This window comes from Stutzerimonas kunmingensis, assembly GCF_900114065.1.
In the GTDB taxonomy this organism is placed as follows: Bacteria; Pseudomonadota; Gammaproteobacteria; order Pseudomonadales; family Pseudomonadaceae; genus Stutzerimonas; species Stutzerimonas kunmingensis.
Map to the genome: position 1 here is coordinate 223,582 of NZ_FORS01000004.1, position 55,712 is coordinate 279,293.

General features: G+C 61.3%; 57 protein-coding genes, 2 tRNA genes and 1 pseudogene (2 of these 60 only partly in view). 21 read left to right on the plus strand and 39 right to left on the minus strand.

Annotated elements, in window-relative coordinates:
- From BM275_RS12105 to BM275_RS12120, 4 genes are all read right to left on the minus strand, one after another.
- Positions 1-551 carry the beginning of an MFS transporter gene (locus BM275_RS12105; RefSeq protein ID WP_090521318.1) on the minus strand. It extends 862 nt beyond the left edge of the window, so only the first 551 of its 1,413 coding nucleotides appear in the window; it begins with the start codon at positions 549-551; the stop codon falls past the left edge of the window.
- On the minus strand, positions 548-874 hold the full coding sequence (locus tag BM275_RS12110; RefSeq protein WP_046618760.1) for an AzlD domain-containing protein: 327 nt from the start codon (positions 872-874) through the stop codon (positions 548-550). The genes BM275_RS12105 and BM275_RS12110 overlap by 4 nt, the downstream gene beginning before the upstream one ends.
- Entirely contained in the window at positions 871-1,587 is a 717-nt protein-coding gene (locus BM275_RS12115) for an AzlC family ABC transporter permease (RefSeq protein WP_090521321.1), read from the minus strand. The genes BM275_RS12110 and BM275_RS12115 overlap by 4 nt, the downstream gene beginning before the upstream one ends.
- Before the next feature lie 153 nt (positions 1,588-1,740).
- Positions 1,741-2,301, minus strand: coding sequence for a GNAT family N-acetyltransferase (locus BM275_RS12120; protein ID WP_023446238.1), 561 nt, complete (start codon positions 2,299-2,301; stop codon positions 1,741-1,743).
- Between the two features lie 277 nt (positions 2,302-2,578).
- Between BM275_RS12120 and BM275_RS12125 the strand changes: the two genes are divergently transcribed.
- A complete protein-coding gene (locus BM275_RS12125; protein ID WP_090521323.1) occupies positions 2,579-6,046 on the plus strand; it encodes a hybrid sensor histidine kinase/response regulator in 3,468 nt (1,155 codons plus the stop codon).
- 88 nt (positions 6,047-6,134) lie between these two features.
- Entirely contained in the window at positions 6,135-7,382 is a 1,248-nt protein-coding gene (locus BM275_RS12130) for an MgtC/SapB family protein (RefSeq protein WP_023446240.1), read from the plus strand.
- A gap of 9 nt (positions 7,383-7,391) precedes the next feature.
- Here BM275_RS12130 and BM275_RS12135 read toward each other — a convergent pair whose 3' ends face one another.
- A complete protein-coding gene (locus tag BM275_RS12135) occupies positions 7,392-8,864 on the minus strand; it encodes a DNA recombination protein RmuC (RefSeq protein WP_044315272.1) in 1,473 nt (490 codons plus the stop codon).
- A gap of 65 nt (positions 8,865-8,929) precedes the next feature.
- Positions 8,930-9,277, minus strand: a complete 348-nt coding sequence (locus BM275_RS12140) for a tetratricopeptide repeat protein (RefSeq protein WP_014821012.1) — start codon at positions 9,275-9,277, stop codon at positions 8,930-8,932.
- A gap of 545 nt (positions 9,278-9,822) precedes the next feature.
- On the opposite strand from BM275_RS12140, the gene BM275_RS12145 reads away from it, so the two are divergent.
- From BM275_RS12145 to BM275_RS12155, 3 genes are read left to right on the plus strand one after another with little or no spacing between them, the layout of a single operon-like run.
- Positions 9,823-12,396 (plus strand): intermembrane phospholipid transport YdbH family protein, encoded by a 2,574-nt coding sequence (locus BM275_RS12145; protein ID WP_044315273.1) that lies wholly within the window; start codon positions 9,823-9,825, stop codon positions 12,394-12,396.
- Between the two features lie 37 nt (positions 12,397-12,433).
- Positions 12,434-12,625, plus strand: coding sequence for a YnbE family lipoprotein (locus tag BM275_RS12150; protein WP_041014564.1), 192 nt, complete (start codon positions 12,434-12,436; stop codon positions 12,623-12,625).
- Positions 12,626-12,633: 8 nt separating this feature from the next.
- On the plus strand, positions 12,634-12,978 hold the full coding sequence (locus tag BM275_RS12155) for a YdbL family probable chaperone protein (protein ID WP_014821015.1): 345 nt from the start codon (positions 12,634-12,636) through the stop codon (positions 12,976-12,978).
- 48 nt (positions 12,979-13,026) lie between these two features.
- Here the strand turns inward: BM275_RS12155 and BM275_RS12160 are convergent, their stop codons facing one another.
- From BM275_RS12160 to dapA, 6 genes are all read right to left on the minus strand, one after another.
- Complete coding sequence (locus BM275_RS12160; protein ID WP_090521325.1) at positions 13,027-13,335, minus strand: hypothetical protein; 309 nt, start codon at positions 13,333-13,335, stop codon at positions 13,027-13,029.
- 72 nt (positions 13,336-13,407) lie between these two features.
- Positions 13,408-15,774 carry a DNA polymerase II gene (locus tag BM275_RS12165; protein ID WP_090521327.1) on the minus strand — a complete coding sequence of 789 codons (2,367 nt, stop codon included), beginning with the start codon at positions 15,772-15,774 and terminating at the stop codon, positions 13,408-13,410.
- Between the two features lie 163 nt (positions 15,775-15,937).
- Positions 15,938-16,027: transfer RNA gene (locus tag BM275_RS12170), tRNA-Ser, on the minus strand.
- 125 nt (positions 16,028-16,152) lie between these two features.
- Complete coding sequence (locus tag BM275_RS12175) at positions 16,153-17,022, minus strand: phosphoribosylaminoimidazolesuccinocarboxamide synthase (RefSeq protein ID WP_090521328.1); 870 nt, start codon at positions 17,020-17,022, stop codon at positions 16,153-16,155.
- 93 nt (positions 17,023-17,115) lie between these two features.
- Positions 17,116-18,219, minus strand: coding sequence for an outer membrane protein assembly factor BamC (bamC, locus tag BM275_RS12180; protein ID WP_090521330.1), 1,104 nt, complete (start codon positions 18,217-18,219; stop codon positions 17,116-17,118).
- Between the two features lie 16 nt (positions 18,220-18,235).
- Positions 18,236-19,114: a 4-hydroxy-tetrahydrodipicolinate synthase gene (gene dapA / locus BM275_RS12185; protein WP_090521332.1), complete on the minus strand. Its 879-nt coding sequence runs from the start codon at positions 19,112-19,114 to the stop codon at positions 18,236-18,238.
- 227 nt (positions 19,115-19,341) lie between these two features.
- On the opposite strand from dapA, the gene BM275_RS12190 reads away from it, so the two are divergent.
- Positions 19,342-19,902 carry a glycine cleavage system transcriptional repressor gene (locus BM275_RS12190; protein WP_090521334.1) on the plus strand — a complete coding sequence of 187 codons (561 nt, stop codon included), beginning with the start codon at positions 19,342-19,344 and terminating at the stop codon, positions 19,900-19,902.
- A 22-nt stretch (positions 19,903-19,924) separates the two neighbouring features.
- Positions 19,925-20,398, plus strand: a complete 474-nt coding sequence (locus BM275_RS12195; protein ID WP_090521336.1) for a peroxiredoxin — start codon at positions 19,925-19,927, stop codon at positions 20,396-20,398.
- A gap of 33 nt (positions 20,399-20,431) precedes the next feature.
- Here BM275_RS12195 and BM275_RS12200 read toward each other — a convergent pair whose 3' ends face one another.
- Positions 20,432-21,508, minus strand: a complete 1,077-nt coding sequence (locus BM275_RS12200) for an AI-2E family transporter (protein ID WP_014821026.1) — start codon at positions 21,506-21,508, stop codon at positions 20,432-20,434.
- 21 nt (positions 21,509-21,529) lie between these two features.
- Positions 21,530-21,781, minus strand: a complete 252-nt coding sequence (locus BM275_RS12205) for a sulfurtransferase TusA family protein (RefSeq protein WP_014821027.1) — start codon at positions 21,779-21,781, stop codon at positions 21,530-21,532.
- A gap of 110 nt (positions 21,782-21,891) precedes the next feature.
- On the opposite strand from BM275_RS12205, the gene BM275_RS12210 reads away from it, so the two are divergent.
- Positions 21,892-23,322, plus strand: coding sequence for a M48 family metalloprotease (locus BM275_RS12210; RefSeq protein WP_023446252.1), 1,431 nt, complete (start codon positions 21,892-21,894; stop codon positions 23,320-23,322).
- A 40-nt stretch (positions 23,323-23,362) separates the two neighbouring features.
- On the opposite strand, the gene nadA is transcribed toward BM275_RS12210, so the two are convergent.
- The 17 genes from nadA to aspS form a co-directional block, all read right to left on the minus strand.
- Positions 23,363-24,421: a quinolinate synthase NadA gene (nadA, locus tag BM275_RS12215; RefSeq protein ID WP_014821029.1), complete on the minus strand. Its 1,059-nt coding sequence runs from the start codon at positions 24,419-24,421 to the stop codon at positions 23,363-23,365.
- A 246-nt stretch (positions 24,422-24,667) separates the two neighbouring features.
- A complete protein-coding gene (locus BM275_RS12220; RefSeq protein ID WP_090521337.1) occupies positions 24,668-26,164 on the minus strand; it encodes an acetyl-CoA hydrolase/transferase family protein in 1,497 nt (498 codons plus the stop codon).
- A 199-nt stretch (positions 26,165-26,363) separates the two neighbouring features.
- Positions 26,364-26,439: transfer RNA gene (locus tag BM275_RS12225), tRNA-Lys, on the minus strand.
- 109 nt (positions 26,440-26,548) lie between these two features.
- On the minus strand, positions 26,549-27,223 hold the full coding sequence (queC, locus tag BM275_RS12230) for a 7-cyano-7-deazaguanine synthase QueC (RefSeq protein ID WP_090521339.1): 675 nt from the start codon (positions 27,221-27,223) through the stop codon (positions 26,549-26,551).
- A gap of 63 nt (positions 27,224-27,286) precedes the next feature.
- Complete coding sequence (gene queE, locus BM275_RS12235; protein WP_023446256.1) at positions 27,287-27,928, minus strand: 7-carboxy-7-deazaguanine synthase QueE; 642 nt, start codon at positions 27,926-27,928, stop codon at positions 27,287-27,289.
- Between the two features lie 120 nt (positions 27,929-28,048).
- On the minus strand, positions 28,049-28,861 hold the full coding sequence (gene ybgF, locus BM275_RS12240; RefSeq protein ID WP_090521341.1) for a tol-pal system protein YbgF: 813 nt from the start codon (positions 28,859-28,861) through the stop codon (positions 28,049-28,051).
- Between the two features lie 6 nt (positions 28,862-28,867).
- Positions 28,868-29,371 (minus strand): peptidoglycan-associated lipoprotein Pal, encoded by a 504-nt coding sequence (pal, locus tag BM275_RS12245; RefSeq protein ID WP_003280313.1) that lies wholly within the window; start codon positions 29,369-29,371, stop codon positions 28,868-28,870.
- 46 nt (positions 29,372-29,417) lie between these two features.
- The gene (gene tolB, locus BM275_RS12250) at positions 29,418-30,719 is read right to left on the minus strand and encodes a Tol-Pal system beta propeller repeat protein TolB (protein ID WP_041014614.1); all 1,302 of its coding nucleotides are present in this window, start codon (positions 30,717-30,719) and stop codon (positions 29,418-29,420) included.
- On the minus strand, positions 30,716-31,717 hold the full coding sequence (gene tolA, locus BM275_RS12255) for a cell envelope integrity protein TolA (protein ID WP_090521345.1): 1,002 nt from the start codon (positions 31,715-31,717) through the stop codon (positions 30,716-30,718). The genes tolB and tolA overlap by 4 nt, the downstream gene beginning before the upstream one ends.
- Positions 31,717-32,157 (minus strand): protein TolR, encoded by a 441-nt coding sequence (gene tolR / locus BM275_RS12260; protein WP_003300685.1) that lies wholly within the window; start codon positions 32,155-32,157, stop codon positions 31,717-31,719. Before tolR ends, tolA begins: the two co-directional genes overlap by 1 nt.
- Positions 32,158-32,168: 11 nt before the next feature.
- A complete protein-coding gene (tolQ, locus tag BM275_RS12265; protein WP_014821036.1) occupies positions 32,169-32,861 on the minus strand; it encodes a protein TolQ in 693 nt (230 codons plus the stop codon).
- Positions 32,862-32,863: 2 nt separating this feature from the next.
- The gene (gene ybgC, locus BM275_RS12270) at positions 32,864-33,307 is read right to left on the minus strand and encodes a tol-pal system-associated acyl-CoA thioesterase (RefSeq protein ID WP_023446262.1); all 444 of its coding nucleotides are present in this window, start codon (positions 33,305-33,307) and stop codon (positions 32,864-32,866) included.
- A 51-nt stretch (positions 33,308-33,358) separates the two neighbouring features.
- Entirely contained in the window at positions 33,359-34,411 is a 1,053-nt protein-coding gene (gene ruvB, locus BM275_RS12275) for a Holliday junction branch migration DNA helicase RuvB (RefSeq protein ID WP_003300681.1), read from the minus strand.
- Between the two features lie 3 nt (positions 34,412-34,414).
- Positions 34,415-35,020 carry a Holliday junction branch migration protein RuvA gene (gene ruvA / locus BM275_RS12280; RefSeq protein ID WP_014821038.1) on the minus strand — a complete coding sequence of 202 codons (606 nt, stop codon included), beginning with the start codon at positions 35,018-35,020 and terminating at the stop codon, positions 34,415-34,417.
- A 74-nt stretch (positions 35,021-35,094) separates the two neighbouring features.
- Positions 35,095-35,619 carry a crossover junction endodeoxyribonuclease RuvC gene (gene ruvC, locus BM275_RS12285; RefSeq protein ID WP_090521348.1) on the minus strand — a complete coding sequence of 175 codons (525 nt, stop codon included), beginning with the start codon at positions 35,617-35,619 and terminating at the stop codon, positions 35,095-35,097.
- Between the two features lie 167 nt (positions 35,620-35,786).
- Positions 35,787-36,536, minus strand: a complete 750-nt coding sequence (locus BM275_RS12290) for a YebC/PmpR family DNA-binding transcriptional regulator (RefSeq protein ID WP_090521351.1) — start codon at positions 36,534-36,536, stop codon at positions 35,787-35,789.
- A 153-nt stretch (positions 36,537-36,689) separates the two neighbouring features.
- Positions 36,690-38,465, minus strand: a complete 1,776-nt coding sequence (gene aspS, locus BM275_RS12295) for an aspartate--tRNA ligase (RefSeq protein WP_031298108.1) — start codon at positions 38,463-38,465, stop codon at positions 36,690-36,692.
- Between the two features lie 346 nt (positions 38,466-38,811).
- Between aspS and BM275_RS12300 the strand changes: the two genes are divergently transcribed.
- A complete protein-coding gene (locus BM275_RS12300) occupies positions 38,812-39,282 on the plus strand; it encodes a Dps family protein (RefSeq protein WP_003300673.1) in 471 nt (156 codons plus the stop codon).
- 273 nt (positions 39,283-39,555) lie between these two features.
- A complete protein-coding gene (locus BM275_RS22535; RefSeq protein ID WP_014821043.1) occupies positions 39,556-40,155 on the plus strand; it encodes a cold-shock protein in 600 nt (199 codons plus the stop codon).
- A 55-nt stretch (positions 40,156-40,210) separates the two neighbouring features.
- Here the strand turns inward: BM275_RS22535 and BM275_RS12310 are convergent, their stop codons facing one another.
- On the minus strand, positions 40,211-40,417 hold the full coding sequence (locus BM275_RS12310; RefSeq protein WP_090521355.1) for a SlyX family protein: 207 nt from the start codon (positions 40,415-40,417) through the stop codon (positions 40,211-40,213).
- Between the two features lie 2 nt (positions 40,418-40,419).
- On the minus strand, positions 40,420-40,842 hold the full coding sequence (locus BM275_RS12315; RefSeq protein WP_090521357.1) for an HIT family protein: 423 nt from the start codon (positions 40,840-40,842) through the stop codon (positions 40,420-40,422).
- Between the two features lie 433 nt (positions 40,843-41,275).
- On the opposite strand from BM275_RS12315, the pseudogene BM275_RS12320 reads away from it, so the two are divergent.
- The 4 genes and pseudogenes from BM275_RS12320 (at position 41,276) to BM275_RS12335 (ending at position 45,939) form a co-directional block, all read left to right on the plus strand.
- Positions 41,276-42,541, plus strand: a pseudogene (locus tag BM275_RS12320) (OprD family porin).
- Positions 42,542-42,703: 162 nt separating this feature from the next.
- Complete coding sequence (locus tag BM275_RS12325) at positions 42,704-44,419, plus strand: proline--tRNA ligase (protein WP_090521360.1); 1,716 nt, start codon at positions 42,704-42,706, stop codon at positions 44,417-44,419.
- A gap of 9 nt (positions 44,420-44,428) precedes the next feature.
- Entirely contained in the window at positions 44,429-45,361 is a 933-nt protein-coding gene (locus BM275_RS12330; RefSeq protein ID WP_090521363.1) for a hypothetical protein, read from the plus strand.
- Positions 45,362-45,366: 5 nt separating this feature from the next.
- Positions 45,367-45,939: a lytic transglycosylase domain-containing protein gene (locus tag BM275_RS12335; RefSeq protein WP_090521366.1), complete on the plus strand. Its 573-nt coding sequence runs from the start codon at positions 45,367-45,369 to the stop codon at positions 45,937-45,939.
- A 23-nt stretch (positions 45,940-45,962) separates the two neighbouring features.
- Here the strand turns inward: BM275_RS12335 and BM275_RS12340 are convergent, their stop codons facing one another.
- Positions 45,963-46,421 (minus strand): TlpA family protein disulfide reductase, encoded by a 459-nt coding sequence (locus BM275_RS12340; protein WP_090521368.1) that lies wholly within the window; start codon positions 46,419-46,421, stop codon positions 45,963-45,965.
- Positions 46,422-46,647: 226 nt separating this feature from the next.
- On the opposite strand from BM275_RS12340, the gene BM275_RS12345 reads away from it, so the two are divergent.
- The gene (locus BM275_RS12345; protein WP_045666692.1) at positions 46,648-47,040 is read left to right on the plus strand and encodes a hypothetical protein; all 393 of its coding nucleotides are present in this window, start codon (positions 46,648-46,650) and stop codon (positions 47,038-47,040) included.
- A gap of 1 nt (position 47,041) precedes the next feature.
- Here BM275_RS12345 and BM275_RS12350 read toward each other — a convergent pair whose 3' ends face one another.
- A complete protein-coding gene (locus BM275_RS12350; protein ID WP_014821052.1) occupies positions 47,042-47,239 on the minus strand; it encodes a hypothetical protein in 198 nt (65 codons plus the stop codon).
- A 138-nt stretch (positions 47,240-47,377) separates the two neighbouring features.
- Positions 47,378-48,610: a virulence factor BrkB family protein gene (locus BM275_RS12355; RefSeq protein WP_014821053.1), complete on the minus strand. Its 1,233-nt coding sequence runs from the start codon at positions 48,608-48,610 to the stop codon at positions 47,378-47,380.
- A 166-nt stretch (positions 48,611-48,776) separates the two neighbouring features.
- On the opposite strand from BM275_RS12355, the gene arsC reads away from it, so the two are divergent.
- Genes arsC through BM275_RS12370 form a run of 3 tightly spaced genes read left to right on the plus strand, consistent with a single transcriptional unit; the run spans position 48,777 to position 50,135 of the window.
- A complete protein-coding gene (arsC, locus tag BM275_RS12360) occupies positions 48,777-49,130 on the plus strand; it encodes an arsenate reductase (glutaredoxin) (RefSeq protein WP_014821054.1) in 354 nt (117 codons plus the stop codon).
- Positions 49,127-49,732 (plus strand): NAD(P)H:quinone oxidoreductase, encoded by a 606-nt coding sequence (wrbA, locus tag BM275_RS12365; RefSeq protein ID WP_090521372.1) that lies wholly within the window; start codon positions 49,127-49,129, stop codon positions 49,730-49,732. The genes arsC and wrbA overlap by 4 nt, the downstream gene beginning before the upstream one ends.
- Positions 49,725-50,135 (plus strand): DUF2069 domain-containing protein, encoded by a 411-nt coding sequence (locus BM275_RS12370; protein WP_014821056.1) that lies wholly within the window; start codon positions 49,725-49,727, stop codon positions 50,133-50,135. The genes wrbA and BM275_RS12370 overlap by 8 nt, the downstream gene beginning before the upstream one ends.
- A gap of 213 nt (positions 50,136-50,348) precedes the next feature.
- Here the strand turns inward: BM275_RS12370 and hda are convergent, their stop codons facing one another.
- Genes hda through BM275_RS12385 form a run of 3 tightly spaced genes read right to left on the minus strand, consistent with a single transcriptional unit; the run spans position 50,349 to position 53,261 of the window.
- Entirely contained in the window at positions 50,349-51,053 is a 705-nt protein-coding gene (gene hda / locus BM275_RS12375) for a DnaA regulatory inactivator Hda (protein WP_023446273.1), read from the minus strand.
- Positions 51,050-52,150 (minus strand): AI-2E family transporter, encoded by a 1,101-nt coding sequence (locus tag BM275_RS12380; protein WP_090521376.1) that lies wholly within the window; start codon positions 52,148-52,150, stop codon positions 51,050-51,052. Before BM275_RS12380 ends, hda begins: the two co-directional genes overlap by 4 nt.
- A 52-nt stretch (positions 52,151-52,202) precedes the next feature.
- Positions 52,203-53,261: a DUF2066 domain-containing protein gene (locus BM275_RS12385; protein WP_090521380.1), complete on the minus strand. Its 1,059-nt coding sequence runs from the start codon at positions 53,259-53,261 to the stop codon at positions 52,203-52,205.
- A gap of 377 nt (positions 53,262-53,638) precedes the next feature.
- Here BM275_RS12385 and purM point away from each other — a divergent pair, with 377 nt between their 5' ends.
- The 3 genes in view from purM to BM275_RS12400 are tightly spaced (at most 8 nt apart) and all read left to right on the plus strand, a layout consistent with a single transcriptional unit that may run on beyond the window.
- Positions 53,639-54,697 carry a phosphoribosylformylglycinamidine cyclo-ligase gene (gene purM / locus BM275_RS12390; RefSeq protein ID WP_023446276.1) on the plus strand — a complete coding sequence of 353 codons (1,059 nt, stop codon included), beginning with the start codon at positions 53,639-53,641 and terminating at the stop codon, positions 54,695-54,697.
- Positions 54,697-55,344 (plus strand): phosphoribosylglycinamide formyltransferase, encoded by a 648-nt coding sequence (purN, locus tag BM275_RS12395; RefSeq protein WP_090521384.1) that lies wholly within the window; start codon positions 54,697-54,699, stop codon positions 55,342-55,344. The genes purM and purN overlap by 1 nt, the downstream gene beginning before the upstream one ends.
- Before the next feature lie 8 nt (positions 55,345-55,352).
- On the plus strand, positions 55,353-55,712 hold the 5' portion of the coding sequence (locus BM275_RS12400; protein ID WP_090521387.1) for a DUF3108 domain-containing protein. The gene runs 351 nt beyond the window's last position; the window shows 360 of its 711 coding nt (coding positions 1-360); its start codon is at positions 55,353-55,355; its stop codon lies beyond the right edge, outside the window.

A 55,712-nucleotide genomic window follows, 5' to 3' on the forward strand; every position in this document is an offset into this window, starting at 1 on the left:
CCCGCACCGATGGTGCCCCCGAGAATCGCCAGGAACGTTCCCATCTCCACCAGCGCATTGCCTCCCACCAGCTCATCCTCGGCGAGCTGCTGCGGCAGGATCGAGTACTTGACCGGACCAAACAGCGCCGACTGGGTGCCCATGCAGAACAGCACCGCAAGCAATACCGGCAGGTTGCCGAGCAACATGCCGAGCGCCCCGGCAAGCATGATCAGAATCTCGGCGAACTTGATTCGGCGAATCAGCCAGGCCTTCTCGAAGCGCTCGCCGAACTGGCCACCCAGCGCGGAGAACAGAAAGAACGGCAGGATGAACAGCAGCGCACAAAGATTGATAAGCAGACTCTTGTCGGCGCCAGTGCCGATCTTGAACAGAATCGCCAGGATCAACGCCTGCTTGAACACGTTGTCGTTGAATGCACCGAGCAGCTGCGTGCAGAAAAAAGGCAGGAAGCGACGCTTGCCGAGCAGGCGAAACTGCGAATGCGTGGTCGCCGGCCCGCCAGCTGGCACACGCCTTGTAGAGCTAGCCCCGGTCGATTCCTGATTCATATCGGCAACTGCCCGAAAGCCCAGCGCAGCAGAAAGAAGCTCAGCAGTCCGCCGGCGATAGTCGCCAGCAGGTTGCGGCTAAACGCGGCTATGACGATCGCCAACAGCCCCGCGAGCAGATAGGCATTGTCCGGACGCAACGCCCACTGCCCTTCCGGCATCAGCATTCCCGGCACCACGATGGCAGTCAGTACCGCCACCGGCACGTAATGCAGCCCCTGCTCGATAGCGCGGGGAAAGCGCAGGTTGGGCCAGGCGAAAAAGCTGTAGCGGATCACGAAGGTGATCGCCAGCATGCCGAAGATCAGCAACCAGGTCGTCATAGCGCCCCCTGCATGCGCGCAGCCGCTTCGGCGCGACGTTCGAGCCAGACGCCGACGACGATGCCGGCCATGGCGGCGGCGATCAGTCCGAGCTTGTAAGGCAGCTCCCAGGTCAGCAAGGCCACCGCGCCAGCCACCAGCGCCGAGGCCACCTGCGGGCGCGTCCGCATCATCGGCACCGCGATGCCGATGAAGGTGGCGATCATGGCGAAGTCCAGCCCCCAGCTGGCGATACCCGGAACCGCCTGACCGAAGGCGACACCCACCAGTGTCGACAGCTGCCAGTTGATGTACATGGTCAGCGCGGCTCCGAGAAAGAACCAATGCTTGTACGGCGACTCGTCGTCGCGGGCATAGCGATTCTGCACCACGGCGAAGGCCTCGTCCGTGAGCCAGAACGCCAGAGGGGCGCGCCAGCGGCCCGGCAGATGACGAACGAATGGCTGCAACGCGGCGCTGTACAAGGCGTGCCGCAGATTGACCACGAAGGTGGTCAGCAGTACCACGGCTGCGCCTACGCCACCGGTTATCAGCGTGATCGCGATGAACTGTGCGGAACCGGCGAAGACCAGCGAAGACATGCCCATGGTCTGCCAGGGCGTCAATCCGGCGCCGACGGCCAGCGTGCCGAAGATGACACCGAACGGAATCGCACCGAGGATCAACGGCAGAATGTCACGGCACCCGTGAACGAACTCTTGCGAGCGGGACATTGGAACTCCTGTAGCCAATTTTGCACCGAACCTTGCGCTGCCTATCGACCTCGTAGCGAAAGGCGTGGGTAGCGGACGGATCGACGCAAGACATGCGGCAAAGCACCGCACGATATCCGAACTGAGACGCCCAGGCGATGCGTCGCAGAGCAGTCAGTCGGCCGCGAGCCGCTGCTTGAGCTGCGGCCAGTCACGGTCGGTGATGCTGTACAGCACGGTATCGTCCAGACGACCGTCTGCCAGTCGCCGATGGTTACGCAGCAATCCTTCGCGTAGGGCACCTAGCTTTTCGATGGCCCGCTGCGAGCGGAGGTTACTGGCGGCAGTCTTCAGCTGCAGGCGAACCAACTGCCATTCTTCGAATGCGTGACGCAGCAGCAGGTACTTGATCGAGGCATTCAGCCCGGTGCCATGCTCCGCATGGTCCAGCCAGGTCCAGCCCAATTCGGCCGCCGGCAGGCTCAGGTTGAAGTCGGCGAAGCGCGTGGTGCCGACCAGCTGCTCGGCCATCCGCACACTGAAGACAACCGCGCGCCCCTCGCGCTGTTCCGCCAGCGCATGGCGGTACCAGTCCGGCCGTAGCGGCCCGCTCATATATGTCAGCTCGGCGCGGTTCCGCTCTGCCAGGGCAACCAGCTCCGGGATATCCGCTTCCATCAGCGGCTCCAGGCGCAGCGCCCCGCGTTGCAGGGTTACCGGATGGGGGCTGAGCATGACATTCTCCTGTTATTGCGTTCGGGCAAATCGGCGGTTACCAGACAGTAACCCATGGCGCAGGAAACGCCGTACTTCGCGGACGACCGGCGATATTGCTGGCGGGCCCGCGCTAGACGCATGCGACCTTGGTCGCAACCCTGCACACGGGGTGACCATTGCTGCGAAACTTCACGAACTCAGCATATTAACGAGTCACCAGGGCTGATTGAATTCGGCACCGTTACCGGCCCGCCGAGGCCTGCCTGGCACTCACCTTTCGTTTTCTGGAGTTTGCATGACGCTGTCAGGCGGGCTGATCGCCGCGGTCGCCCTCGTTTATATGGCCATTCTGTTCGCCATCGCTTTCTACGGCGACCGCAACAGCGCTTCCATGTCGCCGCGTCTGCGGCCTTGGGTCTATAGCCTTTCACTGGCGGTGTACTGCACCAGCTGGACCTTCTTCGGTGCCGTTGGCCAATCCGCCGAGCAGCTCTGGGCGTTCCTCCCTATCTATCTGGGCCCGATCCTGCTGATGCTGTTCGCACCGCATGTGATCCAGAAGATGATCATGATCAGCAAGCAGGAGAACATCACCTCCATTGCCGACTTCATCGCCGCCCGCTATGGCAAATCTCAGCTGCTGGCAGTGGTTGTTACGCTGATCTGCCTGGTTGGCGTACTGCCGTACATCGCGCTGCAGCTCAAGGGCATCGTACTCGGCGTCAACCTGCTAAGCGGCATCAACATCGAGGCAGCCGGCACCGGCACGCGCGACACCGCGCTGATCGTCTCGATCGTGCTGGCGCTGTTCACCATCCTCTTCGGCACGCGCAACCTCGATGTGACCGAGCATCACCGCGGCATGGTCCTGGCGATCGCTTTCGAATCACTGATCAAGCTGCTGGCATTCCTGGCGGTGGGCGCCTTCGTCACCTTCGGCCTGTTCGACGGCTTTGGCGATCTGTTCAATCAGGCCTATGACTCGCCGGACCTTGCCGGATTCTGGAGCGAAGGTGTCAACTGGTCAGCCATGCTGGTCCAGACCACCGTCGCGATGATGGCGATCGTCTGTCTGCCGCGGCAGTTTCACGTTTCTGTGGTGGAAAACATCGAGCCGCGCGACTTCCGTATGGCCCGCTGGGTGTTTCCGCTCTATCTGGTACTCGCCGCGGTGTTCGTCATCCCGATCGCGCTGGCGGGACAGATGCTGTTGCCCGCAGGCGTAACGCCGGATTCCTTCGTCATCAGCCTGCCGTTGGCCGAACTGCATCCCTGGCTCGCCCTGCTCGCCTTCATCGGCGGCGCCTCGGCGGCAACCGGCATGGTAATCGTCGCCAGCGTCGCGCTTTCGACCATGGTTTCCAACGACATGCTGCTGCCCTGGCTGCTGCGCCGCCAGGAAGCCGAGCGCCCGTTCGAAGCATTTCGCCACTGGATGCTCTCGGTACGTCGCATCAGCATCGTCGTGATCCTGCTGCTCGCCTATGTCAGCTACCGCCTGCTCGGCTCCACGGCATCGCTGGCTACAATCGGCCAGATCGCCTTCGCCGCCATCACTCAGCTGGCCCCGGCGATGGTTGGTGCGCTGTATTGGAAGCAGGCCAACCGTCGCGGCGTGTTCGCCGGCCTGACCGCCGGCGCGGCAATCTGGTTCTATACGCTGATTGTTCCTCTGCTGGGCTGGCCGCTGGAAATGTTCCCGGGCCTGAGCTGGATGTACAACGGCGGCCTCGGTTTCGGCCTCAGCGGACTGACCCTGGGCGTGACCCTGTCGCTGATCGGTAACGCAACGCTGTTTTTCTGGGTATCCATCCTCACCCAGACCCACGTGGCCGAGCATTGGCAGGCCAGCCGCTTTATCGGTCAGGAGATCGCCTCCCCGACCGGTGCCCGCCGTCTGCTCGCCGTACGCGTCGAAGACCTGCTGGTCCTGGCATCCCGCTTCGTCGGCGCCGAGCGCGCCGAGCAAAGCTTCCAGCGCTTCGCCCGCCGCCACGGCCAGGACTTCTCGCCCAAACTGCAAGCTGACGGCCAGTGGATCGCACATACCGAACGCCTGCTGGCGGGCGTGCTCGGCGCGTCGTCCACCCGTGCGGTGGTCAAGGCAGCGCTGGAAGGCCGCGACATGCAGGTCGACGACGTGGTGCGCATCGTCGGTGAAGCCTCGGAAGTGCTGCAGTTCAACCGCGCCCTGCTGCAAGGCGCGATCGAGAACATCACCCAGGGCATCAGCGTGGTCGACCAGTCGCTGCGCCTGGTGGCATGGAACCATCGCTATCTCGAGCTCTTCGAGTACCCGGACGGGCTGGTCTACATCGGCCGCCCGATCGCCGACATCATCCGCTACAACGCCGAGCGCGGGCTTTGCGGCCCAGGCGACCCGGACACCCACGTGGCCAAGCGCCTGTACTGGATGCGCCAGGGTCGCGCGCATACGTCCGAGCGGCTGTTCCCCAACGGCCGCGTCGTCGAGCTGATCGGCAACCCGATGCCGGGCGGCGGCTTCGTCATGAGCTTCAGTGACATCACCGCCTACCGCGAAGCCGAACGTGCCTTGAAAGATGCCAACGAAGGTCTCGAACAGCGCGTCAGCGAGCGGACCCAGGAACTGTCGCAGCTCAACCAGGCGCTGATCGAAGCCAAGAGCACCGCGGAAGCGGCCAACCAGTCGAAGACCCGCTTCCTCGCCGCCGTCAGCCACGACCTGATGCAGCCGCTCAACGCCGCACGGCTGTTCTCCGCCGCACTGTCACACCAGCAGAGCGCCCTGCCCAGCGAGGCCCAGGAACTGGTGCAGCATCTGGACAGTTCGTTGCGTTCGGCTGAAGACCTGATCACCGACCTGTTGGATATCTCGCGCCTGGAAAGCGGCCGGGTGACCCCGGATCGCAACCCCTTCCCACTCGCCACGCTGTTCGACACGCTGGGCACGGAGTTCACCGCACTGGCCAGCGAACAGGGGGTCAACTTCCGCGTGCACGGCAGCAAGCTGCGCGTCGACAGTGACATCCGCCTGCTCCGTCGCGTGCTGCAGAACTTCCTCACCAATGCCTTCCGTTACGCCAAGGGCCGCGTGGTACTCGGCGTGCGCCGGCAAGGCGCATCACTGCGGCTCGAAGTCTGGGACCGCGGCCCGGGCATCCCGCATGACAAGCTGAAGGTGATCTTCGAGGAGTTCAAACGCCTGGACAGCCACCAGACCCGCGCGGAGAAGGGTCTGGGCCTGGGCCTGGCCATCGCCGACGGTCTCTGCCACGTACTCGAACACCCGCTGGAAGTGCGCTCCTGGCCGGGCAAGGGCAGCGTGTTCAGCGTCACCGTGCCGGTCGCCCGTGCATTGAGCCAGCCGCGCCCGGCAGCCAAGCGTGGCGAGCCGCAGCACACCGCGTTGACCGGCACTCAGGTGCTTTGCATCGATAACGAGGACAGTATTCTGGTCGGCATGAACAGCCTGCTCACCCGCTGGGGTTGCCAGGTATGGACCGCCAGCAACCGCGCCGAATGCGAAGCGCTGCTGGCCGAGGACATTCGCCCGCAACTGGTGCTGGTCGACTACCACCTCGACGAGGGCCAGACCGGCACCGAGCTGATGGCCTGGTTGCGCACTCGGCTGGGCGAGCCGGTGCCCGGCGTGGTGATCAGTGCCGATGGCCGCCCGGAACTGGTGGCGGCGATTCACGCAAGCGGCCTGGATTTCCTCGCCAAGCCGGTCAAGCCTGCGGCGTTGCGCGCCCTGATGAGCCGGCACCTGACGCTTCAGTAGACAGGCGACCTCGGCCAGCGGGTGAAACAATCGCGGCCGAGGCCGGTTACACTGCTGGCAATTTGCACACTTGGCGGCAAGGTGGCCGATGACGCTCGAGCTTTTTCTCAACCTCGCCACGGCGCTTGCCGTCGGGCTACTGATCGGCACCGAACGTAGCTGGAGCGGCAGAGACGGCCCCGGCCAGGAGCTGGTCGCCGGGGTCCGCACCTTCGGCCTGTCGGGCCTGTTCGGCGGGCTCGCGGCGGTTAGCGTCAGCCATCTCGGCGGCTCTGCCTGGGTGGCCATGTTCGCCATGCTCGCGCTGCTGGTCATTGCCGGCTATCTGATCGATGCGCGTCGCAGCGGCGACCATGGCATGACCACCGAGGTCGCCATGCTGCTGACCTTTGTTCTCGGCAGCCTGGCGGTCGCGGAGAGCCGGCAGCTCGCCGCCGCATGCGCCATCGTCGTGGCGCTGCTGCTGAGCCTGAAAGCCCCGCTGCATCAGGCGCTGAAGCGGCTCAGCGAGGCGGAACTGGGCGGCGCGCTGAAGATGCTGTTCATCTCCGTGGTGCTGCTGCCCACGCTGCCGAACCAGGGCTATGGCCCCTGGCAGGCACTCAATCCCTACACGACCTGGATGATGGTGGTACTGATCGCCGGAATCGGTTTCGCCGCATACGTGGCGATCCGTATCCTTGGCCCTCGTCACGGCCTCTTCGTCACGGCGCTGCTTGGCGGCATCGTCTCCTCCACTGCGATGACCATCACGCTGGCGCGGCTGAACGCGCCGAAGCTGCGTGCCGCGCTCGCAGCCGGCCTGCTGGCGACGTCGGCGCTCATGTTTCCTCGCGTTCTACTGGAGGTGGGACTGGTCAATCCGGCGCTGCTTCCTGGCCTGATCCTGCCTCTGGCGTGCGCCGGCGCCATCTATACAGCAGGTGCAATCTTCTATTACCTGCTGGCAGCCAAAACGCCCACAGACACTGCCGAGCCCCTGCTGAAGAACCCGTTCGAGCTGGGACCGGCGCTACGCTTCGCCGCCTTGCTGGTGTTGATCCTGCTACTGGTCGAGGGGGCACGGCGCTGGCTGGGCGATGCCGGCATCTACATGGTGTCGCTGGTCGCAGGTCTGACCGATGTGGATGCGATCACCCTCTCGCTGGCCAACAATGCCCGCGACGGGCTCAGTCATGAGGTCGCGTCGCGCGGCATCGTATTCGCCGCGCTGAGCAACAGCCTGGTCAAGGCCATGCTGATCGCCTTCATCGGTGGCCGTGAACTGGCTATCCGTACCCTGCCGATCATGTTCGCCGGGCTGCTGACTGCGCTCGCCGTGCTGCTGTTGCGTTAGCGCCGTGATCTAGTCGCCCGCCTCGCTGAGTTCCTCGGCACCGGCACGCTCCAGCCAGTCGCCCGGCAAGCGCTTGCTGGCCCGTGCACCGAGCGACTTCAATTGCTCGGCTCGACCAACAAGGTTGCCGCGACCATCGCTAAGCTTGTTGCGCGCCGCCAGGTAAGCACGATCCACCTGCTGCAATCGGCTGCCGATCTCATCGAGATCCTGGATGAAGGCGACGAACTTGTCGTAAAGCCCGCCGGCTTTCTCGGCGATCTCCCGGGCGTTCTGGCTTTGCCGTTCCTGCCGCCAGAGGCTGTCGATGACCCGCAGGGTGGCGAGCAAGGTCGTCGGACTGACGATCACGATGTGCCGCCCATAGGCTTCCTGGAACAGATCGGGATCTGCCTGCAGCGCGGCCGCGAAAGCCGCCTCGATCGGCACGAACAGCAGCACGAAGTCGAGGCTCTGCAAGCCATCGAGGCGCTGGTAGTCCTTCAGCGAGAGCCCCTTGAGGTGGCTGCGCAGCGATTGCACATGCTGCTTGAGCGCCAGCGCCCGGCTGCCTTCATCCTCGGCGCAGGTCAGCGCCTGATAGGCGGTCAGACTGACTTTGGCATCAACCACGACCTGTTTGTCCCCGGGCAGATGGATCAGCACATCCGGCTGAAAACGCTCACCGTCCGGGCTCTTCAGGCTGACCTGCGTATGGTACTCGCGGCCCTTCTCCAGCCCGGCATGCTCCAGCACCTTTTCCAGCACCAGCTCGCCCCAGTTGCCCTGTGTCTTCTGCCCTTGCAGCGCACGGGTCAGGTTGGTCGCTTCATCACCAAGGCGTTGGTTCAGCTGCTGCAGGCGCTCCAGCTCGCGAGCCAGGGAGAAGCGCTCGCGCGCTTCGTTCTGGTAGCTCTCCTCGACTCGCTTCTCGAACGACTGGATGCGTTCCTTCAGCGGTTCGAGCAGCTGTCCCAGGCGCTCATGGCTGGACTCGCTGAAACGCTGCTCACGCTCGTCGAAGATCTTGCCGGCCAGCTCGGCGAACTGTGCCCGCAGGTCGTCACGCGCTGCCTGCAGGTCTGCCAACCTTTGCTGATGGGCGTTGTGCTGTTCGCGCAGTTCGGCTTCGAGCGCGGCATGGGTCGCGCTCAACCGGCGCAGTTCACCTTGCTGGGCGTCGCGCTCGGCTTGCAGGTCGGCAATGGTTTCATCATGGCCGTCACGCTGCGTGCGCAACAGTTCGGCCTCGCGGCGCAGCGCAGCCAGCTCGGCCTGCTGCGCTGATTTGATGCCACTCAACTCCGCCAGCTCGATCCGACAGCTCTCCAGCTGCGCCGTCAGCCCCTCCTGCGCCAGGGTGGCCTGTCGGAGCCGCTCATCGAGCAACGCCTGTTCGGACTCGCTGGCGGACAGGCGGCGCTGCAGATAAAGGCTCAGCCCAGCCAGGGCAGCCAGGCCGAGCGCCAGACCGATCAATAGATGAAGAGGATCAAAGGACATGAAGGGCTCCGGCAAAAGTGCCGGGCAGTATAGCGAGCCGCAGGTGGGTGGTCAGGCGGGTGCCGTCAGCCCTTGATCCGCTGAAGGAAGCTCGCAGCCTCCTGGGAACCCTGTGCGGCGGCTTGCTCGAGCCACAGGCGCGCCTTGGCAGGTTCGCTGTGGTCGGGCTGGCAATAAAGGCGCCCCAGCTCCAGCTGTGCCTGGCAGTCGCCTGCACGGGCCGCCTGACGCAGCAGCTCGAAACCGATACGGCGGTCGCGCTGACCATCGCACTCGCAGCACAGCAGACGCCCCAGACGACTCTGCGCTTCCACCACGCCCTCACGCGCCGGCTGCTTGAGCAGGCGCCCTGCAATCCGTTTGACACCCTGATTTCTGCCCAGGTGCTGGCTATCGAGCAACCACAGCGCCATGCGCAGCGGCAACCGTGCCGTAGGGGCGGTAGTGGCAAAGGAGGCGGAGGAGGCTGTACGCGTTCTCATGCACATCTGGGGGCTGGATGAATAAGGTCGCGCACTCTACTCCTTTTTTCCGAGAGTTAAAGTCTTGTCAAAAGCGAAAAAATTAGATCCGGATCACACCAAAAATTAATCCACAGAAGCTGTGGATAAGTCAGTGGACAAACAGAAGACAAATCTATGAATGCCACGTCTCATGGGGGCTGCGCTTAAACTGACGTTTTTTTCGCCAATGAAAAAAGTGCTTATTTTTCAATTGGTTATTAACGATCTATGAGTTCAGGCGATTTGCGACAGTTTGTCATAAGGCCTTGACTGGCGTGCTGCGCAAATGTGCACAAGTTCAGCGCACCAGGCGCGAAGCGGCTTGCCACAAGGGTTGCAGCGGCACAAGAGCGAACTTTCAGACAAAGCTGTTGTCGTCCTGCGCACCTTGCCGGAGCACGGTAGCTACGCTTGTTCTGCGGCTATGCTGTACGCCTCGCATTCTGGAACTGGAAATGACGAAACCGTCGAGAATACTGCGCTGGCTGCTGGCTGGCCTGCTGCTATTGCTGCTGCTTGCCGGCGGTTTCGCCTGGTATCAATGGACAGCGTTCAAGCGCGAACAAGGCATCGTCGAACTCGACTGGCAGGGGCTGCGTGTCTCTTTCAGAAGCATATCGATCCGCCAGCTTGACTATGCACAGCTGACCGGGAACGGCCTCAACCTGACCGTCCGGGCTGAAAATATCGTGCTGCAAGTTCCCAGCATTTTTCAGCCATTTCCACCACAATCGCTTCAAATAGAACGTCTCAGCACGACCCTACTCTCGCTACCGCATGCCGGGAAGGAGAGCTCGTCTCCGCGCGACGCCGAGCAATATGCACGCTGGGGGGCGTGGCTGCCGCAGCGATTGACCATAGCTGATTTGAGGATGGACCTCCCCTGCGCGAAGGGTCGTTGCGACGAACGGGGTAGCCTGTGGCTGGAACACGCCGGCGAAACACTGCTGCCTGTCGATGCCCGGCTGGACCTACGCCGCAACGAACACCGTGTTTCGCTGATCGTCAGTGCACAGGGACCAGACCCCATGCACAGCCTGATCGAAGCCAGGCTGCTGATTGACGAGCAGTCGCGCCTGGAAGGCCGTAACCGGCTCAACCTCCTCGGCAACACCCTGCGATCCGATGGCACCCTTGCCATGGGCAGCTTGCCGGAAGCGCCCTGGCTGTTGAGCTGGCTAAGCGAATGGACCGGCTACGAACCCACCCCGCTGCCAGACATGCCAGCTGACATGCGGCTTGGCGCAGGTTGGGCGCTTAGCGTGCCTCGCTCGACAGGCGGCACGCTCGAATGGCGCCGTGCCGGCGGGAATCTGCGTCTCTCCGGCCACCTGCCGGCGCCATGGCCAATCATCGGGCTTGGCGAGCTGCAAGGCGATATCGACCTCACGGCTAATGGACAGGATGGCCTGTGGCTGCCTACCGAGCTGAAAGCCCATGTCCAGCTACGCCCCGAACCGGCGCTCGTCGCCGACCTTCCCGAGAATCTGCGACCTGAGCGGCTGGACATCCAGATCGAGCCCTTGGATGCCGAAACCGATCAAGACGAACTGCCGCTACAGGTCAAGCTGGACGCCCAAGGCGCCACACCGGCGAACCTGCAGGCACGGGTGCGACTGAGTACCGCACCGCCATATGTACTGCAGATCGAGCAGGCGCAACTGCAACTGCGCAGTAGCAAGCTGAAGCTGGATGCGCTTTCGCTAGGAGGTCTGGAGGCCACGCTGGACTTCTCCGGTCGTGCGAACCTCGAGCAGATCGATGTACAGCTGCATAAAAGCTCACAGGTCACCCTCACCGACCTGACCAGCGGAGAACTCACTGCCCGCCAACTGCAGGCCCTGCTCTCCCAACCGCTCAGCCTGCATCTCGACCGCCGCAACTCAGAGCCGCCTAGCTGGCGCGTACAGGGGCCGCTGGACCTGCGCGTCAGCCGACTGGATCACCCGCGACTGATCTCCCAGGGCTGGCACTGGAGCGGGCAGCTGGAAGCTGATGCCACAAAACTGGCAGCGACCGGCCCATTGAGCAACGATGTCGGGCTGACACTGGCAGCAAACCTGAACAAGCGCTGGAACGGCCCACTACAGGCAAACGGCAAGCTGCAGGAGATCTTTCTCCGCGCCGGCAACCCGCTTGCCCGCAGCTTCACAGCCTGGCCGGAGATGCTCGAACTGAACAGCGGTCGCCTGCTGGCTGATGGCACGCTTTCTGTGCCAACTGGCAGCACACCGCCATCCGCCAGGCTCACGCTGGAGGCCCGGGGACTGGCCGGCATCATCGACCGCGCCGAGATATCCGGGCTCGACGCAAGAATCGCTGCAAGCCTCGAGCGCAACCGCCTGGAGCTGGATATAACCGAGCTGCGCCTCGCTCAGCTCAATCCCGGATTCACTTTTGGCCCGCTGCTGCTGCGCGGAAACTATCGCACCGATCTCGATCATCCAGTGCAAGGCCAGCTGCGCTGGGCAACCGCGGAAACCCAAATCTTCGGCGGGAGGTTCTGGCTCGCCCCCGCCACGCTCGACCTGGCTGCACCGCAGCAACAATTAAGCGCCAAGCTGCAAGGACTGCAACTGAGCGACATGCTCGCCGCCTACCCTACCGAAGGGCTCGATGGCAGCGGCCTGATTGATGGCAGCTTCGACATTCGCCGCAGCGCACTCGGGTTCAGCGTCGACCAGGGCGAGCTGGCCGCGCGCGCACCCGGCGGTGTACTGCGCTTTCGTTCGCCGAAGATAGAAGCCCTTGGTCAGTCGAACCCGGCCATGAAGATCGTCACCGAAGCCCTGCACGATTTTCATTATGATCGGCTGAGCAGTGACGTCCGCTATGATGAGAGCGGCAAACTGAACCTCGCGCTGCGCCTGAACGGCCGCAACCCAGCCCTGGAAGGAGGCCGCCCGATCAATTTTTCGATCAATCTGGAAGAGGACATTCCGGCGCTGCTGACCAGCTTGCAACTGAGCGACCGGGTAAGCGAAACAATTCAACGACGGGTGCAGGAACATCTTCAACGCCTTCAATGAGGCCCTGCAGCCACTAGCCGACACAGGAGAGACCGCCATGCGGTTGCGCCAATCGCTGACCATTCTGCTGCTGGCCGTGCTCGCCAGCGCCTGTACGCCGCGGGTGGAACTGGCCGTACCGAACGAGCCAATTAACATCAACCTGAACGTAAAGATCGAGCATGAGATTTACATCCGGGTGGACAAGCAGCTCGACTCGATCATTAACGAAGACAGCGGACTGTTCTGAGGACGACGATGAAAACCTATCTGAAATTGGCAAGCCTGCTGTTGGCACTCATGATCGCTCTGCCAGCGGCAGCCATGACACTCAACGAAGCCATGTCCGCCCTGGGTGACGCCAAGGCCAGCGGCTTGCTTGGCGAGAAGCCCGACGGCTATCTCGGCGTGGTGCGGTCCAGCCAGAACGCCGAGGACATCGCAAGCCAGATCAATCAGGCGCGCCGAGCCGAGTACCACCGCGTCGCCAAGCAGAACGGCATCAGCGTCAGCGACGTGGAAGCCATCGCCGGCAAGAAAGCCATCGAGAAGACGCCCTCGGGCCAGATCATTCAGCTCAACGGCAACTGGGTTCGCAAGTAACCAACGATGATGGCCGGGTCCGCCGGCCATCGCTCTTCGCGGCAGCGCCTACAGCAGCGTCAGAGCGTGTGCCCGGATCACCAGGCTCTCCTGCCGAAACCGGCGCTCCAGCTCGGCGCGATAATCTGCCCACCAACCCCTGTCCAGATCATTGACCATGACTTCGTAGACCACCGAGTCGTCATGAACCGCGTTGTCGCCCTCTTCCAGCCAATAGCCACTCGCCGGGACTCGCGAATAGGTGGTCAGGCCACCGAAACGCTCGATGAGCTCATCACGCACAGCACGGAAAGACGACTTCGGCAGCGCCTGCTGATCGTTGTCGTAAAGCGGTAGCAGCAACTGAATCAGGTACATGTCGGAGCTCCAGTGAATGTTGCTCGACATATGACCGGCCCGGCACCAGATAGATGCCGCGAGCCGGTGAACTCAGAACAAGCCGAGCTGCCCGTCGACGAGCGACGCGAAGTCATCGCCCACGAAGGGCAGAATCGCATCCGCCACGGGCTGCAGTTGCCGCGTTACATAGTGGTCGTAGTCGACAGCCGATGACCGTGTTTCCAGCGGCTCGGGCCCGGCGACCGTCATCAGGTAGCTGATCCAGCCACCGTTCTGATACTGCCGAGGCCGCCCCTGACGGTCGTTGTAGTCATCCGCCAAACGCGCGGCACGCACATGGGGTGGCACATTGCGCTGGTAGTCATCGAGCCTGCGGCGCAAGCGCTTGCGATAGATCAGCAGCTCATCCAGCTCACCGGCCAGCGTGCGCCGTACGTAGTCGCGCACGTACTCCCCGTGCGGCTGGCGGTGAAAGATGCGTTGGTAGAGCTCTTGCTGGAAGCGTTGAGCCAGCGGCGACCAGTCGGTACGCACGGTTTCCAGCCCCTTGAAGACCATGTCGTCGCTGCCATCGGGCCGGGTGATCAGTCCGGCATAACGCTTTTTGCTGCCCTCCTCCGCACCACGAATGGTGGGCATCAGAAAGCGTCGAAAATGGGTTTCGTATTGCAGCTCCAGAGCGCTGACCAGCCCGTACTCGGCCTGCAGATGCACTCGCCACCAATCATTGACGTGCTGCACCAGCTGACGGCCGATCAGCGCTGCCTCGTCATCTGAATGAGCTTTGCGCAGCCAGACGAACGTGGAATCGGTATCGCCATAGATGACGGCATGCCCCTGCGCCTCGATCAGCTCCCGGGTGCGCCGCATGATTTCGTGACCGCGCAGGGTGATGGACGAGGCCAGCCGCGTATCGAAGAAGCGGCAGCCACTGGAACCGAGCACGCCATAGAAGGCATTCATGATGATTTTCAGCGCCTGTGACAACGGCTTGTTGTGCTCGCGTTTCGCCGTCTCGCGCCCCTCCCAAACACGCTCCACGATTGCCGGCAGACAGTGCCTAGTCCGCGAGAAGCGCGCACCGCGGAAGCCGGGGATCGACTGTTCGTCATCCGGCTGGCGCAGCCCGTCGATCAACCCCACCGGGTCGATGAGAAAGGTTCGTATGATCGACGGATAGAGGCTCTTGTAATCGAGCACCAGTACTGATTCGTAAAGCCCCGGCTGCGAATTCATCACGAAACCACCCGGGCTGGCCTCCGGCTGCCGCTCGCCAAGATTCGGCGCGACGAAGCCCTGGCGATGCATCAGCGGCAGGTACAGATGCTCGAAGGCCGCGACCGAACCGCCACTGCGATCGGCAGCCAGCCCGGTTACCGTGGCGCGCTCGAGAAGGAAGGTCAGCAGTTCGGTGCGGGCGAAGATGCGTGTTACCAGCTCGCAATCCTTGAGGTTGTAGCGCGCCAGAGCCGGTTTGTCCTCGGCGAACATGCGATCGATTTCCGCCATGCGCTGGTAGGGATTGTCGATGGCCTTGCCTTCACCCAGAAGGGTCTGGGCGACATTCTCCAGGCTAAAGGAGGGGAAGCTCCAGGTCGCCGAGCGAAGCGCCTCGATGCCATCGATAATCAAGCGCCCAGCGGCCGCGGCGAAATAATGATTGCCGCGACCGCCGTGCTCGCGCCACTCCATCTCCGCACCACCGCGCCCCAGACGCAATGGCACTTGCAGGCGCTGCGAATGATCGCGCAGCACGCGCAGATCGAACTGCAGCAGATTCCAGCCGATGATCGCATCCGGGTCATGCTCGGCAAACCAGTCGTTCAGCCGCTCGAGCAACTCGCGTCGGCTATCGCAATACTGCAGAGAAAAATCGACGGTCGTGCCCTGCCCGTTTTCCGGTCCGAGCATGTAGACCTGGCGCTGGCTACAGCCCTCCAGGGCAATGGAATAGAGATCGCCACGGGAGGTGGTTTCGATATCCAGCGAAACCAGCTTGAGCGTCGGGCGATAGTCAGGCGCCGGTTTGAGCTGCGCATCGATCGACGCACCGTCGCCGCCAGACGCATCTGAAAAGGACACCGGCGCGGTGATGAAACGCTCCATCAGGTAGCGCTCGGGGGGACGGATATCGGACTCATAGACGTCCACCCCGGCCTCACGCAGCAACCGCGCGCAATCCAGCAAGCGACGGTACGAACGGCTGTACAACCCCATCACTGGCCGATGGCGGAAGTCGCACAAGGCCAGCGGTCGCAATTCCACGTCGCGCTCGCGACGTAGCAGCGCTTCAGCAAGAGGACGCTGCTCTTCGGGGATGAAAGCGACGGAATCTTGATGCGAGACACGTAGCTGCCGTGCGCCAGCGTCGGTTGCCAGCCAGAAACTGACCTCCGTACCCTCCGGCGCATCCCGCCAGTGCCGAGTCAGGATAAAGCCCCGCCGTAGCTGCGACATCACCCTCCCCTCGCTTCGCACAACACTGTGATGGCCATGCAGCAGACTGCACCTGCCGTTGAAGCATAGCCATCATCAGACAAACCCGGCCGCCGCATACCGAGGCCACAAAAAGCAAAAACCCCCGGACTCTGTCGAGTTCAGGGGCTTAGGCTATATGTAGTGGCGGAGAGATAGGGATTTGAACCCTAGGTACCCGCGAGGGTACAACGGATTTCGAATCCGTCCCGTTCGGCCACTCCGGCATCTCTCCAGCGGCGCGCATCATAGCAGCTGGAGCAGGTTTGTCGAACCCCAACTGCATAGATTTTTTACCGTTTTCAGTCTCTTGCGGCCCACCATGAGCGGACGCAGGGCGAGCCTGGTCATGCAGTTCAGTCAGGCCGTCAGACGGGTCAGCGCCTCGCGGTACTTGTCGGCAGTTCGCTGTGCAACGTCGGCCGGAACAGCTGGAGCCGGCGGCTGCTTGTTCCAGCCGGTGGATTCGAGCCAGTCACGGACGAACTGCTTGTCGAAGCTCGGCGGGTTCTTGCCTTCCTCGTAGCTATCGGCTGGCCAGAAGCGGCTCGAGTCGGGTGTGAGCACTTCGTCCATCAGCGTCAGCGTGCCGTCGTCGTCGAGCCCGAACTCGAACTTGGTGTCGGCGATGATGATGCCGCGCGTGGCTGCGTACTCGACTGCCGCGCTATAGAGCGCGATGGACACGTCGCGCACCTGGGCAGCAAGCTCCTTGCCGATGATAGCCTCGCACTGCTCGAACGAGATGTTCTCGTCGTGATCGCCCACTGCCGCCTTGGTCGAAGGTGTGAAGATTGGCTGCGGCAGCTTGGCAGCTTCTTTCAAGCCGGCTGGCAGCTGGATGCCGCAAACCGTGCCGCTCTTTTGGTATTCCTTCCAGCCGGAGCCGACGATATAGCCACGCACAATCGCCTCCACTGCTACCGGCTTTAGACGCTTGGCGACCACGGCACGGCCTTCTACCAGCGGCAACTCGGTTGCCGGCACAACGTCTTCGACCTTGTCACCGGTGAAGTGGTTGGGGATCAGGCCGTTGAGCTTGTCGAACCAGAAGTTGGAGATCGCGGTGAGTATCTTGCCTTTCTCCGGAATCGGTTCGGCAAGAATCACGTCGAACGCCGATAGACGATCGGTGGCGACCATGAGCATGCGTTTGTCGTCGATCTCGTAGAGATCACGAACCTTGCCCGAATAGATCTTCTTCAGGCTGAGGGCGGTGGGAGTGGTCATACGAAACTTCCGCGGTTGGCAGGTCGGCAGAAACGAAACAGGCGAAACCGAGGGTTTCGCCTATCCGTGTCGTGTTGCAAGGGCAGCTCTCGCTTAGCCCAGGTTGTCCTTGAGCAGACTGAGCACCCGGCGTGCGACATCGGCCGGTGCGACGGTGTCGACGCTCTTGTCGAGCGAGACCTGAACGCCATTGCCGACACGAGTCAGACGTACCTGATAACGCTCAGCCCGCGCCTCGATCTCGTCCTTGTCCGGTGCACCACCGAACAGACGGCTGAAGAAGCCGGGCTTGTCATCCGGATCGTCGGCACGCTCGCTCAGATTCACGTAATACACGCCAAGGCTGCGGTCCAGATCGTCCACGCGTACGTCCGCCGCCTGAAGGGCTCGACCGATACTGGACCAGGCGCGATCGAAATCGCTATCCAGCTGCAGCAGAGGATTGCCGCTGCCGTCCTCGGTCAGATTCACCCGACTCGGCGCATCGAAATCACGCTCTGCCAGCAGCGACACCGAGCCGCCTTGCTTGGCGCTCTGGGTAAGGCTGGCTTGCAACTCGTCGAGCAGTACCCGATCGAGTTCCTTGTTGCTGGAAATCTCCGGCCAGGCCACGTCGGCGGTGCTGCCGGCTGGACGCTTGACGCTGACCACGAAGATCTCGCTGGTATTGCGCTGTACACCCGGCTCGACGCGAACACGTACCCGCGTTTCGCCATCCTGAATGCCCAGATTGCGTACCAACGCGTCGTTCAGCCCCGCGGCGCCTTGCCAGGCCGTGGTGAACTCGCCGGTCTGGCGGCGCTCTTCAGCAATGCTGAAGCCGTTGTCGGTGAAGAACTGCCGCGCGGCGGTCCAGACCTGTGACGGTGTGTACTGTGCCACAAGCCAGCGAGAATCCTCGGACGACTGCACGCTGAAATCACTGAGCTCTGCCGCCACTTGCAAACGCTGGGGGCGCGGCACTTCGTACTTGCCAGGAACGCCAGTGCTGTCAGCAACCTGCTGCGGAATCGGCAGCAGCGGGTCGAGCGGGCGGGTCTCGCCATCGACTGCAACCTGCATCGGTGCGGTCTGACGCGCCGAAAGGTAGTCACTACCGCGGTCACGGAAATATCCATCATCGCCCCACAGCCAGCCGCAGCCACTGGTTGCAGAGATCATCAGGGCAAGGGTCGAAAGTCCGGCCAGTCGCTTCATGCGTATTCCTTTGTTATTAAGCCAGTACGCCGGTTTGGCGCATTGCCTGGCGTAGCGGTTCCTGGAAGCTCTGACTCAGCCAGGTCAGCGGCAGACGGATGCCATTACCCATCAGGCTCATCTCGTGCAGTGCCCACTTGACTGGGATCGGGTTGGCTTCCAGAAACAGAGCGCGATGCAGCGGCATCAAACGCTCGTTGATTGCCCGAGCAGTGGTGGCATCACCGGCCATCGCAGCGGCGCAGAGATCACTCATGGCGCGTGGCGCCACGTTTGCGGTCACGGAGATATTGCCCTTGCCGCCCATCAGCATCAGCTCGACGGCAGTGGGGTCATCACCGGAGTACACGAGGAAATCCTTGCTGACACGATCCAGCACTTCCTGGCCGCGCTTGAGGTCGCCCGTGGCCTCCTTGATCCCGATGATGTTGGATATCTTGGACAACCGCTCGACGGTATCCGGCAGCATGTCGCAAACGGTACGACCGGGCACGTTGTAGAGAATCTGCGGAATCGCCACGGCCTCGGCGATGTGTTTGAAGTGCAGGTAGAGGCCTTCCTGGGTCGGCTTGTTGTAGTACGGGGTCACCAGCAGGCAGGCATCGGCGCCTGCGGACTTGGCGTTCTCGGTCAGCTCGACGGCTTCGCTGGTGGAGTTGGCGCCCGTACCGGCGATGACCGGAATCCGGCCATTGACCTGGTCGACGACGCGCCGGATCACTTCGATGTGCTCGGCGACGCTAAGCGTGGCCGACTCACCGGTAGTCCCGACAGCAACGATTGCATTGGTGCCTTCCTGCAAGTGGAAGTCCACCAGTTTGCTCAGGCTGTCCCAGTCCAGACCGCCCTGCGCATCCATGGGCGTGACCAGCGCCACCATACTGCCCGCAATCATGCAACCACTCCTGCCGGAATAATAAAAAAGAGGCGTAATGGTACAAGGCTCCCCAGCGCTTTGCGAGTAGCCTGAAGCACGCTGCACAAAGCCGATGGGGACCAGGCGCCGAGCCCTCGCCACGGGGGCCATTTGGCAGTGCGCATTCCCTCTGCCCTCGGTTTTCGCTACCCTTAGCCGTTTTCGGCTTGGCTGGCCGACCGATTCACCACCGCCAGGAATGCTGCATGTCCACCCCCCCTCTACCCCGCGAACAATTTCTCGTCATCAGCGCGCTCGGCGCCAACCCGATGGAGCTGACCAACGTGCTCTGCCGGGCCGCCAACGAGAATCGCTGCGCGGTTGTCAGCACGCGGCTGACCCGCCACGGCGAATGCAGTGCACTGGTTCTGGAAGTCACTGGCAGCTGGGACGCATTGGCCCGGATGGAAACGACCCTGCCGGGGCTTGCGAAGAAGCACTCCTTCACCGCCAACGTGGTGCGCAGCGAGGCGCTGGAAAACCGCCCGCAGGCACTGCCCTACGTCGCTTATGTGAGCGCCGCCTTTCGTCCCGACATCCTCAATGAGCTGTGCCAGTTCTTCATCGACCATCGCGTCGAACTGGAAAGCCTGACCTGCGACACCTACCAGGCCCCACAGACCGGCGGAACCATGCTCAACGCCACACTGACCGTCACGCTCCCGGCGGGTACGCAGATCAGCTGGCTGCGCGACCAGTTCCTCGATTTCGCCGACGCACTGAACCTCGACGCACTGATCGAGCCCTGGCGTCCGCAGAACCCTTGAGATCAGTAACCAGGAGCCCACAATGGCCGTTGAAATCGACCGCCCCGTCCCGCCCTTTCAGGCTCAGGCCACCAGTGGTCAGCTGATCAAACTCGAGTCGCTGGCAGGCAAGCAGGTCGTGTTGTACTTCTACCCGAAGGACAACACACCCGGCTGTACAACCGAAGGCCAGGGCTTTCGCGATCACCACCAGGCTTTTATGGCGGCGAACACCCTGGTATTCGGCGTTTCCCGTGACAGCCTGAAGACCCATGAGAACTTTCGCGCCAAGCAGGGCTTCCCGTTCGAGCTGATCAGTGACAAAGAAGAGCAGCTCTGCCAGCTGTTCGACGTGATCAAACTGAAAAAGCTCTACGGCAAGGAATACCTCGGCGTGGATCGCAGCACCTTTCTCATCGACCGCAACGGCGTGTTGCGACAGGAGTGGCGTACGGTCAAGGTGCCGGGCCACGTAGAGGCGGTCCTTCAAGCCGCGCAAGCACTGAACGCCGAATGAAAAAGGCTGGCCACAGCGCCAGCCCTTCCCGCGTCATTCAGCCACTTCGACCAAACCCGCCTTAGGCTCGCCTGGCCACGCATTGAGAACGGCCTTGAACAAGGTCGCCAACGGAATGGCAAAGAACACGCCCCAGAAGCCCCACAACCCTCCAAACAGCAGTACCGCGCAGATGATCGCCACCGGGTGCAGATTCACCGCCTCGGAGAACAGCAGGGGCACCAGCACGTTGCCATCCAGCGTCTGGATGATCGCGTAAGCCACCATCAGGTAGAAGAACTGGTCGCCCAGCCCCCATTGGAATATTCCGATCAGCGCGATCGGAATGGTCACGACCGTCGCGCCGATATAGGGCACCACGACCGAGACGCCGACCAGCATCGCCATCAGCGCGGCATAGTTAAGCCCCAGCGCGGCGAAGACTGCATACGACACCACGGCACAGATCAGGATCTCGATCGCCTTGCCACGGATGTAGTTGGCGATCTGCAGATTCATTTCCTGCGAGACCTGAGTGATCAGCCCGCGCTCGCGCGGCAGATAGCTCTTGATCCAATCGCTGATCTGCTGCCGGTCCTTGAGGAAAAAGAACACCAGGATCGGCACCAGGACCAGATAAATCATCAGTCCGATCAGCAGCGGCAGGCTGGACAGCGACGATGTCAGCACCAATTGGCCATAACGGCCGATCTCGCTTCGAATAAAGTCGATACCGCGCAGCACCTGCTCCTCGGTCACCAGCTGCGGGTAGCGCTCCGGCAGCAATAGCAGCAACGACTGCCACTCGACCAGCATGCGCGGCAGTTCGTTGAACAGGGTCAGAACCTGCTGCCAGAGCAAGGGCACGATGAACAGCGTGCAGACCACCATCACACCGATGAACATCAGAAATACCAGCCACACCGCGAGCAGATGCGGCACCCGCAGCCGTTCCAGCGCGCCCACCAACCCCTGCATCAGGAACGCCAGCACCAATCCCGCCAGTACCGGCGCCAGCATCCGACCAAAAATCAGGACGGCGGCGAAAGCCAGAAACAATAAGACTGCAAGAACCACTGCCTCCTCATGGGAGAAGTAACGCTGCATCCAGCCGCGTAATACCTTGAGCATTTCATTCCTCGAAGCGAATCGTCAGGCCTTGCGCAGCCAGTAGCGATAAAGACCACCTTCGACCTCTTCATGCAGCAATGCATGACCGGCCAGTTTGGCGAAGCTGCGGAAGTCCCTTTGCGAACCCGGATCGCTGGCAATGACCTTGAGCACTGCACCGCTGGACATACGGTTCAGCTCCAGCTTGGCCTTGAGCAGAGGCATCGGGCAGTCAAGCCCAACAGCATCCAGTTCGGCATCGCATTCAAGCGATTGCGGTCGCGCTTCGGTCATGGTTCGCCTCCACAGAAAAGCCTCGCAGCATACCTAGCACAGCGGGCCTCTGGCCAGCCGGCCAAGGTCAAGGCTACAGTAGCCGCTCTCAACTCAACGAGCCTGTCTGGATGAAATTGCTGCGCCCCGCCCTGCTCACGCTCGCCTGCCTGACTGCACTGCCAGCATTGGCCAACGACCTGCCTTCGCTCGGCGATGCCAGCTCCTCCATCGTTTCTCCTGAACAGGAGCACCAGCTCGGCCGGGCATGGCTCAGCCTGCTGCGCGGGCAGGTTAGCCAGCTCTCGGACCCACAGCTCAAGGACTATGTAGAAAGCAGTGTCTATCGCCTGGCAGAAACCAGTCAGCTGCAGGATCGTCGCCTTGAATTCGTCCTGTTGGACAGCCCGCAACTGAATGCCTTCGCAGCTCCAGGCGGGATCATTGGTGTCAACGGGGGCCTGTTCATTTATGCCCAGACCGAAGCCGAATATGCATCGGTGATGGCTCACGAACTGGCGCACCTTTCCCAGCGCCATTTCGCCCGCGGACTGGAAGCGCAACAGCGCATGCAACTGCCTCTGATGGCCGCCATGCTGGCTGGCGTCGTCGCCGCCGCAGCCGGCGCAGGTGATGCCGGCATCGCCGCCATCGTGTCTACCCAGGCCGCTGCCATCCAGGCCCAGCGCCGCTTTTCCCGGCAGAACGAACAGGAGGCCGACCGCATCGGCATCGTCAACCTCGAGCGGGCCGGTTACGACCCGCGTGCGATGCCCTCAATGTTCGGTCGCCTCATGCGCCAGTATCGTTACGATCAGAAGCCACCGGAATTCCTGCTGACGCACCCGGTCAGTGAATCACGCATCGCCGATACCACAAACCGAGCGGAACAGTATCCACAGGGTGGAGCACAGGACAGCCTGCGCTACCAGCTGATGCGCGCTCGAACGCAATTGAAGTTCGAAAGAACACCGGGCGTCGAGGCCAAGCGATTCCGCGCGATGCTCAGCGAAAATCCAGAGATGGATGCCGCACGCTATGGCCTTGCGCTCGCGCAAGTCAAAGCAGGGCAACTCGACGAAGCGAACAGCAGCCTTGCACCGCTGCTAACCAAGGCACCGGACGACATCACCTACAACCTCGCGCAGATCGAACTCGACATCACCGCCAACCGCCTGCAACAGGCGCAGACCCGTTTACAGCGGTTGCTGCAGCTATATCCGGGCAACTACCCGGTGCGCCAGATGCACATTGACCTTCTGATGGAGAAGGGCGAGACACAGCAAGCCGAGCGCGAACTGGACAAGCTGGTGGAGCAGCGCCGCCAGGATCCCGATATCTGGTATCAGGTCGCCGAAGTGCGCGGGCTCAGCGGCAACATCGTTGGCCTGCATCAAGCACGCGCGGAGTACTTCGCCCTGGTAGGCGACTACGACCAGGGCATCGAGCAACTCGACCTCGCCAAGCGTCGTGCCAGCAACTTCCAGATCGCATCACGGATTGACGCGCGCCAGAAACAGCTGATCGAAGAAAAGCGAATGGTCGAGGAAATGCTGCGCTGAGTTGAAAACGGCGCTGAACGTTCAGCGCCGATGAGAAGGCTCAGGCGTTGCCGGCCTGTTTCAGCCGCGCGGCCTGGGTGAAATCGAGCATCCGCTTGAGAGGCTTGACCGCACGCGGAATGATCGCCGGATCGACGAAGATTTCATTGCTGCCAGCGCGCAGGCATTCCAGGGTCCGCTCCAGCGTGTTCATCGCCATCCAGGGGCAATGCGCACAGCTTCGGCAGGCTGCACCCTGGCCGGCAGTCGGCGCTTCGATGAACGTTTTTTCAGGGCACAACTGCTGCATCTTGTAAAAGATGCCCCGATCCGTCGCAACGATCAGCGTCTGCTGCGGCAAGGTCTGCGCAGCCTTGATCAGCTGACTGGTCGAACCTACAGCATCGGCGAGTTCGACCACCGCCTGCGGGGACTCCGGATGCACCAGAATCGCGGCATCCGGGTAAAGAGCCTTCATGTCAGCCAATTGCTTGGCCTTGAACTCTTCGTGGACGATACAGGCGCCATCCCAGAGCAGGATGTCGGCACCGGTCTCGCGCTGTACGTAGTTGCCCAGATGCTTGTCCGGCGCCCAGATGATCTTTTCGCCGTTATCCATCAGGCTTTCGACGATTTCCAGCGCACAACTGGATGTCACCACCCAGTCAGCCCGTGCCTTTACCGCCGCCGAAGTGTTGGCATAGACGACCACGGTGCGCTCCGGATGCTGATCGCAGAAGGCCGAAAACTCATCGACAGGACAGCCCAGATCGAGGGAACAGGTCGCCTCGAGCGTGGGCATGAGCACGCGCTTCTCAGGATTGAGGATCTTCGCCGTCTCGCCCATGAACTTGACGCCGGCTACCAGCACGGTCTGGGCCGGATGCTCGTTGCCGAAGCGCGCCATTTCCAGGGAGTCGGAAACGCAACCGCCTGTTTCCTCGGCCAACGCCTGGATCACCGGATCGGTGTAGTAATGCGCCACCAGCACTGCATTCTGGCGCTTCAACTCAACAGCTATCTCACTGCGCAGCTGCGCTTCCTGCTCAGGCGTAAGCGGCTTGGGCTGCTTAGCTGCCAGGTGAGCCTGCACGAGAATGCGTTCGGGTATCTGCGTCATGGACGGGTCCTGCCAGCACGGGATTGCACGAAGCGCCGAGTATAACGGCCCAGGCCGGGAATTCGGGCTTGTCGGTAGAGAGGAGGCGCGCAGGATTCAGACACGCCTCCTGCCTTTCAACGGGGCAGGAATACTAGCCGAAGCCTCTACAAAAGGGAAAGCACGGTGAAAACGCGTGAAAAGCCGGGCGTTGCGCCCTGTCAAACGAAAACCGCCGGCATCAGCCGGCGGTTCTTTTCTTCTGGATCACTCGCCCTTGAGCATGTGTCCACGTTCCTCCAGGTTGATGTGCCACTGCATCGCTTCGCCCAGCAGGTGCGGCGTCTGGCCGCCCTTCTTGCAGGCGTCGTCGAAGTACTTGTTCAGCGCATCGCGGTAGGACGGGTGCACGCAGTTGTCGATGATAGCGCGGGCGCGCTCGCGCGGAGCGAGGCCACGCAGGTCAGCCAGGCCTTGCTCGGTAACCAGAATCTCGACGTCATGCTCGGTGTGGTCAACGTGAGCAACCATCGGCACGACGCTGGAGATGTTGCCACCCTTGGCGATCGACTTGGTCACGAAGATGGCCATGTGAGCGTTACGCGCGAAATCGCCCGAACCGCCGATGCCGTTCATCATCTTGGTGCCGCCCACGTGAGTGGAGTTGACGTTGCCATAGATGTCGAACTCGAGCGCGGTGTTGATACCGATGATGCCAAGACGGCGCACAAGCTCAGGATGGTTGGAGATTTCCTGAGGACGCAGGATCAGCTTGTCCTTGTACTTCTCCAGGTTGCCGAACACGCGATCATTGCAACGCTCGGACAGGGTGATGGAGCAACCGGAAGCAAAGGTCATCTTGCCCGCATCGATCAGCTCGAAGGTGCAGTCCTGCAGTACTTCGGAGTACATCACCAAGTCTTCGAACGGCGAATCGATCAGACCGCACATTACCGCGTTGGCGATGTTGCCGATACCGACCTGCATCGGGCCAAGGTTCTTCGCCATACGGCCAGCTTCGACTTCGCTCTTGAAGAACTCGACCAGATGATTGGCGATGGCCTGGGTTTCTTCGTCCGGCGGAGTGACCGTGGAGTAGGAATCCGGCTGATTGGTGATGACGATGGCGGCAATCTTGGCCGGATCGACCGGGATCGAAGTCGCGCCGAGACGATCATCGACCTTGGTCAGCGGGATCGGGCCGCGGTTCGGGCGCTCACCCGGGAAGTAGATGTCGTGCAGACCTTCCAGGTTCAGGTTGTGTGCCAGGTTCAGCTCGATGATCACCTGGTCGGCGAACATGGCCAGGTTGGCCGAGTTGCCTACTGAAGTGGTCGGTACGATGTGGCCCTGCTCGGTGATGCACAACGCTTCGACGATGGTGACGTCGGGACGCTTGATCTGATGATTGCGCATCTGCTCGACGGTATGCGACAGGTGCTGGTCGATGAACATGACCTCACCGGCGTTAATCGCCTTGCGCAGTACCGGATCGGCCTGGAACGGCATGCGACGGGCCAGTAGACCCGCGGAAGCCATCTTGCCATCGAGATCGTTACCCAGGCTGGCGCCAGTGACCAGGCTGATCTGCAGCTCCTCGTCCTTGGCACGGTCGATCAGCGCGAGGGGCACGGCCTTGGCTTCGCCCGCACGGGTGAAGCCGCTCATGCCAACGGTCATGCCGTCGCGAATAAGGGCAGCTGCCTCGTGGGCACTCATGACCTTGTTCTGCAGAGAGGACAAGCGGATACGATCAGAATACATTTGAGCCTCGAACCAACGGTAATCGGAAGGGGCCGCAGTCTATTACGTTTAAAAACGCTTGAGCCACCTACTAAGGTCGTAGAGAAAAACGCTTCTTATGACCGAACGTAGCAGCCTGCAGCAACGCAAAATCGCGGCCATTAAAAAGCCGGATAACCCTGACAGGCCTCCGGCTTCTTGTGCTCCCTCGAGAGCGATATGGTGGGTCGTGTAGGATTCGAACCTACGACCAATTGGTTAAAAGCCAACTGCTCTACCAACTGAGCTAACGACCCAATGCGGGGCGCATGATACTGATTTGATTGATGAAAACAAACTTTTTTTTTGAAAAAGTTCGCGATCGCCTTCGTTTGACGGCACCCCTCCAGTACTGGCGCAGGCCGCTCAGAAATAGCGAGTGGGGTCAGCCAGCCCCGCTTCGGCAAAACCGGCGGCGCGCAATCGACAGCTGTCGCACTTGCCACAGGCACGCCCATCCGTGTCGGCCTGATAGCAGGAAACCGTCGCCGCATAGTCCACGCCCAGACGAGTCCCCTCCTGCACGATCCGCGCCTTGCTCATCTCCTGCAGTGGTGCCTGGATGCGAAACCCCAGCCCTTCTACGCCTGCCTTGGTGGCCAGATTGGCCATTCGCTCGAATGCCGCAACGAACTCCGGCCGACAATCCGGGTAGCCCGAGTAGTCGACCGCATTGACGCCGATAAAGATGTCACGGGCACCCAGCACCTCAGCCCAGCCAAGGGCCAACGAGAGAAACACCGTATTGCGCGCCGGGACGTATGTGACCGGAATACCCTCACCAGGCACCTCAGGCACATCGATGCTGTCGTCGGTCAATGCCGAGCCGCCGATGCCGTTGAGGTCCAGGCAGATCACCTTGTGTTCGACCACTCCCAGTTGTTGAGCAACACGTTCGGCCGCCTGCAGTTCGGCGCGATGACGCTGGCCGTAGTCAAAGCTCATGGTGTAGCAGGCGTAGCCCTGAGCACGGGCCATGGCGACCACCGTAGCCGAATCAAGCCCGCCGGACAGCAGGATGACTGCTTTCTTCTCGTTCATTTCGCGATACCTTCAAAACGGATGAGCACGACCAGCCAGGGACGAGTCGCTAATGCCAGCGACTCAGTGGCCGGGCGCGTCGTTCCAGATAATCTTGTGCAACTGAAGCTGCAAGCGCACCGGCAGATTGTCGGCAACGATCCAGTCCGCAAGGGCACGAACATCGACCTGACCGTGACTCGGCGAGAACAACACCTCTCCGGCACGTCGATCCAGCCCGTACTCGATCAGCTTGCTGACAGCCCAGTCATAATCCTCGCGGGAACAGATGACGAACTTGACCTGATCGTTGCGCGTTATGCAGGCGATGTTCTCGTAGCGGTTACGCGCGACCTCGGCGGAACCCGGTGTTTTCAGGTCCACTACACGGCTGACACGCTCATCCACCACGGAGATATCGAGTGCACCACTGGTCTCCAGTGAAACCTCATATCCCGCATCGCACAATCGCTGCAGCAAAGGCACGCAGTTGGGCTGCGCCAGCGGCTCTCCCCCGGTCACGCAGACGTAACGGGGATTGTAGGAGGCAACCCGCTCGACGATCGCGTCGAGCGTCATCAACTCTCCGCCGCTGAATGCGTAGGCGGTATCGCAATATTGACAGCGCAGGGGACAGCCGGTCAGGCGAACGAACACAGTAGGCAATCCACTGGTCCGCGTCTCCCCCTGCAGCGAGTAGAAAATCTCGGTAATTCGCAGGGTCATATCAGCCACGGGCGTGACGGCTAAACAGGCCATCCGCCTCCGTTGCGGGAAATAGGGGCGGCGATTCTAACGAAAAAACCCGCGCGATGGGCGGGTTTCGTTCGGTCTCGCCAGTGTGCCTCAGCGATTGAGCTGACGCTGAGCCAATTGTGCAGCCGATGTATTCGGATACTGGGCAATGACCTCACGCAGAATGCCCTGCGCCTTGTCCCGGTTACCCAGGCGGATCTCAACATCTGCCAGCTTGTAGAGAGAATCCGGCACCTTGTTGTGCTGCGGATACGCCTGGCTCACTCGAGCGAACGCCTGACCGGCCCCTTGCAGGTCGCCCTTTGCCAGGTTGACCTCGCCAAGCCAGTACTGGGCGTTGCCAGCGTACTGACTGTCAGGGTACTTGCGCAGGAATGCAGCGAAAGCCTGGCTGGCCTTGTCGAAATCCTTCGCCTTGATCAGGTCGAAAGCAGCGTCGTAATAGAGCTTTTCCTTTGCAGGATCGCCCGATGCGCTTTGCGACTGGCCCTGGCTGGCAGCGGCGGGTGCCGAACTTCCAGCTGACGCCGCCGTATTACTGGACGGAGCAGGCTGATTGCCTGCCGCGGATCCGCTGGACAGACGGCGATCCAGGTCCTGATAGCGTTCCAGCCCCTCTTGTTGCAGGCGCTGGATCTGATTCTGTTGTTCCTCAAGCATGCCGCGCAGTTGCGCGATCTCTTCCTGCATCTGCTGTAGCTGCATGAAGAGCATGCCCTGTGCCGAAGATGGAGCGGTGGCTCCACCTCCGGCATAGGCACCGTCACCGCTCGGCGCGGCGGTGGAGTAATCCGAGTTGCCACTAGCGGCACCTTCTTCGTAATCCACCACCGGCACTTGAGCCACCGCCATCAGCGGCAGCGCGAGCACTGTAAGAGTCAGAGCATGACGGTACTTACGCATGACGAATTACTTGCGCAGTTCGACGCGACGGTTCTGGGCCCAGGACTGCTCGTCGTTACCCATGGCAACTGGACGCTCTTCGCCGTAGGAAACCAGCTCCAGCTGAGCCGGGGAAACACCCTGCAGTACCAGGTAACGCTGTACGGCCTTGGAGCGACGCTCGCCCAGAGCCATGTTGTACTCACGGGTACCACGCTCGTCGGTGTGGCCTTCCAGAACGACGCGAGCGCCGTTGCCTTTCAGGTCCTTGGCGTGAACGTCCAGAGCGCGCATGGCTTCCGGCTTCAGGTCGGAGCTGTCGTACTCGAAGTAGAAGGTAGTGATGGCGCGCAGAGCGGCTTCTTCGCTCATGCTGCTATCGACGGAACCGGAATCAGCACCGTAACCAGCATTCGGATCGATCGCGCCCGAACCTTCGCCCGAATCGTCGCCGCCTTTGGAGGAACAACCGACAGCAACAGCCATGGCCAGAGCCAGAGCGGTGAACTTACCGAATTTCAGCATTTCCATTTGTAACAACCCCAGGTGTGTTTTGGTTAAAAGCGTTGATACCGCATCAGTTCAGGTAAGGGGACCAGGACGGCTCTCGGACTTCGCCTTGAGCTGTAGGAAGCGGGAGCCTAACGCGTCCATTGATGGACACGAGCATCAAGACTCCCCGGCCCTGCTGGCGGGTGGCGTAGATTAGCATGGTGCCATTAGGCGCAACAGTGGGCGATTCATCCAGACTGGTATCCGAGAGTATTCGCAAATTGCCACGCTGCAGATCCTGCGCAGCAACCTTGAAGTTTGTGTAACCGTCCTGGCGATGGATCATTACCAGCGTCTTCTCGTCGGCCGATAGCTTCGGGTTGGCGTTGTAGTTGCCAACGAACGTCACACGCTCAGCCGAATTGCTGCCCAACCGCTGCTTGTAGACCTGAGGCTTGCCAGCACGGTCAGAGGTGTAATAAATGGTCTGACCATCAGCACCCCAGAAGGGTTCGGTATCGATCGCGTAGTGATTGGTCAGGCGCTGCAACTGCCGCGAGCCGAGGTCCATCACATAGATTTCCGGATTGCCATCTTTCGACAGTACGAACGCCAGGCGATTGCCATCTGGCGAGAATGCCGGCGCACCGTTCAAACCTTCGAAGTTGGTGACCTGTTCGCGGCGACCCGTGTCGATGTGCTGAATGAAAATACGTGGACGCTTCTGTTCGAAGGACACATAGGCAATACGGCGTCCGTCCGGTGAATAACGCGGGGAGAGGATGGGCTCGCGCGATTGCAGCAGAGTCACCGCCCGAGCGCCGTCATAATCCGAACGCTGCAGCGTGTAGCGCGTGTTGGCGCCACCCAGCCGCTCAACCGTCACATACAGCAGACGCGTGGAAAACGCGCCCTTGATGCCGGTGAGCTTCTCGAAGGACTGATCCGCCGCATGGTGCGCCATGTCGCGCAACTGATCCGGGGAACCACCAACGGTTCCAGTCATCACCTGCTGTTCGGTCGTTACGTTGAACACTTCGTAACGGACCTGAAGGCGGCCACCGGCCGGCTCGATATTGCCGACCATTACGTACTGGGCGCCCAGAGCCTTCCAGTCGCGATAGATGATCTCGCTGCCGCGGGTCGGCATGCTGATCATGTTCTGCCGCGGAATGGGCTGGAAAATACCGGAATTGCGCAGGTCGTTGCCGACGATTTCCGCCATGTCCTCAGGCAGTACGGTGCCGCCCTGCCAACCGAATGGAACGACTGCGATCGGGATCGCACGGTCGGCACCACTGGTGACGACGATGTTTTTTTCCTGCGCCACCGCCATTCCCGCCAGGCAGCAGAGCAGGACAAGTAGACCTCGAAGGGAGTTGATCACAACGCAAGATCCTCAGGCGTAAATGTCATTTTGAAGGACCGGTAAGGCTGGAAGTCCTGCGGGCTCAGGCCCTGCATTTCCGTCAGCCGACCGATGTTCTTTACTGCGGCAACCGCAGAATTGTCGAATGGCACATCTCCGCTCGATCTGGAGACGCTGACGTTGGTGATGGTGCCATCCGGAAGCATGTTTACCTGGAGCTCCACGGTCATGTTATTCCTTGCAGAAGGAGGCCTGCTCCACCCTTCCGCAGCACGTATCTTGATTAAGTCATCGTAGTTACCAGAAACCTGATCGCCTTGCGTATCAGCCATTGCCTGCTCACGCTCAGTTGTATCCGACAGCAGCTCGGCAAGCGCCTGCGCCTTCTTGTCTTCTGCCGCTTTGCGCGCGGCTTCCGCCGCAGCCTTCTTCTTGGCATCTTCAGCAGCTTTTTTCTTGGCAGCTTCGGCGGCAGCTTTCTTCTTCGCTTCCTCAGCCGCCTTGCGCTTGGCTTCTTCGGCGGCCTTCTTCTTGGCCTCCTCTGCTGCCTTCTTCTTGGCCAGTTCTTCAGCAGTCTTTTTCTTGGCGATGTCAGCCTGCTTCTGCTGTTCGACCTTCTTGGCTTCCTCGGCCTTTTTCGCCGCAGCCGCTTTATCGGCTGCGGCTTTCGCCGCATCCGCCTTTCGAGCCTCTTCCGCCTTCTTTTGTTCCGCAGCGCGGGTGGCAGCAGCCTGCTTCTGCTGCTCGACCTTACGCTGTTCCATCTGTTCGCTTTCGAACTGCTTGGCAGCCGTCTTCTTCGCTTCGCCGGCAATCTTCTGATTGGTCTGAGTCGTCGCCTGGCTCTGCGACTTCAACTGATACAAGGTGGCCTGCACGATCGGCTTGGACGGCGGCAGCTCGGGCGTCATCGAAAAGCTGACGAACAGCATGCCGAAAATAATGACGTGCAGACCTACCGCTAGCACGGTCGGCCAGAAGTAGCTCTGCGAAGGCGATGACTCACGCTGCTGCATCAAGGCGCCTCGGTGATCAAACCGACATTACCCACGCCGGCTTCCTGCAGACCGCCCATGGCCTCCATCACCGAACCATAATCAACCGCGCGATCGCCACGGATGAACACCTGGGTATCCGGACGCTGGCGCATGATGGCAACGACAGCCTGCGTCATGTCTGCCAATGCGACGGCCTCGTTGCCCTTGCTGTCGGTATCGACCTCGCTACCGACGTTCCAGTAATAGGTTTTGTCAGCCTTGATGGAAATGGTCAGCACCTGCTTGTCGTTATCCTGCGGTAAGGCTTCGCTGCTGACCTTGGGCAGATCGACCTTGACGCCCTGATTGAGCATCGGCGCCGTGACCATGAAGATAACCAGCAGCACCAGCATCACATCGATGTAAGGCACCACGTTCATCTCGGCGACGGGCTTGCGTCTGTTGCGGATTCTGGCCATGGCCGTGGGCCTCAGTCTTCGGTGGTGTGAACTTTGCGGTGGAGGATGGCCTGGAACTCATCGGCAAAGGTGTAATAACGACCGATGAGCATCTCGCCCCGCGCGGCGAAACGGTTGTAGGCGATCACCGCAGGAATCGCGGCGAACAAACCGATCGCCGTAGCGATCAGCGCTTCGGCGATGCCTGGCGCCACAGTCGCTAGAGTTGCCTGCTGAACCTGAGCCAGGCCGCGAAAGGAGTTCATGATCCCCCAGACGGTACCGAACAGGCCGATGTAAGGGCTGGTGGAACCAACGGTGGCCAGGAATGGCAAGCTCTGCTCGAGCTTTTCCTCTTCACGGGAAATCGCCACGCGCATGGCGCGATTGACCCCATCCATCACCGCATCGGGATCGACACCCTGCTGCTGACGCAGACGGGAAAATTCCTTGAAGCCGGCGCGAAAGATCTGCTCGACGCCAGAATCCGGATCCGGGTTGCTGCCTGCCTGGCGATACAGCTTGGACAGGTCGATACCGGACCAGAAGCGCTCTTCGAAGGTATCGAGTGCCCGCTTCGCGGCACGCAGCATACTGCCGCGCTGAAAAATCAGAATCCATGATGCGACCGAAGCGGCCACCAGAATCAGCATGACCAGCTGCACCACGAAGCTGGCGTTGCTGATCAGGCTCCACATGGACATGTGATCGACGTTGGCTTCCACGCTTACTCTCCTGCAGGGGATAGACCCGAGCCAGCGAAGGCGACACGCAGCGCTTCGGGAATGGCTCGGGGTTTCAAACTTTCGGCACGCACGCAGGCAACCAGCACCTGCCCCTCACAAAGCAGAACATCATCCAGTGCACGCCGGACCTGCTGGCGAAACCGCAGACTGGCGCGATTCACCTCAACCACCTCGGCCGTCACCAGCAATTCATCGTCCAGGCGAGCCGGTGCTCGGTAGCGGGCTTCGACCGAATGCACGACGAACAGCAAGTCCTCACCGGCCAGCTGCGACTGGGCGAATCCCAGGCTGCGCAACCGCTCGGTACGAGCTCGCTCCATGAATTTGAGGTAATTGACGTAGTAGACAATGCCGCCCGCGTCGGTGTCCTCGTAATAGACTCGACAGCGGTGGGTGAAGATTTCAGCTCCGGCTTGCGCGCGCATACTAGTGCTCGGCCCTGTAAATGCCAATCGGGTAACAGAACAATATTTTCTTCAAACTATGTCGCCATCGAACAGATCCGGCGTTGGAGCATCGCTCATGCGCTTGGGCAGGTTGAGGCCGAAATGGAGATAGGCGTGACGCGTCACGACCCGACCGCGCGGCGTGCGCATGATGTAGCCCTGCTGGATGAGGTACGGCTCGAGCACATCCTCGATGGTGTGCCGCTCTTCACTGATCGCAGCGGCCAGGCTGTCGATCCCCACCGGTCCGCCGTCGAACTTCTCGATCAGCGTCAGTAGCAGCCGGCGATCCTGATGATCGAAGCCTCGCTCATCGACGTCGAGCATGTTCAAGGCAAGGTCGGCAATCTGCCGGGTGATCTCGCCACGACCCCGCACTTCTGCGAAATCTCGCACACGGCGTAGCAAGCGGTTAGCGATACGCGGCGTCCCTCGCGCCCGACGGGCAATCTCGAATGCACCCTCCGGCTCGGTCGGCAGACCGAGGATACCGGCGGAACGGCTGACGATGGTCGCCAGGTCCTCGGTGGAATAGAACTCCAGACGCTGGACGATACCGAATCGGTCTCGCAATGGATTGGTCAGCATACCGGCCCGCGTGGTGGCGCCCACAAGGGTGAACGGCGGCAGATCCAGCTTGATCGAGCGAGCCGCAGGCCCCTCGCCGATCATGATATCCAGCTGGAAATCTTCCATCGCCGGGTACAGAACCTCCTCGACAATGGGCGAAAGGCGATGGATCTCGTCGACGAACAGAACGTCGCCCGCCTCCAGATTGGTCAGCAATGCGGCCAGGTCACCCGGTCGCTCAAGCACCGGGCCCGACGTGCTCTTGATCGACACGCCCATCTCTTCGGCGATGATGTTCGCCAAGGTAGTCTTGCCCAGCCCCGGCGGACCAAAGATGAGCGTGTGATCGAGCGCTTCCTGACGGCCCTTGGCGGCGCGGATGAATAGATCCATCTGTTCGCGCACGACCGGCTGACCGATGTACTCGGCCAGCTTGAGTGGCCGAATGGCGCGATCCAGTTGCTCGTCGCGATCGCGACTGCCTGCCGTGACGATACGATCCGCTTCGATCATGGCTTACACCATGCCCTTGAGGGCGCGACGGATCATTTCTTCACTGCTCAAATCATCTTCCTGTATGGCGGACACTGCACGGCTGGCTTCCTGTGGCTTGAAGCCCAGGGAGATCAACGCGCTGACCGCATCATTCTCGGCGCTTGTGACTGCCATTTTGCTCCCGGGTTCAACCACGAAGGTCGCGATTGCGGGCATGCTCTCCCACGCCTTGAAGCGGTCCTTCAACTCCACCAGAAGCCGCTCGGCGGTCTTCTTGCCAACGCCTGGGATGCGCACCAGGACCGACGTATCCTGTGCTTGCACACAACGCACCAGCTCATCGACTTCCAGTCCGGACATCAACGCCAACGCCAGCTTCGGTCCCACACCGTTCAAACGGATCAGCTCACGGAACAGCTCGCGCTCGCGCTTCTCGGCGAAGCCATAAAGAAGTTGTGCGTCTTCACGCACGACGAGATGCGTATGCAGCGTCACCGGCTCGCCGACCGCCGGCAGGCGATACAGCGTCGTCATCGGCACTTCGACCTCATAGCCGATACCGTTGACATCGAGAATCAGATGTGGCGGTTGCTTTTCCACCAGCGTGCCACGCAAACGTCCGATCAAGCTGTTTCCTCCATGGCCATCGCATCCGCTGACGACCAGTCGATTATTCGTTCAACCAAGAGAGTTTGCGCCGACTACAGACGCAACCGCCCGCCTCGTCGCTTGGCGCCGGTCAGGCCGTGCGGAATGAGGCTTTGCCGGTGATGCGCATGACATAACGCAATGGCCAGCGCGTCCGAAGCATCGATCTGGGGTTTTTCCAGAAGCTTGAGCAGGTGCATGACCATCATCTGCACCTGCTGCTTATCAGCCCCGCCCGTTCCGGCGATGGCCTGTTTGACCTGCGTCGCGGTGTACTCTGCGATCTGCAGACCTGCTTCCGCGCCAGCAACAATGGCTGCCCCCCGAGCCTGGCCGAGCTTGAGCGCGGAATCGGCATTACGCGCCATGAATACTTGCTCGATGCCCATCGTTACCGGGCCATAGGTCCGAATGACCTCGCTCACACCACTGAAAACGGCACGCAAGCGATCAGGCAGCTCGCCGGTGCCGGTACGAATGCAACCAGAGGCGACGTATTCACAACCGCGGCCGGTGTCACGTACGACGCCGTAGCCGGTGATTCGAGAGCCGGGATCGATACCCAAAATCAGCGTCATGCCGTGCCGTGCTGTCTATTTATCCAGTGGCGAGTATACGGAGGCGCTGCCGTCTCCGCCACCGACAACAATATGCGCCCAGATAGTCACTACGTTGCCAGCGATGCGCACCTATAAAAAAGCCGGGAGCCCAGCAATGCGGCTCCCGGCTGCGGACACCACGACATTCAGCCCAACTGCTGCATGATCTCGTCGGAGATTTCCGCGTTGTGGTAGACGTTCTGCACGTCATCCAGATCTTCCAGCGCATCGATGAGACGCAGAACCTTCTGCGCCGTCTCGACGTCGGTGATGGGCGCCATGATGGAGGGAATCATCGCCACTTCTGCTTCGTCGCCGCGGAATCCGGCTTCTGTCAGCGCTTCGTTGACCGAGAGGAAATCGGCGAAGCTGGTATAGACCTCGACCGACCCATCCTCCTGACTGACGACGTCGTCGGCGCCCGCCTCCAGCGCCGCTTCCATCAGCGCGTCTTCATCGACGCCGGGCGCATAGCTGATCTGGCCTTTACGATCGAACATGTAGGCGACCGAGCCGTCAGTACCGAGATTGCCACCGTTCTTGCTGAAGGCGTGACGCACTTCGGCCGCGGTACGGTTGCGGTTGTCGGTCATGGCCTCGATGATGATCGCCACCCCGCTTGGCGCGTAACCCTCATAGCTCAGCTCGGTCATGTTGTCCGCTTCGCTGGAGCCTGCGCCCCGGGCGATGGCGCGATCGATGACGTCACGCGACATGTTGGCTGTCAGCGCCTTGTCCACGGCCAATCGGAGACGCGGATTGTCCGCCGGCACGCCGCCGCCATGCTTGGCCGCCACGGTCAGCTCACGGATCAGCTTGGTGAAGATCTTGCCCCGCTTGGCGTCCTGACGCTCTTTGCGGTGCTTGATATTGGCCCATTTGGAATGACCAGCCATAACTCACTCCATTCTTCGACTGAATCAGAAAATCTCGATAACCGGATCCGTCTGTCACCGCTCGATAAAGACAGCGGTCGGCTATCGCCGTATTGTCTCGCACTCAGAGCCGCAAGACGAAGAAGCCTGGCAGAACCAGGCTTCGGGTAGCGCTTACTCCGCCTTCGGTTGCTCGCGCAGACGGATATGCAGATCGCGCAGCGCCTTGCTATCCACCGCACCCGGCGCCTGGGTCATGACGTCCGCCGCACTCTGGGTTTTCGGGAAGGCAATCACCTCACGAATCGACTGCGCACCGGTCATCAGCATAACCAGGCGATCCAGACCGAAGGCCAGACCACCATGTGGCGGAGCGCCAAACTTCAACGCATCGAGGAGGAAGCCGAACTTCTCTTCCTGCTCGGCTTCATCGATGCCGAGAATGCGGAACACAGTCTGCTGCATTTCCTTGCGATGGATACGGATCGAACCGCCACCCAGCTCGGTACCGTTGAGCACCATGTCGTAGGCACGCGACAGCGCCGCAGCCGGATTGGCCTCGAGTTCCTGAGGCGAGCACTTCGGCGCGGTGAACGGATGGTGCAGCGCGCTCAGCGAGCCGTCATCGTTCTCTTCGAACATCGGGAAGTCGACCACCCATAGCGGCGCCCAGTCACAGGTCAACAGCTTGAGGTCGTGACCGATCTTGATGCGCAGCGCACCCAGGGCCTCGGAAACGATCTTCGCCTTGTCTGCACCGAAGAACACGATGTCGCCATCGACCGCACCGACGCGATCGAGAATCACATTGAGGTTGTCTTCCGGGATGAACTTGACGATCGGTGACTGCAGGCCTTCAACGCCCTTGGCGCGCTCATTGACCTTGATATAGGCCAAGCCCTTGGCCCCATAGATGCCAACGAACTTGGTGTAATCGTCGATCTGGCTGCGCGGCATACTCGCCGCACCCGGGACGCGCAGCGCGGCAACGCGGCCTTTCGGGTCATTGGCCGGACCGGAGAACACCTTGAACTCGACGGCGTTGAGCTGATCGGCAACATCCACCAGTTCCAGCGGGATGCGCAGGTCGGGCTTATCCGAGCCGTACCGGCGCATGGCCTCTTCGAACGGCATGTGCGGGAATTCGCCAAACTCCAGATCCAGCACTTCCTTGAACAACTTGCGGATCATGCCTTCGGTGATACCGATGATGTCTGCTTCATCGAGGAAGCTGGTCTCGATGTCGATCTGGGTGAACTCGGGCTGGCGATCAGCGCGCAGGTCTTCGTCGCGGAAGCACTTGGCGATCTGATAGTAGCGGTCGAAACCGGCAACCATCAGCAGCTGCTTGAACAGCTGCGGCGACTGCGGCAGGGCAAAGAAATTACCGGCATGGGTGCGGCTCGGCACCAAATAGTCACGCGCGCCTTCAGGTGTCGGACGCCCCAGGATCGGGGTTTCCACATCGAGGAAGCCGTTGTCATCCAGGTACCGACGAATGCTCGCGGTGATACGCGAGCGCAGCTTGAGCTTCTCGGCCATTTCTGGGCGACGAAGGTCGATGAAGCGATAGCGCAGTCGCGTCTCCTCGCCCACATCGCTGTATTCGTTGAGAGGGAACGGCGGGGTTTCGGCGTCGTTCAACACCTCCAGCTCGTAGCCCAGCACCTCGATGGCACCGGAAGCCATATTCGGGTTCACCGCACCAGCTGGGCGCAGGCGGACCTTGCCGGTGATCTTCACTACATACTCGCTACGCACCTTGTCGGCGGTCGCAAAGGTTTCGGCGCGATCCGGATCGAAGACCACCTGAGCCAGGCCCTCACGATCACGCACATCGAGGAAGATCACCCCGCCGTGGTCACGACGGCGATGTACCCAGCCGCAAAGAGTGATTTCCTGGCCGTCCAGGCTTTCGTTCAATTGGCCGCAATAGTGGCTGCGCATCATGGTGAAGTTCGCTTCTCGTATCTTGAATTCGATGGGGCGCCAGAGCCGCGACAGACTGACAAGACCGTGACTGCTCTGCGCAAGCGGCATGTACCGTACGCGATACCGCATTGACGCCGGGCGCCGCAGCACGCGCTGGGACCGCCAGGCACAAGCGCGGGATTATATCGACATAATCACCGCGGCGCAGCCGTTGCCCTCGTCAACTCGAAATCGGGCCGTTGATGGAACCCTGAATCGATCAGAGCATTCCAACGGTGAGCATTCGACCAGAAACGTATCGCTTCACAACACCACGCATTTTTCTGGCATAACTAACGGCTGAACCATCCACCAGGAGAAAAACATGGAAATCAACATTGGCATCGCCGAACAGGACCGTGCAGCCATCGCCGAAGGCCTGTCGCGCCTGCTCGCCGACACCTACACCCTGTATCTGAAGACCCATAACTTCCATTGGAACGTTACGGGACCGATGTTCAACACGCTGCACACCATGTTCGAAACCCAGTACACCGAACTCGCCATCGCCGTGGACGATATTGCCGAACGCATCCGCACGCTGGGATTCCCGGCGCCGGGCACCTACGCGGCATACGCCCGCCTGAGCTCGATCAAGGAAGAGGAAGGCGTCCCCTCCGCCGAAGAGATGATCAAGCTGTTGGTCGAAGGCCAGGAAGCCGTTGTACGAACCGCCCGCGGTATCTTCCCACTACTGGACAAGGTCAACGACGAGCCGACCGCCGACCTCCTGACTCAACGCATGCAGAGCCACGAAAAAACTGCATGGATGCTGCGCAGCCTGCTTTCGGCCTAAGTTTCGCTACTGGGCGGAGCGCCACATGCGCTCTGCCCAGATCGCAACGCATCCGCTACGAAACAGCCCGTCTTTGAGCATTCTCCGCACCCGAAGCCACGACGGCGAACACGCTCATTTGAGCCCCCTTCTCCTTTCCTGTTAAATACGCCGCGCTGCAGCCCGGACCCGCGCGGTTTCTCGACCAGTGTTCAGCCCTGACCGACGAACGTTTTCCACGAACTCCAGGCCTGCGGCTTCTCTGTCGTGTTATCAACCGTGAGCCATACAAGAATGTTAAAGATCGTCCATGTCCTGGCGGGTGTCATTGCCCTGCTGCTGTCCTTTGTTCCAAGCCTGCGCGGCGCAATGCCACTACTGCTGCAACCCGACGCCTTGTGCCTGCTGATGCTTGGCCTGCTGAACGTTCAATTCGCCCCATCTGCCCAGTTGATCGACAGCCGCACCCGGCCAGTCATAATCGCTGCGTCAGCGCTGCTGCTCCTGTCTATCGCGCTGCAGGCCGTCATCGTACTTGTAGCTTTGCCGCAGATCGCCGGCCAGCCCGCAACACTCGCCAGCCTGCTGCTCGCCCTTGTGGCCGTGCTGCTGCACCTCGCCACGCCACGCGGCCTGAGCAAGCAGGCAAAACCGGCTCGCACAAACCCCCGCGCGCCATCGGCAGCAGGGCGCGAGGCTGGCACCGTGAAATGGTTCAACACATCCAAGGGGTTCGGATTCATTTCCCGGGACAGCGGAGATGACGTATTCGTCCACTTTCGCGCCATCCGCGGCGAAGGGCACCGCATCCTGGTCGAGGGCCAGCGCGTGGAGTTCACCATCATGATGCGGGACAAGGGACTGCAGGCCGAAGACGTCGTCCCGATCGAGTAGGACGACCGAGCAAGCTGCCACGGGGCGAAGTCACCACGCCGCCCCGTTTCTCAATTCAATAATGCGGTGGAGGCGCCTCGTCCTCACCAGCGTCCATTGGAACCTGCATTTCCTCCTGACGTTTTGCCAGTGCGCGCAGCTGAAGCTGCAGACGCTCCATGATCCGCTGTTGCTCGACGAGCACATCGTTCAGCGTCTGGATCGTATCGTCCTGAAACGCCAGACGCGTTTCCAGATCCATCACTCTCAATTCAAGGTCCACAGTCATACTCCAAAACGAAAGTGATCGGTCAGCACCAACTTTAGCTTGTCCCTGATGGCTGCCACCTGCTCGTCACTGTAAGGCTTCGCCGGATGCCTGCCCCAAACCGGCGCTGGCCAGGCAGCATCATCGCGGCGCCGCGCAATGACATGCATATGCAGCTGCCCGACGACATTACCAAGCGTGGCGACATTCATCTTGTCGGCGCCGAAGGTGTCCTTGACGGTCTCGGCCAGCGCAGTAGCCTCATTCCACAGCGCCAACTGATCAGCCGCATCCAGCTGAAACAACTCACTAATCTCTTCGCGACGCGGCACCAGAATGAACCAGGGGTACTGCGCGTCGTTCATCAATAGCAACCGGCAGAGCGGGAAGTCACCAAGCAGCAACGTGTCCTGCTCCAGACGTGAATCAAGTACAAACATAAGACTCCCCTTGCGAAGCAAACCCCGCGCGAATGCGCCGTAGGAAACAGGCAAAAAGGATACCTCAGACATCCCAGACGACAACCTGGCAACCGCGCACAAGATTGGTGCCTGACCTGAGAAAACGCGCCGCCTTTCAGTGCAATGCGGCCCCAGTATTTCTCCGCAACGCCCGATTAGCTCGATCATGAATTCTGAGTACGATTCTTGCTAGACGAACTATGCGAACGCTAGGGGCGGCTTCAAAACACCGCAATCAGCGTCACACAGCTTGCTCTAGCGCTGCACTAGAGCTAAACAGTACATTCTCTGGATGGCTTTTCGCGAGAGCAGCCAAAATTGGCTGAAGCCTGATGCGGGACTAAGAAGTTGCACCCTTTCCGCCCATGCGCGGCAAGGTAAGCACCGTTTTTAAACCAAAGGAGCAATCACAATGAAAGTGATGAAGTGGAGCGTAATCGCCCTGGCCGTATCGGCGGGCACCTCCCAGATGGCGTTGGCCAGCCAGCAGTCGGAATCCAAGGGTTTCGTCGAAGATGCGAGCCTAGATCTGTTGCTGCGCAACACGTATTTCAATCGTGACTATAAGGACGGTGCACCCGACCGTCGCAGCTGGGGTCAGGGCTTCATCACTACCTTCGAGTCCGGCTTTACCCAGGGCACCATTGGTGTAGGCGTTGACGCCTTCGGCCTGCTGGGCGTACGCCTGGATGGCGGCGAGGGTTATAGCTACGACGCCATGTTCGAGCGCGACTCCAACGAAAAACCGGAGCGCGACCTTTCCCAGGCCGGTGCAGCGATCAAAGCCCAGTTCTCCAACACCGTGATCAAGTACGGCAACCAGATGCCGATGATGCCGGTACTCGCCTGTGACGACTCGCGCCTGCTGCCGCAGAGCTTCACTGGCACATTGATCACCAGTAACTAGATCGAGGGCCTTGAGCTGAATGTCGGCCGCTTTACCGCTGAAAGCGGTATGCCATCCTCTAGTCGCGACAGCGGGGAGCTGAATAGCGCCGATGTCTTTGGTGGTACGTATCAGGTCAACGAGAACCTCAGCACTTCTCTGTATTTTTCTGACGTTGAGGATGTATACGAGAAAAAATACGCGAATGTGAATTACGTGGTACCAATGGGCTCTGAACAAGCCCTGTCGTTAGATTTCAACATCTATAAAGCCGAATACGATGATGAAACCGTGCCGAACGATTTCTTCGGCGATGGCACGCTCGGAGATGACAGCACCATCTGGAGTCTTGCAGCGAAGTACAGCACTGGCGCCCATGCTTTCATCCTGGCTCACCAACGAGTTAGTGGTGATGCTGGCTATGCATACGACTTGGGCGACGGCGGCAGTGCGATTTGGGTAGCCAACTCTTTCTATTCAGACTTTAACTGGAAAGACGAGCGCTCCTACCAAGCCAGCTATGAGCTGGACTTCAGCACCTTTGGCGCTCCAGGGTTGTTCTGGAAGACCGCTTACGTGTACGGCGATAACATCGACACCGCTGGCGGTGAAGGTAAGGAGCGCGAGTTCTTCAACCAGGTCCAGTACGTCGTACAGAGCGGCCCGGCGAAGGATTTGTCGCTGAAACTGCGCAACTCCATCTATCGCTCGAACAATGCGCTGCGCGACGCAGGCAGCCCGGACTTGAACGAGATCCGTGCATTCATCGAATACCCGCTGAGCATCCTGTAACCCAGGCGCTCGGACCATTCGATGCAAACGGAGCCCGGCGAAAGCCGGGCTCTTTCGTTTCGCCGCACATCCCACGCGGCGCCCCGTCCTGTACGCCGCAATGCGCGCGCCGTACAATGCCGAGCCAAATTCCAGCCCCTTCTGCAAGGACACAACGGCCACATGCGCACCAGTCAGTTCCTGCTCTCGACCCTCAAAGAAACCCCATCCGATGCAGTGGTCATCAGTCACCAACTGATGCTGCGTGCCGGGATGATTCGCAAGCTGGCGTCCGGTCTCTACACCTGGATGCCGATGGGGCTGCGTGCGCTGCGAAAGGCCGAGGCCATCGTTCGCGAGGAAATGAACAAGGCAGGCGCCCTGGAAGTGCTGATGCCGGCCATTCAACCAGCCGAGCTCTGGCAGGAGTCCGGCCGCTGGGAGCAGTACGGCCCGGAGCTGCTGCGTCTGAAGGACCGCCACAATCGCGAATTCTGTGTCGGCCCGACCCACGAAGAGGTCATCACCGACCTGGCACGCAACGAGCTTCACAGCTACAAGCAGCTGCCGATCAACTTCTATCAGATCCAGACCAAGTTCCGCGACGAAATCCGTCCGCGCTTCGGCCTCATGCGCGGCCGCGAGTTCCTGATGAAGGACGCCTACTCCTTCCACCTGTCCCAGGAATCGCTGCAGGAAACCTACGACCGCATGCACGAGGCGTACTGCAATGTCTTCACTCGCCTCGGGCTCGACTTCCGTCCAGTGCAAGCCGACACCGGCTCCATCGGCGGAACCGGCTCGCACGAGTTCCACGTACTGGCTGAGTCTGGCGAAGACGACATCGCGTTCAGTGACACCTCCGACTACGCCGCCAACATCGAGAAGGCCGAAGCCATTCCGCGCGAAACCGATCGTGCGGCACCAAGCGAAGAAATGCGCCTGGTAGACACACCGAATGCCAAGACGATCATCGAACTCGTAGAGCAGTTCGGCCTCGCCATCGAGAAAACGGTAAAAACGCTGGTCGTTCATGGCGTCGAAGAAGGCCAACTGATCGCCCTCATCGTACGCGGCGACCACGAACTCAACGAGATCAAGGCCGCCAACCTGGAGCAGGTTGCCAGCCCGCTGGTATTCGCCTCGGAAGCGGAAATCCGTACTGCCATTGGCGCGGGTCCCGGCTCGCTGGGCCCACTGAACCTGACGATTCCCTGTGTGATCGACCGTTCTGTCGCGCTGATGAACGATTTTGGTGCCGGCGCCAACGTCGACGACAAGCACTACTTCGGCCTGAACTGGGAGCGGGACCTGCCGCTACCGCAGATCGCCGATCTGCGTAATGTGGTTGCGGGTGATCCGAGCCCGGACGGACAGGGGAATCTGGTAATCAAACGCGGTATCGAGGTCGGCCATATCTTCCAGCTGGGCACCAAGTACAGCGAGGCTATGAATTGCCGGGTGATGGGTGAGAACGGCAAACCGGCCACTCTGATCATGGGCTGCTACGGCATCGGCGTATCCCGCGTGGTTGCCGCGGCGATCGAGCAGAACTACGACGACCGCGGCATTCTCTGGCCAGACGCGCTCGCGCCTTTCCAGATCGCCCTGGTACCGATGAAGTACGAAAATGAAGCGGTTCGTGAGGCTACCGACCGACTCTACGCCGAACTGACGGCAGCAGGTTACGAAGTGCTGCTCGATGACCGTGACAAAAAGACCAGCCCCGGCGTCAAATTCGCCGACATGGAGCTGATCGGCATCCCGCACCGCATTGTCATCAGCGATCGCGGGCTGGCCGACGGCACCCTGGAATACAAGCACCGCCGCGACGCGCAGCCTCAGCCAGTCGCGACTGCTGACATCCTGTCCTTCATCAACTCGCGTGCTCATCGCTGATCGGAAATCATGCTCAACCGACGTATTGTCGTTTCAACCAGCGCCGCGCTTTGCGCGGCGCTGCTCCTTGGCGGCTGCGCCAATCACTTGCCGCAGCGCAGCGAGCACGAGGCGCGTGTCGAGCGCAAACTGCTCGACCACAGCCTGCGCATCGAACTCGGTGAACCCCAGGTGCTCGAACTGCCGCAGCGGCGTATCCGCGTGCAAGAGCAGATGACATTCGAAGTCACCGATTTCGAAGTAACCCGCCGTTACGATCGCTATACGCCTTACCAGCCCTGGCGAGAGCTGTACGAGATTCCGCTGGGCGTCGTCGCAGTGGTCGCCGGCGTAGGCGCAAACGTGCTCAACGTGGTGATGCTCGGCAACATGCCAGAGAGCGCGACTCGCGACTGGATCAGCTACGGCTTCGCCGGCATCAACCCGTTCATGAACGCCGAGTCCAATGGCCGCTCGCAGCAGAACCTGGCCAGCCTCGACGAGCAACGCCGGGATGCGCGGCTCGAGTACACCAGCCTGCCTTGGGCGGGGCGTCCGGTGCTTGTCAGCGCCGGTCCGCACACTCACGAGCTGTCCACCGATCGTCACGGCGTCTTGCGCCTGAATCTTCTCGACGGGCCGTTCGCTGATCAGGACGTCACGCAGATCGGCAAGTTGCAGCTGTCGGTTGAGGATGAACAGGATGGCACCCGGGCAGAGGCCACGCTGCTTGTAAGCCACAAGCTGCGCGGCAAGCTGCAAGAAGCTCACGACCTGATCTTCGATGACCTGGAAGGCGACGACGTCGCGCAATGGGTGCATCGCGTCCGGCGCCTGTCCGAACTTGGTCTGGAAGAAGAAGCCAGCGAACTGGAGCAGAGCCTGATAGAGCTGACGCGCAACGACCCCGAGCTGCAACAGCACTTTCTGCAAAGTCTGATCGAAGGCAGCAACGGAAACTGAAGCCGATGAAGACGCCTGCTCTTCTTCTCGCATTGCTGCTGGTGAGCGCCCTGCCGGCAGCAGCCAATATCCGTCAAGCGCCCGAACCCGAACTCCGCGACCTCATGCAGAGGACAGTCGCTGAGGCGGACAGCTTTCAGGATCGCTTCGATGCAGAGGTTTGGCTTGTCGACATGTCCGGCCGACTCAAGCGCTACATCCCCGATGCCGAAGAGCGGCTGTTGCTGCTCCGGTTGGTGCATCGCGAGGCGAGCAAGGCGGGCCTGAAGCCGGAACTGGTGCTGGCGCTGATCCATGCCGAAAGCCTATTCGACCGATTTGCAATCTCCAGCGTTGGCGCGCAGGGCATGATGCAGGTGATGCCATTCTGGAAAGCGGAACTGGGTCGACCGCAAGACAACCTCACCGACAACGCCACCAATCTTCGCTATGGCTGCACCATCCTCAGCTATTACCTGAACAAGGAAAATGGCGACATCAACCGGGCGCTCGCGCGCTATAACGGCAGCCTCGGGCAGAATCGCTATCCGGCCAAGGTGATCGGCTTCTGGCAGGATTTCTGGTACGTCAAACCCTGAGTCACCAGGCGGGCCACCCCGGGCTACTCGCCCTTCAGCCGCGCCAGATGCACAAGGATGCCTGCGGCAGTCTGTTCGCCAACCAGGCGCTCGCGCACCTTCCCCTGGTCGTCAACCAGATAGGTCACCGGCAGCACCTCGCTACGCGGCAATTGCAGACGCTCGGCGGGATCATCACTGAGCACACGGAAGTCGATACCCAGCGCCTTGGCGGCCTGAGCGAGCTCTTCGCCGCGCAACTCGTCGAAGTTCACACCCAACACTGCCAGTCCCTGCTCGGTTTCGGCCAAGGCGTTCAGCTCCGGAATCTCGGTGCGGCAGGGACCGCACCATTCAGCCCAGTAATTGATCAGCAGCCACTGCCCCTGCAGCTGTGCCGCAGTCACTTCACGCCCGTGCTGGTCGATCCCCCAATCCTTTTCGCAGGCAGACAGGAACAGGCAGCTCAGCAGGAGCAGCAACGAGGCGATCGGTTTGGTCATGGTGCTTATTCCTTAACGTATACGGCCCGAGGATACCGCTGCGTCGCAGTCAAGGCACGCCTGGGACGCCCCGATCCTGACGCAGACCGTGGCGGCGCCAAGTAACCGTCGCGCTTTTCGCCGTTATGCGAGTCCGATCACGCGCGGCGGCGCTCAAGTGCACAGTTTTGTCGGACCTGCACTGCCTATAATTCCGCACCCACCACCGTATGCCAGTAGCGAAGCCATGTCCCAACTCCACGACAAACTGATCGGCACCGTACCCTCACGCATCGTCGAGCAAGCCGCCATCGCCCTCACTACCTATGACGGGCGCGTAGCTGAATTCAATGTCGCCAGCTGGTTGCAGCTGCAGGGACACGCAGGGCTCATGGTGTCTCTCGTCGCCAAATATCGTGATGGACAGCAGCAGCGAGAAGCGATCATTGATCACGGACGCACCGATGGCGCAGGCAAGATTCTGCTGTCCGGCGTCGCGCGGCTACCGGTCCGACTCAAGATCGAGGAGTTGCAGATTCACCTGCGTCCTGCCGCCACGGTAGCTGCAATCACCGTCGAAGAGCTGTTCGCTCACCCGGTCGAGCCCGTAGCTGCCGAAATGAAAGCCGTCCAGGCCTGATTCAGCCGCTGACCTTTTTCGGCTCCAACTGCTTGCTTGCCAAAGCGGCGTGCGGCGCGTCGGTTGGAGCATCATCCCTGACGACCAGCGATTCCGGCCATTGCCTAAAGCGAAGACCCGTAAGGCGGTTCAATGCCTCGAGCGCCGCGTCTGGCGCCCTCTGGTGCAAATACAGAATGGTGCTGCGCTTGCCGTCCATTACGTCTTCCCCTCAACTACTCCGAGCCATAGCCAGAAGCGTGCCATCACCTCGAAAACGCCGTCATGGCCTGTACGTAAGCATCTGATCGCTCGAACAACCTGCCACCGAGCGCAGCGCCTCCACGTAAACACTCCCTTACTGACGATTTTTGTCACCGCCCGATTGCAACCAGTCGGCCAGGCTGCCACTGAACAGGCTTGCCTGTTCCTGCTGCAGTAGCTCCAGTGACTGGCGCAAAGTCGGATACCAGGGTTCGTTCAGCTGCTCGGGCAACGTTACGCGTGCTGACAGTGGCCACGGGTTGCAGCGCAATAGTTTATCCAGACTGTAGTGATTCAGATCTCGACAAAGCACCCAGCCCCCGGAACCCGTCCGACAGACCAGCTGTTCCTGTTCGAAGAAGCCGAGTATGTCGTCCCACTCATCCTCGGGAAGACGCAGACCGGCCCTGTGCAGATCACGCAGGCGCAGCTCCCGCCCCTCCTGCTGACGCTGGTGCAGGTTGCGCAGCAGCATCAGCATGACCAGCAGGCGTGGCAGCGGCCGACGGCGCCATTGCTGCGACGACGACAGGCCGCAGACCAGCTCGGCGCCGAACAGCACGATCATCCAGGACAGATAGACCCATAACAGAAACAGCGGGACAGCCGCGAAAGCGCCGTAGATCAGCTGATAGCTCGGGAAATAGCTGACGTACAGGCCGAACAGTTGCTTGGCCGCCTCGAACAACACTGCGGTGAATACACCGCCCACCAACGCATGCCGTAACGGGACACGGGTATTGGGCACCGCGGCGTAGATCAGGGTGAAGGCCGCCACGCTGAGCAGCAATGGCATGACCTTGATCAGCGTGCCGACGCCAATCAGCGCGTACGGCCCCGAGATCAACGAAAGCGAGGCGATGTAGGTACTGGTGGCAAACCCTGCACCGAGCAGCAGCGGCCCGAGGCTGAGAATCGCCCAATACAGCAGAAAACTGGACACCCCCCGTCGTGGCTGTCGTACACGCCAAATGGTATTGAAGGCCTTCTCGATGGTCAGCAGCATCATCAACGCGGTAGCCATGAGAAACCCGACGCCGAACCAGGTGAGCTGCCGCGCCTGGCTGGTGAACGCGAGCAGATATTCCTGGATAGTCGCACCGGTGGACGGGATGAAATTGTTGAATATGTAGAACTGGATCTGCTCGCCAACACCTTTGAAAGCGGGAATCGCCGACAGCATGGCGAACGTGACGGTCATCATCGGCACCACGGCGAACAGGGTGGTGTAGGTCAAGGCCGCCGCGCTATGCGGACCTTGATCGGACAAAAAGCGCCGAACCAGGAAGCGACCGAACTCGAGGGCATTGTCGATGCGCTGATGCATCCCTTCTCCTTGTTACAGCTGCCTGGAGCCGTTGGCTCGACAGTGCTCATCGTCAAAAGACCCGGATCAGACCGAAAGTCTGCCCGGATCACCCGCGCTGCACATTTCGGCGAGCGCCACGTTGGGGGTTAGAATGGCCACCTCATCCGGCGAGACGCAACCACAAATGACCGAACTCACGCTGTATCACAACCCTCGCTGCTCCAAATCGCGCGGCGCCCTGGAGCTGCTTGAAGCCCGCGGTCTGACGCCCGAAATCGTGCGCTACCTGGAAACGCCCCCCACCGCAGCCCAACTCTGTGCTCTGCTGGACAAGCTGGGGCTCACCGCCCGGCAACTGCTGCGTACAGGCGAAGAAGAGTACAAAAGCCTCGACTTGGCCAATCCTGAACTCAGCGAAGCAGAACTGATCGACGCCATGATCGAGCACCCTCGCCTGATCGAACGCCCGATCCTGGTCGCGGGCAACAAGGCGATCATCGGCCGCCCGCCGGAAAAAGTGCTGGAGATCCTGCCGTGAGCACGCCCTACATTCTGGTGCTGTACTACAGCCGCCACGGCGCTACAGCCGAAATGGCCAGACAAATTGCTCGCGGCGTGGAAATGGCCGGGCTGGAAGCGCGTCTGCGCACCGTACCTGCCGTGTCCGCCGAGTGCGAAGCGGTCGCGCCCACCATTCCCGACGCCGGTGCACTGTATGCGACCCTCGAAGACCTGAAGAATTGCGCCGGCCTTGCGCTAGGTAGCCCCACTCGCTTCGGCAATATGGCGGCTCCCCTGAAATACTTCCTCGACGGCACCAGCGGCCTGTGGCTGACCGGCGAGTTGGTCGGCAAGCCAGCCGGCGTGTTCACCTCGACCTCCAGCTTGCACGGCGGACAGGAAAGCACCCTGCTGTCGATGCTGCTGCCGCTGCTGCACCACGGAATGCTGGTGCTCGGCCTGCCTTACAGCGAGAACGGGCTGCTGGAAACCCGCGGTGGTGGTACGCCTTACGGCCCTAGTCATCATGCCGGTGTGGACGGCAAGCGTTTGCTCGACGAACACGAAATCGCCCTCTGTCGCGCCCTCGGGCAGCGCCTGGCACACACGGCACAGCGGCTGGAGATGTCCCTTGGCTAAGAAGCGTAAACCGCTGCCATCACTGGAGTGGCTGACCCCGCGGGTCAAATCCAGCCGAGCGATAAGCCTTGCCAGCTTCATCGGCCTCGCAGTGCTACTGGTCGTCTGGAACCTGGCCTTTGCCGACCTGCACGGAGCCAGAACCTGGGTTGTCGTCAGCATCCAGCTCATTCCACTATTGCTGGTTGCACCAGGGATGATCGCTGGCAGCCCGAGGGCGCACGCCTGGCTCTGCTTTATCGTCAATCTGTACTTCATTCAGGGCGTGCTCGCGGCGATCGACCCGGCGCGGATGATCTACGGCCTGCTGGAGGCCGGACTGAGCCTGACATTGTTCATCGCGGCGCTGCTCTACACCCGCTGGAGCTATCAGTACGAACGCAAGGCCGCGGGCGAGGCGTGAGGGCAGCTGATCACGGCGAAAACTGCTTCAATGTTTTCGCCGACGTCGCCTAGTGGCCTGTGCGTGAGTTGGTTGAGGCAAGTTCGGATGAACGTGGCTGCGAGACAAGGCGCTGTTCCTTACCATAGCGGGGCTATGGTAAGGAACAGCAACGCAGTATCAGGGCCATGGGCGCCGAAATTGACCAGCTGAGCTTACCAAGCAGGCCACTGGCTACCAGCCGAGCGTTTCCTTGAGGAAAGGAATGGTCAGTTTGCGTTGCGCCTGCAGCGAGGCCTGATCCAGCTGATCGAGCAACTCGAACAGCGCGTTCATGCTGCGTGAGCCACGGGTCAGGATGAAGCGACCAACGTCATCCGGCAGATTCAGCCCACGACGCGAGGCTCGCAGCTGCAGGGCGCGTAGCTTGTCCTCATCGGACAGCTGTTGCAGCTGGAAAACCAGCGCCAGACTCAAACGAGATTTGAGGTCGGGCAGCGCGATCGACAACTCGCGCGGCGAGGCGTCCGCCGCCAGCAATAACCGTCGGCCGGCGTCACGCAGGCGGTTGAACAGATGGAACAACGCCTCCTCCCATACCGCGTCCCCGGCCACCGCATCGAGATCGTCCAGGCAGACCAGCTCGCTCTGCTCGAGGTTGTCGAGCAAGGCCGGACCATATTCGGCCACTTCCGCCAACGGCAGATAGACAGCCAACTCTCCGCGCTCCTCCACCCGCAGGCAGGCAGCTTGCAGCAGATGGCTACGGCCGACACCGGCCTGCCCCCAGAGATAGATCAACTCATCGGACCAGCCCGCAGCAGGTGAACACAGCCGCTCGACATAGCCGAGTGCGGCTGCATTGGCGCCAGGGTAGAAGTTGGCGAAGGTGGCGTCGTCGCGCAGACGGACGCCCAGGGGGAGCTGGATGGGTTTCATGGCTGGCTGGGTGGTTCGGCCGGTGCACCGGCGGGCTCGGCGTAAAGGTCCGAGAGTTTATAGAGATCGTGCACGTGGCGCAGCAGAACCATGATCACCGCCGCCACCGGCAGTGCCAGCAGCACACCGGTAAAACCGAACAGCTGACCACCGGCGAGCACCGCAAAAATCACCGCCACCGGATGCAGCCCAATGCGGTCGCCGACCAGTAACGGCGTCAGCAGCATCCCCTCGAGCATCTGCCCTACCGTGAATACCGCCGCCACGCCCAGCAGGGGATAAGGTGCCAGCCCGAACTGAAAGAGCACAGCGACCACCGCCGCACCGATGCCGACGACGAAGCCCATATAGGGCACGATGCTGGCGAGGCCGGCGAGGACGCCTATCAACAGCCCCAGTTCGAGCCCGACCAGCATGAGGCCGGACGCATAGATGATTGCCAATGCCAACATGACCAGCAACTGGCCGCGGAGGAATGCGCCGATCACCTCATGGCACTCGCTCATCAGACGCACCACCATGCCCTCACCGCGGCGCGGCAGCAGGCTGCGCAGCTTGAGCATGATCAGATCCCAGTCACGCATCAGATAGAAGCTCACCACCGGTATGAGCAGCAGGTTGCCGATCCATGCCAGCAGGGCCAGCCCCGACGCGGTGGCTCGGCTCAACACCATGCCGAGGACGTCAGTGGTGCTGCCCAGGTGTGCAGCGAGTGCGGCCTTCAGTTGATCGAGACGCCAGAAGTTGTCTTCCAGCCCGAACTGCGCCTGCACCCAGGGCAACGCCTGATGCTGCAACCAGTCCAGCGCCAGCGGCGCCAGCTGGTAGAGCTTCACCAGCTGCTTGCCGAGCATCGGCAGCAACACCAGCAACATCAGCAACATCAGCAACATCAGCAGACTGAACAGGGCGAATACGACGATCACCCCCCAGGTACGCGACAGCCCCCAGCGCTCCAGGCGATCGACCAGCGGATCTCCGAGATAGGCCAGCAGGATGCCGATGAGAAAAGGGGTGAGGATCGGCGTCAGCAGATATACCAGCCAGGCGCACAAGAGCACGCCTGCCAGCCAGAGCCAGCGGTTCGAATCGTTCATGGTCACTCTATGCCTTCCGTGCAGGACAGTCGCCGATATAGAAATTGCGTCATCACCAGCGGTAACGCATCACCGTGCCGCTCTCGGGCGACGCAGGCGCATTGTCGGGCTCGCCAACCACACCGCCCTCATCCATCGGCTGCCGTGCATCCAGTGGCGCCTCGTCTTCGGCGACTTCCTGCAAACGCGCCAGCGCCAGCTGAGCACGCAACTGCTCCGGACTGGCGTTGACGCGATAGACCAGGCGATCACTTTCCACCCGCAGCAGGTTGCCACCAAAGGGTTCGAGCAAGCGATCCAGCTCCGCGAATCTCGCGACATCGGCCCCCAGGATCTCCAGGGTGATGTCCGACGCGGCGCCTGACGCAACCACATAGCGTGGCGCCAGGTACTCACTGACGGACAGCATTACCGCGTCCGCCAGTCGCTCGAGGGTTTCCGCCTCAGCCTTGCCGTCGCGCTGCTCGTCGTCGAGCCAGACGTTCCACTGCGCCTGCCAGCGGGAATCGGCTTCTCGCGCATGGACCGCCAGCAGTACGTCGGCATCGTAGCGCTCGGACGCCTCGCCCAGCGTCTCCCGGCTGTTCGCGCCAAATGCGTCCGGTGTTGCCAGCAGCTGTTCGGACAGATCCGCCAGCGGCAGGCGCAACGGCAGGCCACGGTGCTGCGCGGCGGCGCGCACTGGCGCAGCGCTGCGCTGATCGTCGCCAAGCAACTGGGTGCCCTCGACCCGCTCGTTCAGCCACCAGACCAGAAGCGTCGGTCGGTTCGCACCCCACAGCGACAAGCCGGCACTACGCAGGCTGCGCTCCGTGGTGCCTGGATCGAAGTCGACGACGATATGGTCGTGCTCGTAACCATACTTGCTGATCAGTTGCTGCGGGTCCTTGCGCAGCTCAGCGACGGCCTCGCGCTTGCTTGCCTGCGCATCGCCGGTCAGGCGCAACAGCAAGGTATCGAAAGCCCGCTGCAACACAGCTGCGCGCCCCTCGCTCTGCTCGCCGGAAACAGGCTCACGCACCTGATACAGACCCTTGAGCTGTTCGGCCTGACCGGGCAATGACGCCCCCAGCGCAAGGCACAGAATGAGTAAGCGGTAGACAAGGCGCATGATTGATTCTCGCAGGCCGCCGGACCCCGGGGCAGGAAGTAGAGGAAACAGGACGCTACACCTTAAACAGCCGGCCCAGAGCCGGCAACCGCCTACCTCACAGATGCCCGACTCAAAATGCGCCCCCCGCGCCATCGGAGCTGCCGGGATGGCCGCTGCGCGGCAAGCCTGATAAAATCGCGCGCTTTCCGCAGACCGGTTCCGGCGCTTGTACGAGCCCGGCATTCAGTACCCAGGCAAACGCGACGCAGGTGGATTCAGCCCCGGCGTCAACCGGCCACTCTGGTGACAACACCAGTCGCCGGAAACGGTTAGCCCTGGCGTGGATGCAGCACCGGCCGGTCGACACCCGCACTCCTTTCACAGGTCCGGATTCTATGAGCAAGCAACCCTCCCTCAGCTACAAGGACGCTGGCGTCGATATCGATGCAGGCGAAGCGCTGGTCGAACGCATCAAAGGCGTGGCCAAGCGCACCGCACGACCTGAGGTAATGGGCGGCCTGGGCGGCTTCGGCGCCCTGTGCGAAATCCCGGCAGGCTACAAGCAGCCGGTGCTGGTATCCGGTACCGACGGTGTCGGCACCAAGCTGCGCCTGGCACTGAATCTGAACAAGCACGACAGCATCGGCCAGGATCTGGTCGCCATGTGCGTCAACGATCTGGTGGTCTGTGGCGCCGAGCCGCTGTTCTTCCTCGACTACTACGCCACCGGCAAGCTCAACGTCGACGTGGCCGCCACCGTGGTGACCGGCATCGGTGCCGGCTGCGAACTGGCCGGCTGTTCGCTGGTAGGCGGCGAAACCGCCGAGATGCCCGGCATGTACGAGGGTGAAGACTACGACCTGGCCGGCTTCTGCGTCGGCGTTGTGGAGAAGAGCGAGATCATCGACGGCTCGAAAGTCGCCGCGGGCGACGCGCTGATCGCCCTGCCCTCCTCGGGCCCGCACTCCAACGGCTACTCACTGATTCGCAAGATCCTCGAAGTGTCCGCCACCGACATCGAGAACACCCAGCTGGACGGCAAGCCGCTGGCCGACCTGCTGATGGCGCCGACGCGCATCTACGTCAAGCCGCTGCTCAAGCTAATCAAGGACACCGGTGCGGTCAAGGCCATGGCCCACATCACCGGCGGCGGCCTGCTCGACAACATCCCACGGGTACTGCCTGACAACGCCCAGGCGATCATCGACGTCGCCAGCTGGCAGCGCCCGGCAGTGTTCGACTTCCTGCAGGAAAAAGGCAACGTCGACGAACACGAAATGCACCGCGTGCTCAACTGTGGCGTCGGCATGGTCATCTGCGTCGCCCAGGATCAGGTCGAGCCGGCTCTGGCCAATCTGCGCGCATCCGGCGAATCGCCCTGGGTGATCGGTACGATCGCCACCGCGGCGCAAGATGCCGAACGAGTCCAGCTGAACAACCTGAAACAGCACTGATGACCGCAAGCTGCAATGTGGTGGTGCTGATTTCAGGGTCCGGCAGCAATCTGCAGGCGCTGATCGACAGCCAGGCCGAAGACAATCCGGCGCGTATCCGCGCCGTGATTTCCAACCGGGCCGATGCATTCGGCCTGACGCGGGCGCAAGACGCCGACATCCCCACAGCAGTGCTCGATCACAAGGCCTTCGATGGCCGTGAGTCGTTCGACGCCGCACTGATGGAAGTAATCGACGAACATGCGCCGAATCTGGTCATCCTCGCCGGGTTCATGCGCATTCTCACGCCAGGCTTCGTCCGCCATTACCAGGGCCGCCTGCTGAACATCCATCCTTCGCTACTGCCCAAGTACAAGGGCCTCGATACCCATCGCAGAGCACTGGAAGCGGGCGACAGCGAACACGGTTGCAGCGTGCATTTTGTCACCGAGGAGCTGGACGGCGGCCCGGTCGCTATCCAGGCGGCGCTGGCGGTAGAGCCTGGTGAAAACATCGAGCAGCTGACGCGGCGCGTGCATTCGGCCGAGCACCAGATCTACCCGCTGGCCATGCGCTGGTTCGCCGAAGGGCGCTTGCGCCTCGCCGAACAAGGCGCGATGCTGGACGACGTCAACCTGCCGGCCTCCGGCTATCAGATCAGAATCTAGGAGATACCATGCGTCGCGCTTTGCTGCTCGCTCTCGCCGTGCTGACCCTGCCGGTCCAAGCCCTGGAGCTCAAGCCCTTCTCCGCTAGCTACACCGCCGACTGGAAGCAGGTTCCGGTCAGTGGCACAGCTCAGCGCAGCCTCGAGCAGCTGGACGATGGCAACTGGAGGCTGGATTTCGAGGCCTCCATGCTGGTCGCCAGCCTCAACGAGCGCAGCACGTTCCGCACCGAGGGCGATACCTTCCTGCCACAGACCTACCGCCTCAAGCGCAGCGGCCTGGGCAAGGGCAAGCGTGTCGAGCACCGCTTCGACTGGGACACCAAGCAGGTCGAAGGCAGTGACCGGGGTGATCCGGTCAAGCTGCCG

Excerpts from the sequence above, each read along its gene's own strand:
- BM275_RS12110 (WP_046618760.1), bottom strand. The coding sequence starts at position 874 with ATGACGACCTGGTTGCTGATCTTCGGCATGCTGGCGATCACCTTCGTG.
- BM275_RS12115 (WP_090521321.1), bottom strand. The coding sequence starts at position 1,587 with ATGTCCCGCTCGCAAGAGTTCGTTCACGGGTGCCGTGACATTCTGCCG.
- BM275_RS12120 (WP_023446238.1), bottom strand. The coding sequence starts at position 2,301 with ATGCTCAGCCCCCATCCGGTAACCCTGCAACGCGGGGCGCTGCGCCTG.
- BM275_RS12125 (WP_090521323.1), top strand. The coding sequence starts at position 2,579 with ATGACGCTGTCAGGCGGGCTGATCGCCGCGGTCGCCCTCGTTTATATG.
- BM275_RS12130 (WP_023446240.1), top strand. The coding sequence starts at position 6,135 with ATGACGCTCGAGCTTTTTCTCAACCTCGCCACGGCGCTTGCCGTCGGG.
- BM275_RS12135 (WP_044315272.1), bottom strand. The coding sequence starts at position 8,864 with ATGTCCTTTGATCCTCTTCATCTATTGATCGGTCTGGCGCTCGGCCTG.
- BM275_RS12140 (WP_014821012.1), bottom strand. The coding sequence starts at position 9,277 with ATGGCGCTGTGGTTGCTCGATAGCCAGCACCTGGGCAGAAATCAGGGT.
- BM275_RS12145 (WP_044315273.1), top strand. The coding sequence starts at position 9,823 with ATGACGAAACCGTCGAGAATACTGCGCTGGCTGCTGGCTGGCCTGCTG.
- BM275_RS12150 (WP_041014564.1), top strand. The coding sequence starts at position 12,434 with ATGCGGTTGCGCCAATCGCTGACCATTCTGCTGCTGGCCGTGCTCGCC.
- BM275_RS12155 (WP_014821015.1), top strand. The coding sequence starts at position 12,634 with ATGAAAACCTATCTGAAATTGGCAAGCCTGCTGTTGGCACTCATGATC.
- BM275_RS12160 (WP_090521325.1), bottom strand. The coding sequence starts at position 13,335 with ATGTACCTGATTCAGTTGCTGCTACCGCTTTACGACAACGATCAGCAG.
- BM275_RS12165 (WP_090521327.1), bottom strand. The coding sequence starts at position 15,774 with ATGTCGCAGCTACGGCGGGGCTTTATCCTGACTCGGCACTGGCGGGAT.
- BM275_RS12175 (WP_090521328.1), bottom strand. The coding sequence starts at position 17,022 with ATGACCACTCCCACCGCCCTCAGCCTGAAGAAGATCTATTCGGGCAAG.
- bamC (WP_090521330.1), bottom strand. The coding sequence starts at position 18,219 with ATGAAGCGACTGGCCGGACTTTCGACCCTTGCCCTGATGATCTCTGCA.
- dapA (WP_090521332.1), bottom strand. The coding sequence starts at position 19,114 with ATGATTGCGGGCAGTATGGTGGCGCTGGTCACGCCCATGGATGCGCAG.
- BM275_RS12190 (WP_090521334.1), top strand. The coding sequence starts at position 19,342 with ATGTCCACCCCCCCTCTACCCCGCGAACAATTTCTCGTCATCAGCGCG.
- BM275_RS12195 (WP_090521336.1), top strand. The coding sequence starts at position 19,925 with ATGGCCGTTGAAATCGACCGCCCCGTCCCGCCCTTTCAGGCTCAGGCC.
- BM275_RS12200 (WP_014821026.1), bottom strand. The coding sequence starts at position 21,508 with ATGCTCAAGGTATTACGCGGCTGGATGCAGCGTTACTTCTCCCATGAG.
- BM275_RS12205 (WP_014821027.1), bottom strand. The coding sequence starts at position 21,781 with ATGACCGAAGCGCGACCGCAATCGCTTGAATGCGATGCCGAACTGGAT.
- BM275_RS12210 (WP_023446252.1), top strand. The coding sequence starts at position 21,892 with ATGAAATTGCTGCGCCCCGCCCTGCTCACGCTCGCCTGCCTGACTGCA.
- nadA (WP_014821029.1), bottom strand. The coding sequence starts at position 24,421 with ATGACGCAGATACCCGAACGCATTCTCGTGCAGGCTCACCTGGCAGCT.
- BM275_RS12220 (WP_090521337.1), bottom strand. The coding sequence starts at position 26,164 with ATGTATTCTGATCGTATCCGCTTGTCCTCTCTGCAGAACAAGGTCATG.
- queC (WP_090521339.1), bottom strand. The coding sequence starts at position 27,223 with ATGAACGAGAAGAAAGCAGTCATCCTGCTGTCCGGCGGGCTTGATTCG.
- queE (WP_023446256.1), bottom strand. The coding sequence starts at position 27,928 with ATGACCCTGCGAATTACCGAGATTTTCTACTCGCTGCAGGGGGAGACG.
- ybgF (WP_090521341.1), bottom strand. The coding sequence starts at position 28,861 with ATGCGTAAGTACCGTCATGCTCTGACTCTTACAGTGCTCGCGCTGCCG.
- pal (WP_003280313.1), bottom strand. The coding sequence starts at position 29,371 with ATGGAAATGCTGAAATTCGGTAAGTTCACCGCTCTGGCTCTGGCCATG.
- tolA (WP_090521345.1), bottom strand. The coding sequence starts at position 31,717 with ATGCAGCAGCGTGAGTCATCGCCTTCGCAGAGCTACTTCTGGCCGACC.
- tolR (WP_003300685.1), bottom strand. The coding sequence starts at position 32,157 with ATGGCCAGAATCCGCAACAGACGCAAGCCCGTCGCCGAGATGAACGTG.
- ybgC (WP_023446262.1), bottom strand. The coding sequence starts at position 33,307 with ATGCGCGCGCAAGCCGGAGCTGAAATCTTCACCCACCGCTGTCGAGTC.
- ruvB (WP_003300681.1), bottom strand. The coding sequence starts at position 34,411 with ATGATCGAAGCGGATCGTATCGTCACGGCAGGCAGTCGCGATCGCGAC.
- ruvC (WP_090521348.1), bottom strand. The coding sequence starts at position 35,619 with ATGACGCTGATTTTGGGTATCGATCCCGGCTCTCGAATCACCGGCTAC.
- BM275_RS12290 (WP_090521351.1), bottom strand. The coding sequence starts at position 36,536 with ATGGCTGGTCATTCCAAATGGGCCAATATCAAGCACCGCAAAGAGCGT.
- aspS (WP_031298108.1), bottom strand. The coding sequence starts at position 38,465 with ATGATGCGCAGCCACTATTGCGGCCAATTGAACGAAAGCCTGGACGGC.
- BM275_RS12300 (WP_003300673.1), top strand. The coding sequence starts at position 38,812 with ATGGAAATCAACATTGGCATCGCCGAACAGGACCGTGCAGCCATCGCC.
- BM275_RS22535 (WP_014821043.1), top strand. The coding sequence starts at position 39,556 with ATGTTAAAGATCGTCCATGTCCTGGCGGGTGTCATTGCCCTGCTGCTG.
- BM275_RS12315 (WP_090521357.1), bottom strand. The coding sequence starts at position 40,842 with ATGTTTGTACTTGATTCACGTCTGGAGCAGGACACGTTGCTGCTTGGT.
- BM275_RS12325 (WP_090521360.1), top strand. The coding sequence starts at position 42,704 with ATGCGCACCAGTCAGTTCCTGCTCTCGACCCTCAAAGAAACCCCATCC.
- BM275_RS12330 (WP_090521363.1), top strand. The coding sequence starts at position 44,429 with ATGCTCAACCGACGTATTGTCGTTTCAACCAGCGCCGCGCTTTGCGCG.
- BM275_RS12335 (WP_090521366.1), top strand. The coding sequence starts at position 45,367 with ATGAAGACGCCTGCTCTTCTTCTCGCATTGCTGCTGGTGAGCGCCCTG.
- BM275_RS12340 (WP_090521368.1), bottom strand. The coding sequence starts at position 46,421 with ATGACCAAACCGATCGCCTCGTTGCTGCTCCTGCTGAGCTGCCTGTTC.
- BM275_RS12345 (WP_045666692.1), top strand. The coding sequence starts at position 46,648 with ATGTCCCAACTCCACGACAAACTGATCGGCACCGTACCCTCACGCATC.
- BM275_RS12350 (WP_014821052.1), bottom strand. The coding sequence starts at position 47,239 with ATGGACGGCAAGCGCAGCACCATTCTGTATTTGCACCAGAGGGCGCCA.
- BM275_RS12355 (WP_014821053.1), bottom strand. The coding sequence starts at position 48,610 with ATGCATCAGCGCATCGACAATGCCCTCGAGTTCGGTCGCTTCCTGGTT.
- arsC (WP_014821054.1), top strand. The coding sequence starts at position 48,777 with ATGACCGAACTCACGCTGTATCACAACCCTCGCTGCTCCAAATCGCGC.
- hda (WP_023446273.1), bottom strand. The coding sequence starts at position 51,053 with ATGAAACCCATCCAGCTCCCCCTGGGCGTCCGTCTGCGCGACGACGCC.
- BM275_RS12380 (WP_090521376.1), bottom strand. The coding sequence starts at position 52,150 with ATGAACGATTCGAACCGCTGGCTCTGGCTGGCAGGCGTGCTCTTGTGC.
- BM275_RS12385 (WP_090521380.1), bottom strand. The coding sequence starts at position 53,261 with ATGCGCCTTGTCTACCGCTTACTCATTCTGTGCCTTGCGCTGGGGGCG.
- purM (WP_023446276.1), top strand. The coding sequence starts at position 53,639 with ATGAGCAAGCAACCCTCCCTCAGCTACAAGGACGCTGGCGTCGATATC.
- purN (WP_090521384.1), top strand. The coding sequence starts at position 54,697 with ATGACCGCAAGCTGCAATGTGGTGGTGCTGATTTCAGGGTCCGGCAGC.